At 69.1% G+C, this 55,839-nt stretch carries 55 protein-coding genes, 1 tRNA gene and 2 pseudogenes (2 of these 58 cut by a window edge); 19 read left to right on the top strand and 39 right to left on the bottom strand.

Features of this window, described 5'->3' with window-relative positions; all coding sequences use genetic code 11:
* The 4 genes from QM728_RS06475 to infC form a co-directional block, all read right to left on the bottom strand.
* On the bottom strand, nucleotides 1–663 hold the 5' portion of the coding sequence (locus QM728_RS06475; protein WP_415031216.1) for a TrmH family RNA methyltransferase. It extends 126 nt beyond the left edge of the window; only the first 663 of its 789 coding nucleotides appear in the window; it begins with the start codon at nucleotides 661–663; its stop codon lies beyond the left edge, outside the window.
* A gap of 28 nt (nucleotides 664–691) precedes the next feature.
* On the bottom strand, nucleotides 692–1,072 hold the full coding sequence (gene rplT / locus QM728_RS06470) for a 50S ribosomal protein L20 (protein WP_415031215.1): 381 nt from the start codon (nucleotides 1,070–1,072) through the stop codon (nucleotides 692–694).
* A gap of 46 nt (nucleotides 1,073–1,118) precedes the next feature.
* The gene (gene rpmI, locus QM728_RS06465; RefSeq protein ID WP_415031214.1) at nucleotides 1,119–1,319 is read right to left on the bottom strand and encodes a 50S ribosomal protein L35; all 201 of its coding nucleotides are present in this window, start codon (nucleotides 1,317–1,319) and stop codon (nucleotides 1,119–1,121) included.
* A gap of 87 nt (nucleotides 1,320–1,406) precedes the next feature.
* Nucleotides 1,407–2,063, bottom strand: coding sequence for a translation initiation factor IF-3 (infC, locus tag QM728_RS06460; RefSeq protein WP_415031213.1), 657 nt, complete (start codon nucleotides 2,061–2,063; stop codon nucleotides 1,407–1,409).
* A gap of 223 nt (nucleotides 2,064–2,286) precedes the next feature.
* Between infC and QM728_RS06455 the strand changes: the two genes are divergently transcribed.
* Nucleotides 2,287–2,628 (top strand): DUF1844 domain-containing protein, encoded by a 342-nt coding sequence (locus tag QM728_RS06455; protein ID WP_415031212.1) that lies wholly within the window; start codon nucleotides 2,287–2,289, stop codon nucleotides 2,626–2,628.
* Nucleotides 2,629–2,645: 17 nt separating this feature from the next.
* Here QM728_RS06455 and QM728_RS06450 read toward each other — a convergent pair whose 3' ends face one another.
* Both QM728_RS06450 and uvrA read right to left on the bottom strand, forming a co-directional pair.
* The gene (locus tag QM728_RS06450) at nucleotides 2,646–2,987 is read right to left on the bottom strand and encodes a hypothetical protein (protein WP_415031211.1); all 342 of its coding nucleotides are present in this window, start codon (nucleotides 2,985–2,987) and stop codon (nucleotides 2,646–2,648) included.
* Between the two features lie 180 nt (nucleotides 2,988–3,167).
* Nucleotides 3,168–6,047, bottom strand: a complete 2,880-nt coding sequence (gene uvrA / locus QM728_RS06445; RefSeq protein ID WP_415031210.1) for an excinuclease ABC subunit UvrA — start codon at nucleotides 6,045–6,047, stop codon at nucleotides 3,168–3,170.
* 132 nt (nucleotides 6,048–6,179) lie between these two features.
* On the opposite strand from uvrA, the gene QM728_RS06440 reads away from it, so the two are divergent.
* Together QM728_RS06440 and QM728_RS06435 are read left to right on the top strand one after the other, a co-directional pair.
* Nucleotides 6,180–6,881, top strand: coding sequence for an MBL fold metallo-hydrolase (locus QM728_RS06440; protein WP_415031209.1), 702 nt, complete (start codon nucleotides 6,180–6,182; stop codon nucleotides 6,879–6,881).
* A 52-nt stretch (nucleotides 6,882–6,933) separates the two neighbouring features.
* Nucleotides 6,934–9,210: a HelD family protein gene (locus tag QM728_RS06435; protein WP_415031208.1), complete on the top strand. Its 2,277-nt coding sequence runs from the start codon at nucleotides 6,934–6,936 to the stop codon at nucleotides 9,208–9,210.
* Between the two features lie 3 nt (nucleotides 9,211–9,213).
* Here QM728_RS06435 and QM728_RS06430 read toward each other — a convergent pair whose 3' ends face one another.
* The 3 genes and pseudogenes from QM728_RS06430 to QM728_RS06420 all read right to left on the bottom strand — a co-directional run.
* A complete protein-coding gene (locus tag QM728_RS06430; protein ID WP_415031207.1) occupies nucleotides 9,214–9,660 on the bottom strand; it encodes a universal stress protein in 447 nt (148 codons plus the stop codon).
* A gap of 91 nt (nucleotides 9,661–9,751) precedes the next feature.
* The gene (gene uvrB / locus QM728_RS06425; RefSeq protein WP_415031206.1) at nucleotides 9,752–11,908 is read right to left on the bottom strand and encodes an excinuclease ABC subunit UvrB; all 2,157 of its coding nucleotides are present in this window, start codon (nucleotides 11,906–11,908) and stop codon (nucleotides 9,752–9,754) included.
* A gap of 275 nt (nucleotides 11,909–12,183) precedes the next feature.
* Nucleotides 12,184–13,665, bottom strand: a pseudogene (locus QM728_RS06420) (amino acid permease); the annotation flags it as partial.
* Nucleotides 13,666–13,712: 47 nt separating this feature from the next.
* Between QM728_RS06420 and QM728_RS06415 the strand changes: the two are divergent.
* Nucleotides 13,713–14,261, top strand: a complete 549-nt coding sequence (locus QM728_RS06415) for a DUF402 domain-containing protein (protein WP_415031205.1) — start codon at nucleotides 13,713–13,715, stop codon at nucleotides 14,259–14,261.
* A 13-nt stretch (nucleotides 14,262–14,274) separates the two neighbouring features.
* On the opposite strand, the gene coaE is transcribed toward QM728_RS06415, so the two are convergent.
* The 3 genes from coaE to QM728_RS06400 all read right to left on the bottom strand — a co-directional run bounded on the left by coaE (nucleotide 14,275) and on the right by QM728_RS06400 (nucleotide 16,369).
* A complete protein-coding gene (coaE, locus tag QM728_RS06410; protein WP_415031204.1) occupies nucleotides 14,275–15,171 on the bottom strand; it encodes a dephospho-CoA kinase in 897 nt (298 codons plus the stop codon).
* A gap of 22 nt (nucleotides 15,172–15,193) precedes the next feature.
* A complete protein-coding gene (locus QM728_RS06405) occupies nucleotides 15,194–15,790 on the bottom strand; it encodes an isochorismatase family protein (protein ID WP_415031203.1) in 597 nt (198 codons plus the stop codon).
* 87 nt (nucleotides 15,791–15,877) lie between these two features.
* A complete protein-coding gene (locus QM728_RS06400) occupies nucleotides 15,878–16,369 on the bottom strand; it encodes a ferritin (protein WP_415031202.1) in 492 nt (163 codons plus the stop codon).
* 80 nt (nucleotides 16,370–16,449) lie between these two features.
* On the opposite strand from QM728_RS06400, the gene QM728_RS06395 reads away from it, so the two are divergent.
* Entirely contained in the window at nucleotides 16,450–16,845 is a 396-nt protein-coding gene (locus QM728_RS06395) for a hypothetical protein (protein ID WP_415031201.1), read from the top strand.
* Nucleotides 16,846–16,911: 66 nt separating this feature from the next.
* On the opposite strand, the gene rpsA is transcribed toward QM728_RS06395, so the two are convergent.
* The gene (rpsA, locus tag QM728_RS06390) at nucleotides 16,912–18,387 is read right to left on the bottom strand and encodes a 30S ribosomal protein S1 (protein WP_415031200.1); all 1,476 of its coding nucleotides are present in this window, start codon (nucleotides 18,385–18,387) and stop codon (nucleotides 16,912–16,914) included.
* 187 nt (nucleotides 18,388–18,574) lie between these two features.
* Between rpsA and QM728_RS06385 the strand changes: the two genes are divergently transcribed.
* From QM728_RS06385 to QM728_RS06375, 3 genes are read left to right on the top strand one after another with little or no spacing between them, the layout of a single operon-like run.
* A complete protein-coding gene (locus QM728_RS06385) occupies nucleotides 18,575–19,111 on the top strand; it encodes a 2'-5' RNA ligase family protein (RefSeq protein WP_415031199.1) in 537 nt (178 codons plus the stop codon).
* Nucleotides 19,111–19,932, top strand: a complete 822-nt coding sequence (locus QM728_RS06380) for a class I SAM-dependent methyltransferase (protein ID WP_415031198.1) — start codon at nucleotides 19,111–19,113, stop codon at nucleotides 19,930–19,932. The genes QM728_RS06385 and QM728_RS06380 overlap by 1 nt, the downstream gene beginning before the upstream one ends.
* A 23-nt stretch (nucleotides 19,933–19,955) precedes the next feature.
* Entirely contained in the window at nucleotides 19,956–20,447 is a 492-nt protein-coding gene (locus tag QM728_RS06375) for a PPOX class F420-dependent oxidoreductase (RefSeq protein ID WP_415031197.1), read from the top strand.
* Here the strand turns inward: QM728_RS06375 and QM728_RS06370 are convergent.
* The 8 genes from QM728_RS06370 to QM728_RS06335 are packed head-to-tail and all read right to left on the bottom strand — an operon-like array spanning nucleotide 20,440 to nucleotide 29,143.
* Entirely contained in the window at nucleotides 20,440–21,495 is a 1,056-nt protein-coding gene (locus tag QM728_RS06370; RefSeq protein ID WP_415031196.1) for an isocitrate/isopropylmalate family dehydrogenase, read from the bottom strand. The genes QM728_RS06375 and QM728_RS06370 overlap by 8 nt on opposite strands.
* A gap of 8 nt (nucleotides 21,496–21,503) precedes the next feature.
* On the bottom strand, nucleotides 21,504–22,256 hold the full coding sequence (locus QM728_RS06365) for an amino acid ABC transporter ATP-binding protein (RefSeq protein ID WP_415032844.1): 753 nt from the start codon (nucleotides 22,254–22,256) through the stop codon (nucleotides 21,504–21,506).
* A gap of 5 nt (nucleotides 22,257–22,261) precedes the next feature.
* The gene (locus QM728_RS06360) at nucleotides 22,262–23,095 is read right to left on the bottom strand and encodes an amino acid ABC transporter permease (RefSeq protein WP_415031195.1); all 834 of its coding nucleotides are present in this window, start codon (nucleotides 23,093–23,095) and stop codon (nucleotides 22,262–22,264) included.
* 2 nt (nucleotides 23,096–23,097) lie between these two features.
* Nucleotides 23,098–23,979 (bottom strand): ABC transporter substrate-binding protein, encoded by an 882-nt coding sequence (locus tag QM728_RS06355; RefSeq protein ID WP_415031194.1) that lies wholly within the window; start codon nucleotides 23,977–23,979, stop codon nucleotides 23,098–23,100.
* Nucleotides 23,979–26,756 carry a DNA polymerase I gene (gene polA / locus QM728_RS06350; protein ID WP_415031193.1) on the bottom strand — a complete coding sequence of 926 codons (2,778 nt, stop codon included), beginning with the start codon at nucleotides 26,754–26,756 and terminating at the stop codon, nucleotides 23,979–23,981. Before polA ends, QM728_RS06355 begins: the two co-directional genes overlap by 1 nt.
* A 38-nt stretch (nucleotides 26,757–26,794) precedes the next feature.
* The gene (locus QM728_RS06345; protein ID WP_415031192.1) at nucleotides 26,795–27,265 is read right to left on the bottom strand and encodes a phage tail protein; all 471 of its coding nucleotides are present in this window, start codon (nucleotides 27,263–27,265) and stop codon (nucleotides 26,795–26,797) included.
* Between the two features lie 13 nt (nucleotides 27,266–27,278).
* Complete coding sequence (locus tag QM728_RS06340) at nucleotides 27,279–28,529, bottom strand: branched-chain amino acid ABC transporter substrate-binding protein (protein ID WP_415031191.1); 1,251 nt, start codon at nucleotides 28,527–28,529, stop codon at nucleotides 27,279–27,281.
* 8 nt (nucleotides 28,530–28,537) lie between these two features.
* Nucleotides 28,538–29,143, bottom strand: a complete 606-nt coding sequence (locus QM728_RS06335) for an ANTAR domain-containing response regulator (RefSeq protein WP_415031190.1) — start codon at nucleotides 29,141–29,143, stop codon at nucleotides 28,538–28,540.
* Between the two features lie 79 nt (nucleotides 29,144–29,222).
* On the opposite strand from QM728_RS06335, the gene QM728_RS06330 reads away from it, so the two are divergent.
* The 7 genes from QM728_RS06330 (at nucleotide 29,223) to QM728_RS06300 (ending at nucleotide 33,951) form a co-directional block, all read left to right on the top strand.
* A tRNA-Leu gene (locus QM728_RS06330) sits at nucleotides 29,223–29,299 on the top strand.
* A gap of 76 nt (nucleotides 29,300–29,375) precedes the next feature.
* Complete coding sequence (locus QM728_RS06325) at nucleotides 29,376–29,642, top strand: hypothetical protein (protein WP_415031189.1); 267 nt, start codon at nucleotides 29,376–29,378, stop codon at nucleotides 29,640–29,642.
* A 1-nt stretch (nucleotide 29,643) separates the two neighbouring features.
* Complete coding sequence (locus QM728_RS06320; protein WP_415031188.1) at nucleotides 29,644–31,311, top strand: redoxin domain-containing protein; 1,668 nt, start codon at nucleotides 29,644–29,646, stop codon at nucleotides 31,309–31,311.
* Nucleotides 31,312–31,409: 98 nt separating this feature from the next.
* Nucleotides 31,410–31,997, top strand: a complete 588-nt coding sequence (locus QM728_RS06315) for a YdcF family protein (protein WP_415031187.1) — start codon at nucleotides 31,410–31,412, stop codon at nucleotides 31,995–31,997.
* A gap of 93 nt (nucleotides 31,998–32,090) precedes the next feature.
* Nucleotides 32,091–32,633 carry a pyridine nucleotide-disulfide oxidoreductase gene (locus QM728_RS06310; RefSeq protein WP_415031186.1) on the top strand — a complete coding sequence of 181 codons (543 nt, stop codon included), beginning with the start codon at nucleotides 32,091–32,093 and terminating at the stop codon, nucleotides 32,631–32,633.
* Nucleotides 32,630–33,199: a pyridine nucleotide-disulfide oxidoreductase gene (locus QM728_RS06305; protein ID WP_415031185.1), complete on the top strand. Its 570-nt coding sequence runs from the start codon at nucleotides 32,630–32,632 to the stop codon at nucleotides 33,197–33,199. The genes QM728_RS06310 and QM728_RS06305 overlap by 4 nt, the downstream gene beginning before the upstream one ends.
* A gap of 17 nt (nucleotides 33,200–33,216) precedes the next feature.
* Nucleotides 33,217–33,951, top strand: coding sequence for a hypothetical protein (locus QM728_RS06300; RefSeq protein WP_415031184.1), 735 nt, complete (start codon nucleotides 33,217–33,219; stop codon nucleotides 33,949–33,951).
* 6 nt (nucleotides 33,952–33,957) lie between these two features.
* On the opposite strand, the gene QM728_RS06295 is transcribed toward QM728_RS06300, so the two are convergent.
* The 16 genes from QM728_RS06295 to rimP form a co-directional block, all read right to left on the bottom strand.
* Entirely contained in the window at nucleotides 33,958–35,787 is a 1,830-nt protein-coding gene (locus tag QM728_RS06295; protein ID WP_415031183.1) for an AMP-dependent synthetase/ligase, read from the bottom strand.
* Between the two features lie 113 nt (nucleotides 35,788–35,900).
* Nucleotides 35,901–37,823, bottom strand: coding sequence for an ABC transporter ATP-binding protein/permease (locus QM728_RS06290; protein WP_415031182.1), 1,923 nt, complete (start codon nucleotides 37,821–37,823; stop codon nucleotides 35,901–35,903).
* Nucleotides 37,820–38,452: a hypothetical protein gene (locus QM728_RS06285; RefSeq protein ID WP_415031181.1), complete on the bottom strand. Its 633-nt coding sequence runs from the start codon at nucleotides 38,450–38,452 to the stop codon at nucleotides 37,820–37,822. Before QM728_RS06285 ends, QM728_RS06290 begins: the two co-directional genes overlap by 4 nt.
* A gap of 69 nt (nucleotides 38,453–38,521) precedes the next feature.
* The gene (locus tag QM728_RS06280) at nucleotides 38,522–39,412 is read right to left on the bottom strand and encodes an acyl-CoA thioesterase II (protein WP_415031180.1); all 891 of its coding nucleotides are present in this window, start codon (nucleotides 39,410–39,412) and stop codon (nucleotides 38,522–38,524) included.
* 23 nt (nucleotides 39,413–39,435) lie between these two features.
* Entirely contained in the window at nucleotides 39,436–40,341 is a 906-nt protein-coding gene (gene truB / locus QM728_RS06275) for a tRNA pseudouridine(55) synthase TruB (RefSeq protein ID WP_415031179.1), read from the bottom strand.
* On the bottom strand, nucleotides 40,342–41,013 hold the full coding sequence (locus tag QM728_RS06270; protein ID WP_415032843.1) for a 4'-phosphopantetheinyl transferase family protein: 672 nt from the start codon (nucleotides 41,011–41,013) through the stop codon (nucleotides 40,342–40,344).
* Nucleotides 41,014–41,045: 32 nt separating this feature from the next.
* Complete coding sequence (locus QM728_RS06265; RefSeq protein WP_415031178.1) at nucleotides 41,046–42,032, bottom strand: metallophosphoesterase family protein; 987 nt, start codon at nucleotides 42,030–42,032, stop codon at nucleotides 41,046–41,048.
* 31 nt (nucleotides 42,033–42,063) lie between these two features.
* A complete protein-coding gene (locus tag QM728_RS06260) occupies nucleotides 42,064–42,888 on the bottom strand; it encodes a class I SAM-dependent methyltransferase (protein ID WP_415031177.1) in 825 nt (274 codons plus the stop codon).
* Between the two features lie 2 nt (nucleotides 42,889–42,890).
* Nucleotides 42,891–43,658: an esterase/lipase family protein gene (locus tag QM728_RS06255; RefSeq protein ID WP_415031176.1), complete on the bottom strand. Its 768-nt coding sequence runs from the start codon at nucleotides 43,656–43,658 to the stop codon at nucleotides 42,891–42,893.
* 30 nt (nucleotides 43,659–43,688) lie between these two features.
* The gene (locus QM728_RS06250) at nucleotides 43,689–44,996 is read right to left on the bottom strand and encodes an MATE family efflux transporter (protein WP_415031175.1); all 1,308 of its coding nucleotides are present in this window, start codon (nucleotides 44,994–44,996) and stop codon (nucleotides 43,689–43,691) included.
* A 14-nt stretch (nucleotides 44,997–45,010) separates the two neighbouring features.
* Nucleotides 45,011–45,982: a DHH family phosphoesterase gene (locus tag QM728_RS06245; RefSeq protein ID WP_415031174.1), complete on the bottom strand. Its 972-nt coding sequence runs from the start codon at nucleotides 45,980–45,982 to the stop codon at nucleotides 45,011–45,013.
* Entirely contained in the window at nucleotides 45,979–46,437 is a 459-nt protein-coding gene (gene rbfA, locus QM728_RS06240) for a 30S ribosome-binding factor RbfA (protein WP_415031173.1), read from the bottom strand. The genes QM728_RS06245 and rbfA overlap by 4 nt, the downstream gene beginning before the upstream one ends.
* Nucleotides 46,438–46,479: 42 nt before the next feature.
* Complete coding sequence (gene infB, locus QM728_RS06235) at nucleotides 46,480–49,128, bottom strand: translation initiation factor IF-2 (RefSeq protein ID WP_415031172.1); 2,649 nt, start codon at nucleotides 49,126–49,128, stop codon at nucleotides 46,480–46,482.
* Between the two features lie 77 nt (nucleotides 49,129–49,205).
* Nucleotides 49,206–49,523, bottom strand: coding sequence for a YlxR family protein (locus QM728_RS06230; protein WP_415031171.1), 318 nt, complete (start codon nucleotides 49,521–49,523; stop codon nucleotides 49,206–49,208).
* Nucleotides 49,524–49,620: 97 nt separating this feature from the next.
* Nucleotides 49,621–50,643: a transcription termination factor NusA gene (nusA, locus tag QM728_RS06225; protein ID WP_415031170.1), complete on the bottom strand. Its 1,023-nt coding sequence runs from the start codon at nucleotides 50,641–50,643 to the stop codon at nucleotides 49,621–49,623.
* A 58-nt stretch (nucleotides 50,644–50,701) separates the two neighbouring features.
* On the bottom strand, nucleotides 50,702–51,202 hold the full coding sequence (rimP, locus tag QM728_RS06220; protein WP_415031169.1) for a ribosome maturation factor RimP: 501 nt from the start codon (nucleotides 51,200–51,202) through the stop codon (nucleotides 50,702–50,704).
* Between the two features lie 77 nt (nucleotides 51,203–51,279).
* Between rimP and QM728_RS06215 the strand changes: the two genes are divergently transcribed.
* Nucleotides 51,280–51,819, top strand: coding sequence for a hypothetical protein (locus QM728_RS06215; RefSeq protein WP_415031168.1), 540 nt, complete (start codon nucleotides 51,280–51,282; stop codon nucleotides 51,817–51,819).
* Nucleotides 51,816–52,253 carry a ferritin-like domain-containing protein gene (locus tag QM728_RS06210; protein WP_415031167.1) on the top strand — a complete coding sequence of 146 codons (438 nt, stop codon included), beginning with the start codon at nucleotides 51,816–51,818 and terminating at the stop codon, nucleotides 52,251–52,253. The genes QM728_RS06215 and QM728_RS06210 overlap by 4 nt, the downstream gene beginning before the upstream one ends.
* Before the next feature lie 6 nt (nucleotides 52,254–52,259).
* On the opposite strand, the gene QM728_RS06205 is transcribed toward QM728_RS06210, so the two are convergent.
* Nucleotides 52,260–54,002 carry a proline--tRNA ligase gene (locus QM728_RS06205; RefSeq protein WP_415031166.1) on the bottom strand — a complete coding sequence of 581 codons (1,743 nt, stop codon included), beginning with the start codon at nucleotides 54,000–54,002 and terminating at the stop codon, nucleotides 52,260–52,262.
* A gap of 44 nt (nucleotides 54,003–54,046) precedes the next feature.
* Between QM728_RS06205 and yaaA the strand changes: the two genes are divergently transcribed.
* On the top strand, nucleotides 54,047–54,787 hold the full coding sequence (gene yaaA, locus QM728_RS06200) for a peroxide stress protein YaaA (RefSeq protein WP_415031165.1): 741 nt from the start codon (nucleotides 54,047–54,049) through the stop codon (nucleotides 54,785–54,787).
* 21 nt (nucleotides 54,788–54,808) lie between these two features.
* Nucleotides 54,809–55,462, top strand: a complete 654-nt coding sequence (locus tag QM728_RS06195; protein ID WP_415031164.1) for a hypothetical protein — start codon at nucleotides 54,809–54,811, stop codon at nucleotides 55,460–55,462.
* A 3-nt stretch (nucleotides 55,463–55,465) separates the two neighbouring features.
* Here QM728_RS06195 and cobA read toward each other — a convergent pair.
* A pseudogene (gene cobA / locus QM728_RS06190) lies at nucleotides 55,466–55,839 on the bottom strand (uroporphyrinogen-III C-methyltransferase) (it continues 860 nt past the right edge of the window).

The following is a 55,839-nucleotide window of genomic DNA, read 5'->3' as shown; positions in this document are numbered from 1 at the left end:
TCCGTGGGCCTCGTTGCCGAACAGCCAGGCGGTCGGCGCGGCCAGCACCTCCCCCGCCTCGGGCAGAGCGAGCTCACCGTCGGCGGTGGTGGCGAGCAGGGTCAGACCCGCGCCGCGCAGGGCGGCCAGGCCGTCGTCGACGGAACGCTCCCGCGCGACGGGCAGGTGGAAGACACTGCCGGCGCTGGCGCGCACGCACTTGCCGTTGTGCGGGTCGACGGCGTCGCCGAGGAACACGACGGCGTCGGCGCCCATCGCGTCGGCGCAGCGGATGATGGTGCCCGCGTTGCCGGGCTCGGACGGTTCGACGGCTACGGCGACGAGCGTCGGGCCGCCGCCGAGGACGTCGGCGAGCGGGGCGTCGAGGAGTTCGCACACCGCGAAGACGCCGGGCGGCGTGGTCGCGTCGGCGAGCTTGCCGACGGCGCGCTCGGTGAGCAGCAGGACATCGAGCCCCGCGTCACCGGCCCGCGCGAGCACGTCGCGGTGCCGCTCGGCGTCGTCCTCCCCCACCAGGACGACCTGCGCGCGCCCGGTCTCGACGGCGGCGGTCACCGCGTTGGGGCCTTCGACGAGGAAGCGCCCCTGCTCGCGCCGGGTCGCGGCGCGATGGAGTCTGGCGAAAGAAACGACCCGCGATGAGCGTTCGGTCAGAACATCCATCGCGGGTCGGTTCGGCTGGGTGCCGTGATCAGGCAGCCGGCGCGTTGACGTCGGCCGGCAGCGCCTTGCGGGCGACCTCGACGAGGCCGGTGAAGGCCTGCGGGTCGCTGACGGCGATCTCGGCGAGCACCTTGCGGTCAACCTCGACACCGGCGGCCTTGAGGCCCTGGATGAAGCGGTTGTAGGTGATGTCGTTGGCGCGGGCCGCGGCGTTGATGCGCGAGATCCACAGCTTGCGGAACTCGCCCTTGCGCGCACGACGGTCGCGGTAGGCGTAGGTCATCGAGTGGAGCTGCTGCTCCTTGGCCTTGCGGTACAGGCGCGAGCGCTGTCCGCGGTAGCCCTTCGACGCCTCCAGGGTGGTGCGACGCTTCTTCTGGGCGTTTACTGCCCGCTTCACGCGTGCCATGTCGGAACCTCTTTACTTCGTCTGAGTTGGTCGGGTGGGGGCTGGACTAGCCGTTGCCGTTGAGCAGGCGCTTAATGCGCGGCGCGTCGTTGTCGGACACCACGACGGTGCCGTCCATGGCGCGCTTCTGCTTCGAGGACTTGTGCTCGAGCAGGTGGCGCTTGTTCGCCTTCTGGCGCACGATCTTGCCGCTGCCGGTCACCTTGAATCGCTTCGCGGTGCCCTTGTGGGTCTTTGCCTTTGGCATGGGTACTTCCTGTTCATCGGCCCGAGCCGGGGCTCGGGGTCGTCGGCTCCGCGGTGGCGGAACCTGAGTAGGTCTGTCGGTCGGCCGCTACTCGGCGTCGGCGGCGGGCTCGTCGGGAGTCGTCGCCGGCTGCGTGGTCTGCGTTGCGGCCTTGGCGCGGGTCTTGGCGCCCTTGTGCGGTGCCAGGACCATCGTCATGTTGCGTCCGTCCTGCTTGGCGTTGGTCTCGATGAAGCCGTAGTCGGCGACGTCGTTGCCCAGGCGCTGCAGGAGGCGGAAGCCGAGTTCGGGTCGCGACTGCTCACGACCGCGGAACATGATCGTGACCTTGACCTTCGATCCGGCTTCCAGGAACCGGATGACGTGACCCTTCTTGGTCTCGTAGTCGTGGTCGTCGATCTTGGGGCGGAGCTTCTGCTCCTTGATGACGGTCATCTGCTGGTTGCGACGCGACTCGCGCTGCTTCTGCGCTGCTTCGTACTTGAACTTGCCGTAGTCCATGATCTTGCAGACCGGCGGACGCGCGTCGGGCGCGACTTCCACCAGGTCCAGATCGGCCTCTTCGGCCAGTCGGAGCGCATTTTCAACGCGCACGATGCCCACCTGCTCGCCGTTCGGTCCGACAAGGCGGACTTCCGGGACGCGGATGCGCTCGTTGATGCGAGTCTCAGTGCTGATGGGGCCTCCTAGGTAGGTCGTATTCGTCTCGACCGCCGCTGATTCGCGGGAAGGGGGTGGGGCCACTGCCTCAACAAGAAAGCCCACCGAGGCTGGTCGCGAGGACCATGCTCGAGGGCTCCGATGCCGACCGGACGACACGCCCGCACCGCGGATCTCTCCGCCGAAGGCGTGTGCCGGACCGTGAAACTGCCGTCGCATTGCTGCCGTCGCGTCGCACGGTGGGAGCGGAACTCCACTTGCCTGCCCCGGTTACCCGAGGCGGTCGCACTGTGACAGTCTAACAGTCATGGCGCAGGACTCCTATTCGACGACGGGCGACGACGAACAGGTCCGACAGCTGGGCGAGATCCCGGCGATCGAGGTCATCACCCGGGCCATCGTCATGCTGATGAGCTCGGCTGCCGAGAAGCTCGGCCTGGCCGAGGGGGCCACCGAGGACGACGTCGATCTGGACGAGGCCCGCAAGCTGATCACCGCCCTGGCCGGGCTGTTCGACGCCTCGCGCCGCGACCTCGGGTTGCACGCCAACCCCATCCGCGACGGCGTCAAGGGGTTGCAGGCCGCCTTCCGCGAGGCCAGCGCCTATCCGGATGCCCCCGGTGAGGGGCCGGGCGAGAAACTCGTCTGACCCGGCCCCCGCCGCGGTCACTCCTGCTGGTGCAGCCGGTCGAACAGGGCCGCCAGTCCGGCAGCCTCGCCGACGTCGCCGCCGCGATGCCGGATGGTTCCGTTCTCGCAGATCTGCGCCCGCATGCCCCGCGGGGCCGGGCGCCGCTCCCGCCGACGCGGCTTGGCCGGCTCCGGCAGCACCGCCTCGAGCTCCTTGCGGGGAACGCCCGCCCAGTGGGCCGCCATGCGGACCCAGTGCCGGCAGAGGCCGCACCCGCACCGCTTGTCCCCGCGCGCCTTGTGCGCCGCCGTGCGGGCCTCGACGATCGCCACCGCGAACCGCATCTTGCCGTTGTCCACCATTCCTTTTTCCTCCATCTCCCATTGGGTATACGTCTCCTGTGAGACGTCCGATGGGCGGGGAAAATCAGGTCAGGTGGTGTGCAAGGCGGGTTTCCTTTCGGTTGGCGCATACGGATATCGCCGCGCGGAGGCAGTACGTTACCCCCGAACCGCAGATGGGGAAAGAGGCTTTATCGCTCGGCACGGGCGGGCCGATCAGCCGACCTGTTTGACGCCCTCGAGCTCCAACACCTCGGCGAGGAACTTCCCGGTGTGGCTCTGCGGCGCGGCTGCCACCTCTTCGGGCGTGCCCTGCGCGATCACGGTGCCGCCGCCGTCGCCGCCCTCGGGGCCCATGTCGATGATCCAGTCGGCGGACTTGATGACGTCGAGGTTGTGTTCGATGACGATGACGGTGTTGCCCTTGTCGACGAGTCCGTTGATGACGTCGAGCAGCTTGCGGATGTCCTCGAAGTGTAGGCCGGTGGTCGGCTCGTCGAGGATGTACGCGGTGCGGCCGGTGGAGCGCTTCTGCAGCTCGGCGGCCAGTTTGACGCGCTGCGCCTCACCGCCGGACAGCGTCGGCGCGGGCTGGCCGAGCCGGACGTAGCCGAGCCCGACGTCGACGAGGGTCTTGAGGTACCGGTGGATCGACGTGACCGGCTCGAAGAAGTCGGCGGCCTCCTCGATCGGCATGTCGAGCACCTCGGCGATGGTCTTGCCCTTGTAGTGGACCTCGAGGGTCTCCCGGTTGTACCGGGCGCCGTGGCAGACCTCGCACGGCACGTACACGTCGGGCAGGAAGTTCATCTCGATCTTGATGGTTCCCTCGCCGGTGCACGCCTCGCAGCGACCGCCCTTGACGTTGAACGAGAAGCGGCCGGGCTGGTAGCCGCGGACCTTCGCCTCGGTCGTCGCGGCGAACAGCGTGCGGATCTTGTCGAAGACGCCGGTGTACGTGGCCGGGTTCGACCGCGGCGTGCGGCCGATCGGCGACTGGTCGACCTGCACCAGCTTGTCGAGGTGCTCGAGGCCCTTGACCCGCTTGTGCCGGCCGGGGACGTGCCGCGCACCGTTGAGTTTGTTCACCAGCACCGCGGCGAGGATGTCGTTGACGAGCGTCGACTTGCCCGACCCGGACACCCCGGTGACCGCGGTCAGCACGCCGAGCGGGAAGGACACGTCGATGTCCTTCAGGTTGTTCTCGCTGGCCCCGACGACGGTGATCTGCTTGCGCTTGGTGATCGGTCGGCGGATCTCCGGCACCGGCAGGGTCTCGCGGCCGGACAGATAGGCGCCAGTGATCGACTCCTGGTTGGCCAGCAGGCCCTCGTAGCTGCCGCTGTGGACGACTTTGCCGCCGTGCTCGCCGGCGCGCGGGCCGATGTCGACGACCCAGTCGGCGGCGCGGATGGTGTCTTCGTCGTGCTCGACGACGATCAGTGTGTTCCCCAGGTCGCGCAGCCGGACCAGGGTGTCGATGAGTCGCCGGTTGTCGCGCTGGTGCAGGCCGATCGACGGCTCGTCGAGGACGTAGAGCACCCCGGCCAGGCCGGCGCCGATCTGCGTCGCCAGGCGGATGCGCTGCGCCTCGCCGCCGGACAGCGATCCCGCGGCACGGGCCAGCGACAGGTATTCCAGGCCGACGTCGAGCAGGAAGCGGATGCGGGCCTGCACCTCCTTGAGCACGCGGCCGGCGATCGCCTCTTCGCGCGCGCCCAGGGTCAGGCTGTCGAGGTATTCGGCGCACTGGGCCACCGACAGCGCACTGACCTGCGCGATCGACTTGGGCCCGAACTCGGCCGAGTCGAGGGTGACGGCGAGGATCTCCGGGCGCAGGCGGGCGCCGCCGCACGCGGCACACGGCACGTCGCGCATGTAGCCCTCGTAGCGCTCCTTCATCGCCTCGGACTCGGTCTGCTCCGAGCGGCGCTCGAGGAAGGCCATGACGCCCTCGAACTCGGTGTAGTACGACCGGGTGCGGCCGTACCGGTTGCGGAACTTCACGTGGACCTGGTGGTCGCTGCCGTTCAGGATGGCGTCCCGCGCGGCGGCGGGCAGCTTCTTCCACGGGGCGTTGAGATCGAAGCCCATCTGCTCGGCGAGCCCGCCCAGCAGGCGCAGGAAGTAGTCGGCGTTGTGCCCGGCCGACCACGGTGCGACCGCCCCCTCGGCGATGCTGAGGTCGGGATCGGGGACGACGAGCTCCTCGTCGATCACCTTGGCGACGCCGAGGCCGTCGCACACCGGGCAGGCGCCGTACGGCGAGTTGAAGGAGAAGGCGCGCGGCTCGAGGTCGTCGATGGCGATGATGTGCCCGTTGGGGCAGGCCATCTTCTCGGAGAACCGGCGCTCGCGGTTCGGGTCAGTCTCGTCGACGTCGACGAAGTCGAGCACGACGATCCCGTCGGCCAGCCGCAGCGCGGTTTCGACGGAGTCGGTCAGCCGCTGCTTGGCCGACGCCTTGACGGCGAGACGGTCGACGACGACGTCGATGTCGTGGCGCTCCTGCTTCTTGAGCGTCGGCGGCTCGGTGAGGGGGTACACCTTGCCGTCGATGCGGGCGCGGGCGAAACCCTGGGTCTGCAGGTCGGCGAACAGGTCGACGAACTCGCCCTTGCGTGAGCGCACGACGGGCGCGAGGACCTGGAACCGCGTGCCCTCCCCCATGGCGAGCACCTGGTCGACGATCTGCTGCGGCGTCTGCTTGGCGATCTTCTCGCCGCACTCGGCGCAGTGCGCGGTGCCGGCGCGGGCATACAGCAGGCGCAGGTAGTCGTAGACCTCGGTGATGGTGCCGACCGTCGAGCGCGGGTTGCGGTTGGTCGACTTCTGGTCGATGGAGACCGCCGGCGAGAGCCCCTCGATGAAGTCGACGTCGGGCTTGTCCATCTGACCCAGGAACTGGCGCGCGTAGGCCGACAGCGACTCGACGTAGCGGCGCTGACCCTCCGCGAAAATCGTGTCGAAGGCCAGCGACGACTTGCCCGAGCCGGACAAGCCGGTGAACACGATGAGCGAATCGCGCGGCAGGTCGACGTCGATGCCCCGCAGGTTGTGCTCGCGCGCCCCGCGCACGATCAAACGGTCAACCACAGCACAGCTTCCTCACGGTTCGGATAGTCCAGTCAAAGACAGTCGCGTCCAGGTATACCGGCGACCCCTGACAACTCCCCCAGTCTATGCGCCCGGGCGAATCCGCCACCGGCCACCGCTACCGTGGAACCCATGACGACGATCAGCCCTGTCGACGACTCGTACACCGGCACCGTGACCGGCCCGCACCACCCGATGCGCCGCACCACCACCGGTGCGACGATCACCAAGATGTCGGTCGGACCGATGGACAACAACGCCTACGTCCTCACCTGCGCGGACACCGGCGACCAGTTGCTGATCGACGCGGCCAACGACGCCCCCGAGCTGCTCGCACTCCTCGACGAGCTGCCCGGAACGCTGCGCGGCATCCTCACCACCCACGGTCATTTCGACCACTGGCAGGCACTCGAGGATGTGGTGAAGGCCACCGGGGTGCCGACGATGGCGGGCCGCGCAGACGCCGGGGAACTCCCGGTGCGGCCCGATCGACTCCTCGACGACGGCGACGAAATCACGGTCGGCAACCTCACGCTGAAAGCGATCCACCTGGCCGGCCACACCGAGGGGTCGATCGCCCTCGCCCTGCGCGACGCCAGCGACGACGCCGCGGGACCGCTCTCGGTGCAGTTGTTCACCGGCGACTGCCTCTTTCCCGGCGGCGTCGGGAAGACCTGGCAGGAAGGCGACTTCGAACGCCTGCTCGGCGACGTCACCAGCAAGCTGTTCGACGTCTACCCGGACGACACCGCGGTCTACCCGGGGCACGGCAGCGACACCACGCTCGGCGCCGAGCGCCCGCGACTTGACGAGTGGCGCGAGCGGGGCTGGTAGCCCGCTTCCGACCCGAGCCGAGGTCGGGTACGGCGCGTACACTGGACCAACTGTGAATCCCGATCCGCGCATCGCCGAGGAACAACGGCATCTCGACGCGGTGTACGGTCGCATCGACCGCATGCGCGCGACCACGAACCGCCGGTTGAGCGAGACGCTCGTGGAGAGCGGCGGGACGCCGCAGGCCCAGTCCGAGCGGGAGTCGTACGAGCGCCTCTACACCGAGGACTTGGCGAAACTCGACGCCGCCGAGCACAACCTCTACTTCGGGCGACTCGAGGTCGACGGCGAGGGGCCGCGCGAAACACGGCGCATCGGGCGCATCGGCGTCCTCGACGACGATGACGACGACACGACGCTTCTGCTGGACTGGCGCGCTCCCCTGTCGCGGCCGTTCTACCTCGCCACCCCCGCCGACCCGGAGGGCGTCCACATCCGGCGTCACATCCGCACCGGCAACCGACAGGTGCGCGAGGTCAACGACGAAGTGCTCGACGGCTCGTCGGCCGACGACCGGGAGGCGCTGACCCGCGGCGACGTCGTCAACGAGACCGCGCTCGTCACCGCCCTGAACGCCGCGCGGACCGGCGAGATGACCGACATCGTCGAGACCATCCAGCGCGAGCAGGACGTCATCATCCGTTCCACCCACCGCGGCGTCACCGTCGTGCAGGGCGGGCCGGGCACCGGCAAGACCGCCGTCGCCCTGCACCGCGCGGCCTACCTGCTCTACACGCACCGCGACCTGCTTGCGCGCAGCGGCGTGCTCATCATCGGGCCGAACACCGAGTTCCTCCGGTACATCTCGCAGGTGCTCCCCTCGCTCGGCGAGACCGGCGTCCTGCTCACGACCATCGGCGACCTCCTGCCCGGCATCACCACCGCCGCCGTCGACCCGCCCGCTACCGCCGCCCGCAAGGGCTCGCTGGACATGCTCCCGGTGCTCAAGAGCCATGTGCGGTCGTACGAATCGCTGCCGAAGCGGCCCGTGGTGGTGGAGTTCGACGGCTATCCGCTGCAGATCGATTCGGAGTTGATCAAGCGCGCCCGGTCCAAGGCCCGCAGCACCCGCAAGGCGCACAACCAGGCGCAGCGGGAGTTCCTCCGGTCCGCGCTGTACGGGTTGGCCGCCGCCTACGCGGGGCGGATCGGCTCATCGCTGCTCGACGGCACGCAGATGCTCTCGAGCGCCGAGATCTCCGACATCCGGGACGAGATGCGCGACGACGAGGACCTCGTCCGCGCGGTGTTGGCGTTCTGGCCGCGGTTGGAGCCGCAGCAGGTCCTCACCGATCTGCTCACCTCGCCCGCCGCGATCCGGTCGGCCACCCGCGGGTGGGACGACGACGACCGCGAGGCGTTGGAGCGGACCTCCGGCCCGATCACCGTCGACGACATTCCGCTCATCGACGAAATCGCCGAGCTCATCGGGGCCGGCACCGCCGAGGACGAGGCCGACGCGAAGGCTCGCTGGCGGCAGAAGCTGGCCGAGGCCCAGGATGCTCTCGACATCCTCACCGGCTCGGCGCCGCAGGACCTCGAGGACGAGATCGACCCGGAAATCCTCATGGCGTACGACCTCATCGACGCCGAGCAGCTCGCCGAGCGCCAACAGGTCCGTCAGCACAAGACGACGGCGGAACGCGCCTACTCCGACAGGTCCTGGACCTTCGGCCACGTCATCGTCGACGAGGCTCAGGAACTGTCTCCGATGGCCTGGCGCATGGTGATGCGCCGGACCCCCAACCGCTGGATGACGGTCATCGGCGATACAGCGCAAACGTCGGCGGCGGCCGGCGCGACGTCGTGGAGCGACATCTTCTCCCCGTACGTCGCGCAGCGCTGGCGGCTGCACGAGCTGACCGTCAACTACCGGACGCCGGCCGAGATCATGGCGTACGCGGGCCGACTGCTCGCCCGCATCAGTCCCGACCTCACGCCGCCGACGTCGCTGCGCGCCAACGGGATCGAGCCGACGGCGGTGCGCGCGCCGTTCGGGCGGGCGGTGCTCGACGCCGCGACGCTGGCCACGAGTGCGGGCTGGGACGGGCTCACCGGGTTGATCGTCGCCGACGACGACTACGAGATGGCGGTGGACGCACTCGCCGGGCAGGGCGACGTCGTGGTGCACACCGTGACCGGCTGCAAAGGCCTGGAGTTCGACAACACCGTCGTGGTGGAACCGGCGTCGATCATCGCCGCCTCCGACCGCGGGCTGAGCGATCTTTACGTGGCGCTCACGCGGGCCACACAGCGACTCGTCGTGGTCGCAGAATGCGACTTGCCACCCGAGTTGGCGGACCTACCCGGGTGGCAAGAAGAAAGCTGATTGCTACGTCGTGTGGACGATGAGCACGTCGACGTCGGCCTTGCGGGCGGCGTCGGCGGGCACCGAGCCGAGCAGGCGGCCGGACAGGGTGTTGAGGCCCTTGTTGCCGACGACCAGCAGGTCGGCGTTGACGTCGAGGACGAGCTGCAGGAGCGCCTCCACCGGCGCGCCCTTCACCGGGCGCTGCTGGATGAGCTTGGCGCCGGCAGCGGTCGCCCGCTCCTTGGCGCTGCGGAGGATCTCCTCGGTCGGCGCGGAGCCGTGGACTTGGTAGGCCTCGTCCTTGAGGACGTCCGACATCGCGTTGACGTCGCGCCCCTCATTCGGGAAGTACGCGCAGGCGATGACCAGCGTCGCCGACTCGCCGGCGATCGCGCCGGCGCGCTCGACGGCCTTCATCGAGGATTCCGAGCCGTCGGTACCGACAACCACGGTCTTGTATGCGGTCATTGACCATTCCCTCCAGTTTCACGATTCGTTAGCACCCTATCGGATTCTCCCCGGTACAGGGCCGGAGTTGGCCGCAGTGTGTTCAGGACGACTATTTGATGCCCGCGGCGTCCATGCCGCGCAATTCCTTCTTCAGGTCGGCGATCTCGTCGCGCAGCCGGCCGGCCAACTCGAACTGCAGGTCGCGGGCCGCGCCCATCATCTGATCGGTCAGCTGGGTGATCAGGTCCGCCAGTTCGGCGCGCGGCATCGCCGAGACGTCGCGCCGCTCGATGACGCCGGCGCTGGTCGAGCCCTTCGGGTTGTCCCCCTGCGCCCGCCGACCGCGGCTCGAATTGCGGCCCGATCCGCCGACCGCGACCTCGTCGTCGGCCTCGCTGTAAACCTGGTCGAGGATGTCGGCGATCTTCTTCCGCAGCGGCTGCGGATCGATGCCGTTCTCCTCGTTGTAGGCGATCTGCTTGGCCCGGCGCCGCTCCGTCTCGTCGATCGCGTTCTGCATGGAGTCGGTGATCTTGTCCGCGTACATGTGGACCTCGCCGGACACATTGCGCGCCGCGCGGCCGATGGTCTGGATCAGCGACGTCGTGCTGCGCAGGAAGCCCTCCTTGTCCGCGTCGAGGATCGCGACGAGCGACACCTCGGGCAGATCGAGGCCCTCGCGCAGCAGGTTGATGCCGACGAGGACGTCGTACTCCCCCAGCCGCAGCTGGCGGAGCAGTTCGACGCGGCGCAGGGTGTCGACCTCCGAATGCAGGTACCGCACCCGGATGCCGAGTTCGAGCAGGTAGTCGGTGAGGTCCTCGGCCATCTTCTTCGTCAGCGTGGTCACCAGAACGCGCTCGTCCCGCTCGGTCCGCTCGCGGATCTCGTGTACCAGGTCGTCGATCTGGCCCTTGGTCGGCTTCACGACGACCTTGGGGTCGACCAGCCCGGTCGGGCGGATGACCTGCTCGACGAACTCGCCGTCGCTCTGGCCCAGCTCGTACGGACCGGGCGTCGCCGACAGGTAGACCGTCTGGCCGACCCGGTCGACGAACTCGTCCCAGGTGAGCGGCCGGTTATCGACCGCCGACGGCAGTCGGAAGCCGTATTCGACGAGGTTGCGCTTGCGGGACATGTCGCCCTCGTACATCGCGCCGATCTGCGGCACGGTCACGTGCGACTCGTCGATGACCAGGAGGAAATCCTCCGGGAAGTAGTCGATCAGCGTCGCCGGCGCCGATCCCGCGCCGCGGCCGTCGATGTGCCGCGAATAGTTCTCGATGCCCGAGCAGAATCCGACCTGGCGCATCATCTCAAGGTCGTAGGAGGTGCGCATCCGCAGCCGCTGCGCCTCGAGCAGCTTGCCCTTGTTCTCCAACTCGGCGAGGCGCTCCTCCAGCTCGGCCTCGATGCTCTTCATCGCGCGTTCCATGCGCTCGGGCCCGGCGACGTAGTGGGTGGCCGGGAAGATGCGGACCTTGTCGACCTGCTTCACGACGTCGCCGGTCAGCGGGTGCAGGTAGTAGAGCGCCTCGACCTCGTCGCCGAAGAACTCGATGCGCACGGCCAGTTCCTCGTACGACGGGATGATCTCGACGGTGTCGCCGCGCACACGGAAGCTGCCGCGCGTGAACGACATGTCGTTGCGGGTGTACTGCACGTCGACGAGCAGCCGCAGCAGCGCGTCGCGGTCGACCTCGTCGCCGACGGACATCTCGACCGAGCGGTCCAAGTACGACTGCGGGGTGCCGAGGCCGTAGATGCAGGACACCGATGCCACCACGACGACGTCGCGGCGCGACAGCAGGCTGGAGGTCGCCCGGTGGCGCAGCCGTTCGACGTCGTCGTTGATCGACGAGTCTTTCTCGATGTAGGTGTCCGTCTGCGCGATGTACGCCTCGGGTTGGTAGTAGTCGTAGTACGAGACGAAGTACTCGACGGCGTTGTTCGGCAGCATCTCCCGCAGCTCGTTGGCGAGCTGTGCCGCCAGCGTCTTGTTGGGGGCCATCACCAGCGTCGGTCGCTGCACCTGTTCGATGAGCCAGGCCGTCGTGGCGGACTTGCCGGTACCGGTGGCGCCGAGCAGGACCACGTCGCGCTCGCCCCCCTCGATGCGGCGCTTGAGGTCCGCGATCGCGGCCGGTTGGTCACCCGCGGGTTCGTATTCGCTGACGACCTCGAAGCGCTTGTCGGCGCGCTCGATCTCGCCGATGGGGCGGAACTCGGAGTGCGCGAGCACCGGTTTCTCTGCGGGGAACGCCATGTCTAACAGGATAGGCGCCGGTACCGACAGAAGCTGCGCGACGAACAACGCGGCAGGGCGCGCTACGACAGGTCGCGGAAGGCTAGCGCGAAGCCGACGGCCGCCATCGCCGCGGCCGCGCCGTAGCCGATGATCGACCACCACCCGAGGTGGTAGTGCGCGGTCACCGCAACCACGGCCATGCCGGCGAAGACCAGCGCCATGCCGTATAGCGGCGGTCGCGCAGCGTAGCGATAGCGTTCCCGGAAGAGCTGCCACCCCGACGGCTTGGCCGGGCGTGATCTGATCGGCACGTTGGCGACCACCGGCAATTCGCCGGTGTAGCCCTGGCGGAGGCGCGCCTGCTCCGACACGCGGCCCCGCACCAGGTACCAGCCGCCGATCAACATGGGGATGATGACGACCAGGCTGGCGACCGTCCAGGTACCGACCGGATGGTCGAAGGCCATCAGCACCAGCACGGCGAACAGGAACGCGAGCGTGGTGTAGGCAGACCACGGCGCCAGCGGCATTCGGAAGCTCGGCCGCGTCATGTGTCCCGCGTCGGCCTCGGTCTTCAGCTTCATCTGACAGAGCACGATCGTCGCCCACGAAGACAGGATGCCCAGCGCTGATACGTTGAGGACGATCTCGAACGCTTGACCGGGGTTGAAGGCGTTGAGGACCACGCCGAACAGACAGATCACCGCCGTCAGCAGGATGCCGCCGTACGGGACGCCCTGTTTGGACATCACCCCGGTGAATGCCGGGCCGCTGCCATTCATGGCCATCGATCGCAGAATGCGGCCGGTCGAGTACAGGCCCGCGTTGAGGCTGGAGAACGCCGCTGTCAGGACGACGACATTCATGAGGTCACCCGCTCCGTCGAAGCCAAGCTTCGAGAAGAAGGTGACGAACGGACTCTCCCTGCCGGAGTAGTCGGTGTAGGGCAACAACAGCGCCAGCAACGCGACCGACCCGACGTAGAAGATCGCGATACGGGCGATCACCGAGTTGATAGCGCGCGGCATCACCTTCTCCGGGTTCTCCGTCTCACCGGCGGCGGTGCCGACGAGTTCGACGGCGGCGTAGGCGAAGATGACGCCCGAGGTCACGACGACCAGGGGGAGGACGCCGACCGGGAACCAGCCGCCGTGGTCGGACACCATGCCGAGACCCGTTCTCTCACCCTGAATCTGATGGCGGCCGGCAAGGAAGATCGTGCCGACGACGAGGAACGCCACCAGTGCCACGACTTTGATCAGTGCCGCCCAGAACTCCATCTCACCGAAGAGCTTCACCGAGACCAGGTTGACCGACAGGACGATGACCAGTGCGATCAGGGCCAGCAACCACTGCGGGACCACGTCGAACGACTTCCAGTAATGGAAGTACGTCGCGATCGCCGTGGTATCGACTATCGCGGTCATCGCCCAGTTAAGGAAGTACATCCAGCCGGCGGCGTAGGCCGCCTTCTCGCCGTAGAACTCGCGGGCGTAGGAGACGAACGACCCCGACGACGGCCGGTGCAGGACTAGTTCGCCCATGGCCCGAAGGATGAGGAAGACGAAGACACCGCACACCGCGTACACGAGGAACAGACCGGGCCCGGCGTCATGCAGGCGGCCGCCGGCACCGAGGAACAAGCCGGTACCGATAGCGCCGCCGATCGCGATCATCTGCAATTGGCGGGGTTTGATGCCCTTGTTGTATCCCTCCTCCTCGTGGGACAGCCCCGCCTGGTCCGGGGCGACGGCACCCGATCGCGTCTCTGACATGCACACCTGACTTCGATGGAAAGAATCCGGCCTTACCCTAGACGATGATGAGCGATGCGAAGTCGCCCGGTGAGGGCATCCACCCGCCCAAGCGGGAGATTTTCGACGTCCCGGCGATGACGAATACCGACAACAAGGGATTCGTGCGGCCGGTGCAGACCTACCGCGTCACCGACTACGGCCTCTACATGTCACGCACCGCCGACCACCCGCACTTCGCCCACCTGGAGACCTGGCTGCTGCCGTCCCTCGGGTTGCGCGCCAACATCTTCGGGTTCCGGGACGCCGACTACCGCCCGGGTCAGCGGCTGTACCTCGACATCGGCGAGTTCACCGGTCCCGACGCCGACGGCCGCTGGCACGCCACGGACTGGTACCTCGACCTCGTCGACGTGACCGCGCGGCCGCTCGAGCTCATCGACGTCGACGAGCTCTTCGACGCGCAGGCCGCCGGCTACCTGACCGTGGCCCAGTGCACCCGGGCCGTCGACATCGCGGCGAACGCCCTGGCCGGCGCCGCGCGACACGGCGACGACGTGCAGGCGTGGCTCGACGAGCAGGTCGGCGAGCGCCTGACCTGGCTCGACCGCCCCTGAACCGCGCTGTGCCTCAGCGGATGTCGACGACGACCCGCGCCGGACGCCCCGGGTCGGCAGATCCGTAGCCATCTTTGCCGTCGGCCGGGAAGCCGCCCGCCGCGAGCAGCTCGGGCAGCGCCGCGACGGCCTCGGCGTCGCGGGCGGTGACGGTCAGCGTCAGCGGGTCGTCGGCCGACACGGCCACGGCCGTCGCCTTGTCGCCGACGATCGCCCACAGGCGGTTGGTGAGCCGGGCGCCCAGAGCAGCCGGATTCGGGTCGTCGGCCGCCAGTTCGGGCAGGGGCTCGGCGACAACACCGGTGCGCACGTTCACCTCGTACGGCACCAGGCGCTGCGACCACAGGTCGACGGCCTTGGCGGCCAACTCGTCGGCGGTGCCGGAGTTGTCGAGCCAGGAGTCGGCGACGGCGCGCCGCTGCTCCTCGGTGGCCTGCGCCGCGATGCGCGCTCGGGCATCGGCCTCGTCGAGTCCGCGCGAGTTCACCAACCGGTGCACGCGCAGTTCCTCGTCGGCGTTCACCACGACGACGTGGTGGAAGAACGGCGCGGTGTGGTTCTCCACGAGCAGTGGGATGTCCTGGACGACGATCGCGTCGTCGGGCGCCGCCTCCAGCAGCTCGTTGGTGCGCGTCCCGATCAGCGGGTGCGTGATGGCGTTCAGCGTCGCGCGGGAGTCGTCGTCGGCGAAGGCCTTGGCCGCGAGGGCGGGGCGATCGAGCTCGCCGTCGGCGCCGAGGATGTCGTCGCCGAACGCGTCGACGAGCCGCGCCAGTCCGGGGGTGCCGGCCGCGACCACCTCCCGGGCGATCTTGTCCGCGTCGATCAGGTACGCACCCCGATCGGCAAAGCTCTTGGCGACGGTCGACTTGCCCGCGCCCATGCCACCTGTCAGTCCGACTCGAATCACGACACCAGTGTGGCAAACGCTGTCAGGCCACCGCGACCCCGACGTCGGCAAACCCGGTGGACCGCAGCGCCGCGACGGCCTTCGCATCGATTCCGACGGCGTAGTCGGTCAGCACCGTCGTGGTGAATCCGGCCTCGGCGGCGTGGACGGCGGTCTCCTTGACGCAGTAGTCGGTGGCGATGCCGGTGATGTCGACGGCGGTGATGCCGCGCGACCGCAGCTCGTCGACGAGGAGTGTGTCGTCGGCGGTGACGCCCTCGAAACCGGAGTAGGCGGCGCTGTAGTGGCCCTTGAAGACGCGCACCACCGGGATCGCGGTGATGGCGGAGACCGCGTCGTCGAGGTCGGCGACGATGCGGGCGCCGTCCGATTCGGCGACGCAGTGCACCGGCCACGACGTGTGGAAGTCCGGCTGTTCGCCGTCGCGGGCGAAGTGCTCGCCCGGGTCGATGTGCCAGTCCTGCGTGGTGACGACGAGGTCGTAGCGGTCGAGGAACGCCGGGTCGCGCAGCGCGGCGGCCAAGCGGGTCGCGACGTCGAGACCACCGGCGACGGCCAGCGAGCCACCCTCGCAGAAGTCGTACTGGACGTCGACGATGATCAGCGCGGTACCCGTCATGTCACCGATTGTAGGGAAAATGCGGCGGCCCGCCGACTCCGTGATCGGAGTGGGCGGGCCGTCGGTCCTGAGGGCTATTTCAGGTGGTCAGGCGCTCTCGCCGAGCTCGGCGTCGAGGCGCAGGATGCCGGAGCCGTCCTCGTTGACCAGGCGGGCCCGGCCGAGGATCTCGCTGACGGTGGCTTCTTCCTCGATCTGCTCGTTGACGAACCAGTCGAGCAGCGAGCGGGAGTCGATGTCGTGGGCCTTGTCGGCGGCGACGTAGAGGTCGCGGATCGACTGCGACACGTCGCGCTCGGCCTCGAGGGCGACGTCGAAGGTCTCGGTCACGCTGGTGACCTTGACCTTGGGGGTCTTGATCTCGCCGATGACCGGGTGGTTGTCGCGGTCGGTGAGGTGCTTGATGAGCTTGTCCGCGTGGGTGAGCTCTTCAGCCGCGTGGCTCTTGAGCCACTTGGAGATGCCGGGCAGGTTCATCAACTCGAGCTCGATGGCCAGCTGGCGGTAAAGCATCGCCGACTCGAACTCCATCGTGATCTGCTTGGTGAACGCCTTCTCAAGTTCTGCTGTCATCTTCATACCGACGAGGATAGAGACAAGAAACGGCCTCTACCAGCAAGTATTGGCTTCGCTAATGGAAGGTTGGCTAAGCTAACGAGATGCTGATCACGCGAATCGCCGCCCTCTCCGTCCTCGGTTGCGGAGCCGTTCTCGCCTCGTCGTCGACCTTGCCGACCACGGCGGATGCGGCCCCGACGGCCCCGCGCGTCACCTACACGCTGCGGGTCTGCGCCAGCGGCCAGACGCCGACACAGGCGTCGATCCGATACGGCGTCGGCGTGGGCGAGTCCGTCGCCGCGTCGGGCAACGCCACCCAGTGGCTCGGTTCGGGCTGCTGGAGCCGCAGCGTCGCCGCCCGCAGCTATGACCGCGCCTCCGTGAGCGCGACCGCCGCCAAGCCCAATGCCTACATCGGCTGCGCGGTGTGGGCGAACGGTCGTCGGATCGCCAAGCACTACGCCTACGGCCGGTGTTCGACGACCGGTCACGTGTAGAACCACCCACAGCGAAGCGGCCCCCGATCCGAATGGATCGAGGGCCGCTTTGCTACGCGGTGTGCGTCAGGAGTTGCCGGCGAGCTTCTCGCGCAGTGCGGCGAGCTGCTCGTCGCTGGCCAGCGAACCACCGGCGCTCTCGGCCGGGGCGCCGCCCTCGGACGAGGCGGACGACGAGTCACCGGTCGACGAGGAGTAGTCGCCCGGGTTGGCCTCCGCCTCGGCGGCGGCCTTCGCGAACTTCTCCATCTGGGCGGTGTGCATCTTGTGACGACGCTCGGCCTCGGCGTAACGCGCCTCCCAGGCCTTCTGCTGCTCGTCGTAGCCCTCGAGCCATTCGTTGGTCTCGGCGTCGAAGCCCTCGGGGAAGATGTAGTTGCCCTGCTCGTCGTAGCTGTCGGCCATGCCGTACTTCGACGGGTCGAACTCCTCGGTGTAGTCCTCGTTGGCCTGCTTGAGGCTCAGCGAGATCCGACGGCGCTCGAGGTCGATGTCGATGACCTTGACCAGTGCGTCGTCGCCGACGGCCACGACCTGGTCCGGCACCTCGACGTGGCGCTCGGCCAGCTCGGAGATGTGCACGAGGCCCTCGATGCCCTCCTCGACGCGGACGAAGGCGCCGAACGGGACGAGCTTGGTGACCTTGCCCGGGACGATCTGGCCGATCGCGTGGGTGCGGGCGAACTGGCGCCACGGGTCTTCCTGGGTCGCCTTCAGCGACAGCGAGACGCGCTCGCGGTCCAGGTCGACGTCGAGGACCTCGACGGTGACCTCGTCGCCCACGGTGACGACCTCGTTCGGGTGGTCGATGTGCTTCCACGACAGCTCGGACACGTGGACCAGGCCGTCGACGCCGCCCAGGTCGACGAAGGCGCCGAAGTTGACGATCGAGGAGACGACGCCCTTGCGGACCTGCCCCTTCTGGAGCTGGTGCAGGAACTCGCTGCGCACCTCGGACTGGGTCTGCTCCAGCCAGGCGCGGCGCGAGAGCACCACGTTGTTGCGGTTCTTGTCGAGCTCGATGATCTTCGCCTCGATCTCCTTGCCGATGTACGGCTGGAGGTCGCGGACGCGCCGCATCTCGACCAGCGACGCGGGCAGGAAGCCGCGCAGGCCGATGTCCAGGATCAGGCCGCCCTTGACGACCTCGATGACGGTGCCCTTGACGGCCTCGTCCTTCTCCTTGAGCTCCTCGATGGTGCCCCAGGCGCGCTCGTACTGGGCGCGCTTCTTGGACAGGATCAGGCGGCCTTCCTTGTCCTCCTTGGTGAGGACCAGGGCTTCGACCTCATCGCCGACGTTGACGACCTCGTTGGGGTCGACGTCGTGCTTGATGGAGAGCTCGCGGGACGGGATGACGCCTTCGGTCTTGTAGCCGATGTCAAGCAGAACTTCGTCGCGGTCGACCTTGACGATGGTGCCTTCGACGATGTCGCCATCGTTGAAGTACTTGATCGTGGAGTCGATGGCGGCGAGAAAGTCCTCAGCCGAGCCGATGTCGTTGACGGCTACTTGCGGCGAGGAGATAGTGGGGGACGACATGTGTTGGGTTGCTCCGGACAGGTATCTAGTAGGTACAGGTTGTTTGGTTTGCGGTCATCCAGCGGAAGTCGCTGGTCAACGACGTGAGCACGCGAGATGATTCGCACGTGGTCACACGCCCTTAGAACAGTACGCGAGGGCTGCTGTCCTGCACAAATGCGGTTCGACCGACCCGGAGGAGGGCAGCGTGGTCCATTCGCTTGAATTGGTCTTCGACGACGCCGCCGCCGCGGCGGTGGTCGCCGAGGTGAACCGTCTCTCGGCGGCCGGACTGCGCGCCCCGCACACCGATCAGCGACCGCACATCACCCTCGTCGCGGCCCGGGCCATCGGCCCGTCCGCGTTGACCGCGCTCGCGCCCGTGTCCCAGCGCCTGCCGGCCACCGTGCGACTCGGCGCCCCGATCGTCTTCTCCCCCGGTGCCGCCGGATCGCACGGCGGCTTCGTCCTCGCCCGCGCGGTCGTGCCGTCGACGGAGCTGCTCGGCATCCACGCGACAGTGCTGCGCCTGGCCGGCGAGCACATCGACGGCGATGTCGACCACTGCCGCCCGGGTGCTTGGACGCCGCACGTGACCCTTGCCCGCCGCCTGACCGCCGAGCAGGTGGGCGCGGCGGTCGACGTGTTGGCCGACGCCGGCGACTTCGAGGCCGTTGCCGCCGGAATCCGCCGATGGGACGGCGACACGAAGGCCGAGACCGTCCTGCCCGGGCGTGCCTGCTGATGACGGACGCCCCTCGCCCGCCGCGGGTCCTCGGCCCGGTCGACTCGACGACCAGTGATCGCGCCAACCGCACCTGGTGGGATTCGGACGCCGACTCCTACCACGACGAACACGGCGCCTTCCTCGGCGTCGAGCGCGCCGGCGGCGATTTCGTCTGGTGCCCGGAGAACGTGCGCGAAGAGGACGCCGGCCTGCTCGGCGACGTTGCCGGGAAGACGGTTCTGGAAATCGGGTGCGGGTCGGCGCCGTGTTCCCGCTGGTTAGCCTTCCGCGGCGCACACCCCGTCGGCCTCGACCTGTCCCACGCGATGCTGGCCCGCGGACTGGCGTCGATGGGGTCCGATGAACACCGCGTCCCGCTGGTCCAGGCGACCGCCGAGCACCTGCCGTTCGCCGACGAGAGTTTCGACCTGGCCTGCTCGGCCTTCGGCGCGATTCCCTTCGTCGCCGACTCGGCCGGGGTGATGGCCGAGGTCGCCCGCGTGCTGAAGCCCGGCGGGCGATGGGTGTTCGCGGTCAACCACCCGATGCGCTGGATGTTCCCCGACGACCCCGGTCCCGCCGGGCTCACCGTCGCCATCCCCTACTTCAACCGGACGCCGTACTCCGAGCGCGACGAGGACGGCGAGATCACCTACGTCGAGCACCACCGCACGATGGGTGACCGGATCCGCGAGATCCGCGCGGCCGGGCTGGTCCTCGACGACGTCGTCGAACCGGAGTGGCCCGAGGACTTCGACCAGGAGTGGGGACAGTGGTCGCCGCTGCGCGGCGCCTACTTCCCCGGCACCGCGATCTTCTGCTGTCACAGGCCCGCGTAGTCGAAGTCGCTACCGTTGGAGCCATGGCCCGCACCGTTGCAACCACCACGCTCGCCGACCGGGATGCGCTTCTCGAGTTCATCCGGCCACGCCACAACATGATCCTGGCGACGACCCGCACCGACGGCTCGCCACAAATGTCGCCGGTGATGGCCGGTGTCGACGAGGACGGCCGCATCGTGATCGCGACCTACCCGGGCCGGGCCAAGACGGTCAATGCCAAGCGAAACCCCCGCGTCAGCATCTGCGTGCTGTCCGATGCCTTCTACGAGGGCTGGGTACAGGTCGACGGCACCGCCGAGGTCCTCGATATGCCCGAGTCCGAGGATGCCCTCGTCGACTACTTCCGCTGCATCTCCGGCGAACACTCCGACTGGGACGAGTACCGCGCGGCCATGCGCCTGCAGAACAAGTCGCTGATTCGCGTCACACCGACTCGCTGGAGCCCGATCGCGACTGGCGGCTTCCCCGCCGATGTCGCCGCGCGGCTCGACGCCGCCGACGAAGCTAACTGATCTGCTGTCGCACCGCGACGCCGAATGCCGCGGTGCCCAGCGTGCCGCCGAGGTCTGCGGTGGCCGCACCGCCGGCGAGTGCTGCGGCAACCGCGGCACGGATGAGGACGGCGGCCTCGGCGCCCCGCTCGTCGGCGTCGCGCTGCGACCACCAGTCGAGCAGCATCGCCGTCGACTCGATCAGCGCGACCGGGTTCCCCCGGTCCTGCCCGGCGATATCGGGCGCCGCACCGTGGGCGGCCTGGGCCATCGCCTTGGTGTCGGAGGCGTTGATCGACGCCGCCAACCCGAGGGAGCCGGCGAGCTCGGCGGCGAGGTCGGACAGGATGTCGCCGAAAAGGTTCTCGGTGACGAGGACGTCGAAGTCGGCGGGCCGCCGGACGAGCAGCGCGGCCATGGCGTCGACGTGCTGCTCGTCGACCGTCACCTCCGGGTAATCGCGTGCGACCTCGAGGCAGACGTCGCGGAACAGGCCGGTCGTCATGGTGAGCACGTTGGCCTTGTGGACGACGGTCACGCGCTTGCGACGACGTCGGGCCCGCTCGAATGCGACGCGGGCGATCCGTTCCGATGCCGCCCGGGTGATCACGCCGACGGCCAGCGCGACGTCGGGCGTGGGCATGAACTCGCCGGAGCCTACGGCCATGTTGCGGTCGGCGTAGAGCCCCTCGCTGTTCTCGCGCACGATGAGGACGTCGATGTCGGGCGTCGTCGCGGGCACGCCCGCATACGCGCGGGCGGGCCGCAGGTTGGCGTAGAGGTCGTAGCGCTTGCGGATCACCGCACCGGGCGTCAGTCGTCCGCGGAACTCGGGCGGGTACCCCGCGGAGTCGTGCGGCCCGAGGATCCAGCAGTCGAGGTCGTCGAGCGCCGCCAGCGTCGCACCCGGCAGCGGGTCGCCGACCTCGGCGATGGCCGTCTGGCCCATCGCGAGCGGCACCGGCTCGAGCGTCAGGCCGACGCGCTCCGCGGCAGCGACGGCCACGTCGAGTGCGACGGGCACGATCTCCGGACCGATGCCGTCGCCGTTGATCACTCCGATGCGCATGCTCCCCCTCACAACAGTTTCGCCAAGAACTCTTGGGTGCGGTCGTGCTGCGGATCCCCCAGCACTTGCGCGGGTGTCCCCTGCTCGACGACGACCCCGCCGTCCATGAAGACGACCTGGTCGGCGACCTCACGGGCAAAGCCCATCTCATGGGTCACGACGAGCATCGTCATCCCGGCGTCGGCGAGCCGTCGCATGACCGCGAGGACGTCGCCGACGAGCTCGGGGTCGAGCGCGGACGTCGGCTCGTCGAACAGCATCAACTTCGGCTCCATCGCCAGCGCCCGGGCGATCGCCACGCGTTGCTGCTGGCCGCCGGACAGTTGCGCGGGATAGTGGTCGGCGCGGTCGCCCAGCCCCACCAGGTCGAGGAGTTCGCGTGCCTGCCGGGTCGCGTCGGCCCGCGATTTGCCGGCGACGAGGATCGGCGCCTCGATGACGTTCTCCAGCGCGGTGCGGTGCGGGAACAGGTTGAAGTGCTGGAACACCATCCCGATGTCGCGCCGCTGCTTCGCGGCCTGTTTCGGACTGAGTTCGTAGAGCTTGTCGCCGCGCTCGCGGTACCCCATCAGCTCGCCGTCGACGTAGAGCCGTCCGGAGTCGATCTGTTCGAGGTGGTTCACGCAGCGCAGGAACGTCGACTTCCCCGATCCCGACGGCCCGATGAGGCACGCCACCTCGCCGCGCGCGACCTCTAGCGACACCCCGTTCAGCACGCGCAGCGCGCCATACGACTTCCCGACCGCCCGCGCGGACACCATGGCCGTCACCGTGCCACCCCCTTGCTGAAGTGCTTCTCCAGGTAGTGCTGGCCGACCATGAGCACGCTGGTGGCCACCAGGTACCAGGTCGACGCGACCAGCAGCAGCGGGATCGGCTGATAGTTGACCCCGGAGATGTCGCGGGCGCGTCCGTACAGCTCGAGGGTGAACGGCACGGCGGCGACGAGGCTGGTCGTCTTGAGCATGCTGATCACCTCGTTGCCGGTGGGCGGGATGATCACGCGCATGGCCTGCGGCAGAACGGTGCGCCGCATCGTCTGCGACCACGTCATGCCCAGCGCCGTCGACGCCTCGACCTGCCCCAGACCGACCGACGCGACGCCGGCGCGGACGATCTCCGCCATATAGGCCGCCTCGTTGAGGCCGAGGCCGATGACGGCGAACAGGAAGGCCGCGTTGAGCGCCTGCACGTCGAGGTGGGCGAACTGCACGACGAAGGGAATGCCGATGTCGATGTGCTTGTAGATCGACCCGAACAGCCCCCAGAACACGAGCTGGACGTAGACCGGGGTGCCGCGGAAGATCCACACGTACACCCAGGCGCTGTACTTGAGGACCGGGTTGTCGGTCAGCCGCATCACCGCCAGGGTGACGCCCAGGACCACGGCGATGGCCATCGCCAGCACGGTGAGCAGCAGCGTGTAGCCGAGCCCGGCGAGGATCCGGGTGTCGAAGAGGTACTTCGCGTAGGTGCCCCAGCGGTACGCGGCGTTGGTCGCGGCGCCGTAGAGAAACAGCCCCACGACACCGAGCACGACGACCGCGGCGAACCATTGGCCGGGTTTGCGCAGCGGGACGGCTTCGATCTGCTGATCCATCCCTACTCCTTCGCGCCGTTGATGACCGCGGCGGTGATCATCCCGGCGTCCATGCCCCAGTGTCGGGCAATGGTCGCATAGTGGCCATGGTCGATGAGGAACTGCAGCGCGTCGCGCAACGCGGGTCCGAGGGTCGACCCCTGGGGCACCGGGATGCCGTAGGGCGCCGAGGCGTAGACCGGTCCGACGGATTCGAGCTGTCCGTCGGTCTTGCGGACCGCGTACGCGGTGACCGGCGAGTCGGCGGCGAAGGCGTCGACCTGGCCGAGGAGCAGTGCGTTGACAACCTCGTCCTGGCCGGTGAACTTGATCTTGCGGATCGCCGGCCGCCCAGCCGATTCGCACGCCCGCGACTTCGCCGGCACGTCCTGGGTGTCCTGCACGGTGGTCGCCTTCACCCCGACGCGTCGGCCGCACGCGGTCTCCGGCGTGATGGTGTCGCCGCTGCGGCGGGCCCATTGGACGCCGGCGGAGAAGTAGTCGACGAAATCGACCTGCCGCTGACGCTCCACGGTGTCGGTGAAGGCGGCGATGCCCGCGTGGAAGGTGCCCGCCTGGATCGCGGGGATGATCTTGGCGAACTCCGCCTCGACGACCCGCGGTCGCAGGCCGACGACCTTGCCGAGCGCGTTCAACAGGTCGATGTCGAAACCGATGATCTCGCCGCGACGGTTCTTGAACTCCAACGGCTGGTACGGGCCGGTGTTTCCGACGATCAACACGCCACCCGCCCGGATGTCGGCGGGAATCTGCGCGGCGATCGCCGGCTGGACCGCGACGTCGACGGCGATCGGCCCGGTGTCGTACGCCGATTCGTCATTGGTGCAGGCGGCGGCCACCACAACGACCGCCAGCAGCGCGACCAGCACCCGCACCGGGCGCATCAGTGTGCCGCGTCGTCCCACGACCGGCCGAAGCCGACCGAGACGTCCAGCGGCACCGACAGGCTGATCGCGTTGCCCATCTCCTCGCGGACCAGGGCCTCGACGGCTTCGCGCTCGCCGCGGGCCACTTCGAGGACGAGCTCGTCGTGGACCTGCAGCAGCATCCGGCTGCGCAGCTGCTCCTCGGCGAGGCGGCGGTGGACATTGATCATCGCGACCTTGATGATGTCGGCGGCACTGCCCTGGATCGGGGCGTTGAGCGCCATCCGCTCGGCCGCCTGGCGGCGCTGCCAGTTGTCGCTGTTGAGGTCGGGCAGGTACCGGCGACGGCCGTAGACGGTGGCCGTGTACTCGTTGCGGCGGGCGATGTCGACGACGTTGTGCAGATAGTCGCGCACGCCGCCGAAGCGGGCGAAGTAGGCCTCCATCTGCTCCTTCGCCTCGTCACGGCTGATGCCCAGCTGCGCGGCGAGGCCGAACGCCGACAGCCCGTAGGCGAGGCCGTACGACATCGCCTTGACGCGGTGGCGCATCTCCGGGGTGACCCCGTCGACGGGGACGCCGAAGGCGCGCGCACCGACGAAGTTGTGCAGATCTTCGCCGCTGTTGAACGCCTCGATGAGGCCGTCGTCCTCGGACAGGTGGGCCATGATCCGCATCTCGATCTGGCTGTAGTCGGCGGTCATCAGGCACTCGAACTCGGCGTCGTCGGCTCCGCCGCCGGTGGCCGGATTGGCGGCTCCGCCGCCGGTCACGATGAAGCCGCCCCGGATCTGTCGCCCGGCGGGCGTGCGGACCGGGATGTTCTGCAGGTTCGGGTCCGTCGACGACAGCCGGCCGGTGGCCGCGATCGTCTGGTTGAACGTGGTGTGGATGCGGCCGTCGGGTGCGACGGACTTGAGCAGCCCCTCGACCGTGATCTTGAGCCGCGTCGCGTCGCGGTGGTCGAGCAGGTGCTCGAGGAACGGGTGCCCGGTCTTCTCGTACAGGCCCTGCAGCGCATCGGCGTCGGTCGTGTAGCCGGTCTTGGTCTTCTTCGTCTTCGGCATCTCGAGCTTGTCGAAGAGGATCGTCTGCAACTGCTTGGGCGAACCGAGGTTCACCTGCTCGCCGATCACGTCGTACGCGGCTTCGGCGGCCGCGCGCACGCGCTCGGCGAACCCCTCCTCCAGCGTCGTGAGGTGGTCGGTGTCGACGGCGATGCCGGTGGCCTCAAGGTCGGCGAGGACGAACAGCAGCGGCAGCTCGACGTCGGCGAGCAGGTCGCGGGAGTGGATCTTGTCCAGTTCCGCGTCGAAGGCGGTGGCGAGCTCGGCGACGGCCTTCGCCGCGAGCATCAGCTCCTCGGAGCGCTTGGTGTCGTCGACGTCGCCGTCGAGCAGCGAGAGTTGGCCGTCATCGGGGGCCGCGCTGTCCACCCGCAGCTCGCGGCGCAGATAGCGCACGGCGAGGTCGTCGAGGTTGAAGCTGCGCTGCCCGGGGCGGACCAGGTAGGCGGCAAGCGCGGTGTCGCTGCTGACCCCGGCCAGTCGCCAGCCGCGGCTGCGCAGCGCGTGAAAGGCCCACTTGGCCTCATGCAGTGCTTTGTCGGCCGACGGGTCGCCGAACCATTCGGCGAGCGCCTCCTCGTCGGCGGGACTCATGGTGACCGGGTCGATGAAGGCGCACGCCTCGTCGCCGGCGGCGATGGCGATGGCCTCGACGTCGGAGTCGACGACCCGCTGCGGGCTCTTGACCATGACCCCGCTGCGGCCGCTGCGCGCGTGCGCGTCGAGCCACGCCTTGACCGCGCCGGCGGCGAGGGTTTCACCGTCGAGGTCGAACCCGGCGTCGGCCTCGGGTTCGGCCGACGACAGCGTGTTGAACAGTCGGTCGCGCAACACGCGGAACTCGAGGTCGTCGAAGAGTTTGTGGATGGCTTCGCGGTCCCATCCGACGAGGCCCAGTTCGTCAGGTCCGGCGTCGAGCTGGACGTCGCGCACCAGCTCGGTGAGCTCGCGGTTGGTCAGCACCGACGAGAGGTTCGCGCGCAGCGCGTCGCCGACCTTGCCGCCCACCTCGTCGACGTGGTCGACCAGCCCGTCCAGCGACCCGTATTCGCGGATCCACTTGGCCGCGGTCTTCTCGCCGACGCCGGGGATGCCGGGCAGGTTGTCCGACGGGTCGCCGCGCAGCGCCGCGTAGTCGGGGTACTGCTTCGGCGTCAGCCCGTACTTGGCCTCGACCTCCTCGGGGGTGAACCTGGTCAGCTCGGAGACGCCGCGCTTGGGGTACAGGACCGTCAGTTCGGGGTCGACGAGTTGCAGGGCGTCGCGGTCACCGGTGACGACGAGGACGCGAAAGCCCTTCTCCCGCGCCTGCGTGGCGAGCGTGGCGATCACGTCGTCGGCCTCGAAACCGTCGACGGCGAACACCGGGATGCGCAGCGCGCCGAGGACTTCCTTGGTCAGATCGACCTGGCCCCGGAACTCGTCCGGCGACTTGTCGCGCTGGGCCTTGTATTCGGGGAACTTCTCCGAGCGGAAGGTCTGGCGCGACACGTCGAAGGCCGCCGCGATGTGCGTCGGCTGCTCGTCGCGCAGCAGGTTGATCAGCATCGACGTGAAGCCGTAGACGGCGTTCGTGGTTTGTCCGCCGGCGGTCTTGAAGTTCTCGGCGGGGAGGGCGAAGAAGGCGCGATAGGCCAACGAGTGGCCGTCGAGGAGCATGAGCAGCGGGCGCTCGTCGCCCGACGGTGCGGCGGCGGAGGACGGGGCGGACTTCTGCGCGGGGCTCACGCCGTCAACTCTAGTGGCGATGTCCGACGCCGCGGACGTCACCAGGGGTAGTCGGCCTTGAACGCGAAGTAGGAGCCGCGGATGGTGCCGGCGAGCTTGGAGCGCTGCTTGGCGAACTTGAACTTCTCGGCCAGTTCGTCGGGCACGTCCATGCCCTCGGACAGCTTGAACCCGACGGCCCGCTTCTTGGGGTCGTCGCGGTCGTACATCACGTTGATCGACAGCCCGCTGCGGTAGAAGAGGTAGGCCAGGTGCAGGCGGTCAACGTCGAAGGCGGATGCTTCGAGGACGGGCGAGGCGATGACGATGTCGCGCTCGGTCTGCAGGATGTTCGCCACCCACGCGACGGTGTCGGCGGCATCGGCGGCGGGTTCGACGACGAGGACGTGGTCGAACTTGTTCTTGAGGAAGCGGGCCTCGTTGGCGCGCAGACCGGCGAGCGCGTCGGCGACCGGCGACGATTCGAGCCCGACCGTCGAGACGTCGGTGAAGTCGACCGTGTACCCCATCTGTCCCCCCTCGCTAGATCGGCAGCCCGACCTTGTAGAGCCAGACGTTGTTGCCCAGCAGTTCGCCGGTCGGCGCCCAGCTGTAGTGCCGCGACACCCCGTCGCCGTCGTAGTTGGCGACGAAGTCGCGCAGCTTGCCGCGGGTCTGCCGACCCGACGCGATGCCGCGGATGACGATGGTCGCCAGGTCGTAGGCCTCCAGCGCGTAGCGCACCGGCGGCATGCCGAACTTCGTCGTGTAGTCGCCGGCGAAGGTGGTCGGGTCGGGGGCGCACGAGCAGGACATCTCGACCTCGGGCGCGGCCTGGTTCGCCAGCGCCAGAAACTCCAGGTTGTTCGACTCGTCTCCGGCGGAGAACTGGATCTGCGGCAGGGCCTTCTTCAGCGCCAGCGCCAACGGCCCGGCGTCGCGGGCGGTGCCGGCGAAGAAGACGCCGTCGGCGAGGGCCTTGGTGATCGCGGCGAGGCGGGGCGCGTAGTTGAGGTCGCCGCGACGGGCGCTCACCGCGCAGTCCTTCACCGCCGACTTGCCGAGTCCCTGGCTGACCGCGCGGGCCAGCGAGGCGCTGCCGTCGGTCTCGTCGGAGATCACGCAGACGCGCTTGCGGCCGGACGCGGCGAGGTAGCGGCCCATCGCCTCGCCCTGGATGTCGTCGTTGTTGACGCCGCGGAAGAAGGTCTGCCAGTCCTTGTCGGTCAGGGTGGGCGCGGTCGCCGACGGGCTCAGCGTCACCAGTCCCGCCTTGTGGAAGACGTCGCCGGTCTCCATGGCGTCCGACGACGTCAGCGGCCCGATCACGGCGACCACGTTCTTGTTACCGGCGAGCTTGCGCGCCTGGTTCGTGGCGGTGACCGTGTTGCCCTTGGAGTCGACCTGGGCCAGCACGAGTTGGCAGCGCGGGTTCTTAGCGTTGTGCTTCTCGACGGCCATCTGCACGCCCTTGGCGATGCCGGCGCCGTCGATGCCCTCCTTGCTGGTGAGGTCGCCGGCGACCGCGATCGTCAGACGCCGGCACACGGCCTTGCCGGTTCCGGCGGGATCGGCGGGCTTGGCCGGCAGCGGCGCGTCGTACTTCTTGCCCTCGAGGTTCAGGTGGGCGACAGGGTGAATGGCGAGGTCGAGCGCCGACGGCATTTCCTTGGGGGTGCCCGACGCCGATGCCGCGGGCGAGGCGTCGTCGTCGGAGGTCGCGCATCCGGTCAATGCCAGGGCGGCACTGAGGACGAGCGCAGTCGCCGCCGAAACGCGTTGCCGTGTCCGCATCGTTCCCCTTAGGACTGGACGTTCTCGATGACCACTTCGGCCACCTGCTTCATCGTGGTGCGACGGTCCATCGCCGCGCGCTGGATCCACGCGAAGGCCTCCGGCTCGGTCATCGCGTGCTGACTCATCAGCAGGCCCTTCGCGCGGTCGATCAGCTTGCGGGTGGCGAGCGTCTCGGTGACCGAGTCGACCTCGGCCTCCAGTGCGGCCAGTTCGCGGTAGCGGCTGACCGCCAGCTCGATGGCCGGGGTGAGGTCGGCTTTGGAGAACGGTTTGACCAGGTAGGCCATGGCACCGGCGTCACGGGCCTTCTCGATGAAGTCGCGCTGGCTGAACGCGGTCAGCATGACGACCGGCGCCAGGCGCTTCTCGGCGATCTCGGTGGCGGCGTCGATGCCGTCGCGCACCGGCATCTTGATGTCCATGATGACGAGGTCGGGCTTCAGGCTCTCGGTCAGATCGACGGCGATCTGGCCGTTGGGCGCCTCGCCGACGACCTCGTAGCCCTCTTCCCGAAGCATCTCGACCAGATCCATCCGGATCAGCGAGTCGTCCTCGGCGACCAGAACCCGGCTGGGCGATCGGTCCTCGGTGGCCACGGGCGTCCTTTCCATCGGCACAAACGCTAGGGATAAGAGACTACCGGCACTCGCTGGCAACCCGCGCGATTGATCCACTAAACTCAGTGGTCGCGCCCTCGTAGCCCAATTGGCAGAGGCAACGGATTCAAAACCCGTCCAGTGTGAGTTCGAGTCTCACCGAGGGCACCACGACAGCTGTGACTGCAGTCACATCGGCGTACGCTTGGTTGGGGTACGAGGGCAAACACCGACCGAGGAGGCCACCATGGCCCAGCTGACAACCACCCGCCGCATCGTGGCCGGCGCCGCCGCGACCGCCACCCTGTTCATCGGCGTCGGAGGACTCGTCGCCTCCACCGCCGACGCCGCACCCAAGATGGGCACACCCTGCGGGCCCAACAAGGTGACCACGACGATCGGCACCTGTGCACCGATCAACTCGTCGTGCACCGGCTACGACTCGATGATCATCGGACGCGTCGACAGCACCGGCCGTTGCGTGATCCCGGGGATGAACGGCACGACCTGGTGACGTGACGCTCCTGCTGGTCGGCTTCATCGGCGGACTCCTCGCGGGGGTGTCGCCGTGCGTCCTGCCGGTCCTGCCGGTCATCCTGCTCGGCGGATCGTCGTCCCGATCGCGTGCGCTCGCCATCGTCGCGGGGCTGGCACTCAGCTTCGCGCTGATCACCCTGTTCGGCACGCTGCTCCTCGCGGCACTGCACCTGCCGTCGTCGCTCTTGCGCTGGCTCGGGCTCGGCGCCCTCGTCCTGCTCGGCATCTCGATGCTCGTCCCACCGGTCGAGCGACTGTTGGAGCGGGCATTCCAGTGGATCCCGCAGCGCGAGGTCGTGACGCGGGGTTCGGGCACGCTCGGCGGCTTTGTCCTCGGCCTCGCGCTGGGCGCGGTGTTCGTGCCGTGCGCCGGCCCGGTGCTGGCGGCGATCGCCGTCGCCGGTGCAACCGGAACTATCGGGCGCGAGACCGTCCTGCTGACCCTGGCGTTCGCCGTCGGCGTGTCCCTGCCCCTCCTGGCGATCGCCCTCGCGGGCACCAAGCTGACCACCCGGGTGCAGGCGCTGCAACGCCACCAGCGTCTGGTGCGCGGGATCGCCGGCGCGACGGTGATCGCACTGGCCCTCGCCCTCACCTTCGACGTCACCGGGGCGATCCAGCGCCGCATCCCCGACTACACCAGGTCGCTCGCCGAACCCCTCAAGGCGCGCATCCCCGTCCCCGCTGCGGCCGGCAACGGCTCGCTGCGCACCTGCCAGGAGGCGGCCTTCAACGGCACCGACGACGGTCTGGCCGACTGCGGCCGCGCCCCCGAGTTCACCGGTATCTCTCAGTGGTTGGACGGCGGGCCGCTGAGCATGGCCGACCTGCGCGGCAAGGTCGTCCTCGTCGACTTCTGGGCCTACTCCTGCATCAATTGCCAACGTGCCCTCCCCCACCTCGAAGGCTGGTGGAAGCGGTATGAGCCGGTCGGCCTACGCGTGGTCGGCGTGCACACCCCCGAATACGCCTTCGAGCACGACGTCGCCAATGTGCGGGCCGGCGCGGACAAGCTCGGCCTGACCTTCCCCCTCGCCATCGACAACGACTACGGCACGTGGAAGGCGTACCAGAACGTGGCGTGGCCGGCCGAGTACCTCGTCGACGCCACCGGCATCATCCGCCACGTCACCCTGGGCGAGGGCGAGTACGACCGCACCGAGTCCTACGTGCGCGCGCTGCTGTCCGCCGCCAATCCCTCCGTCACTCTGCCCGATCCGGTGAGCCTGCCCGACCAGACCCCGACCGACAAGCGGCGCACGCCCGAGGCCTACCTCGGCGCCGAGAAGCAGCAGATGTACGACGGCACCGGGGCGTACACGGAAGGTGTGGCGACCACCTTCGCCGACACCGGGAAACCCGCGCTGAACCGGTACCGGCTCGGCGGCAGCTGGAGCGTCTCCGACGAGGCCATCACCGCCGGTCCGGGTGCGACGATCACCCTCACCTACCGGGCGCGCGAGGTGTACCTCAACGTCGCGGGCACGGGGACGCTCACCGTGTCCGGCGACCGCGGCAACCGCACCGTCGGCGTCTCCGGTCCGCCGGACATCCGCACCGTCGCCAGCAGCCCGGATTCGCAGGAGTCGACCATCACCATCGCCGTGTCCCCCGGCCTCACGGCCTACTCGTTCACCTTCGGGTGAGCCGCCAACATCTCGATCCCGCATCCCCCCGATTCCAGGATCGACACCTCCAGCCCACGGTCAGGGAATCACCAGGATCGGCCCCTACACTCGACTCCATGCGTTTGCGACTCGTGTTTTCTGCTGCCCTGCTCGCCGTGGCGACAATGCTCACCGGCCTGGTCGGCACCTCGGCCCACGCCGCTCCGGCGGGCCCCGGCTCCTCCGGAAGCATGGACTTCGGCAGCTCCGGCAACGACGCCTTCGGGCGCGCCGGGACCTTCCTGTGGCAGAACCCCGCCGGCCGCTACATCGTGGTGCTCGGCGCCAAGCAGGGCACCTACGGTCAGACGCCCGCCATCCTGAACCGCCGACTCAGCAAGGCCGCGGCCCTCGGTCGCACCCACCCCTTCAACCGGATCATCGTCTCCGGCGGCGAGACCTGGTGGCTGCCCGTCTCCGAGGCCCAGTTCATGAACGTCGGCCTGATCCAGCGCGGTATCCCGCCGCACCAGATGGTCAACGAGGGCAAATCGCGCAGCACCGTGCAGAACGCCGCCTTCACCGTGAAGATGCTCAAGCGGATGGGTGCCGACGGCGCCGTCATCGTCACCAACGGCTTCCACATGAAGCGCGCTATCGGCAACTTCCGCTCGGCCGCCAAGGCGCAGCGAGCACGCCTCACGTTCGTGCCCGCGTACGCGTAGGCGGTAGTCCGGCCAAGCGGTTTCCAAGGCGGGTCCAAGCCGTCGGCGACAGCCTTGCCGTGTCCCATTCAGACACAGCACAAAGGATTCGCCATGACCAACCACACCTCCGCCGTCGTCCGTCGTACCGCCGCCGTCGCGGCCTGCGCCGGGCTCGCCCTCTTCGGCACCGCCTGCCACGTCTCGATCGGCTCGACGCCGATCCACAAGGCCTCCGACATCACCGCCGGCGACTGTTTGACCATCGACGGCGGCACCGGCAAGACCAGTGTCGACGCCAGTAAGAGTGACTGCGGCGCCAACGGCAAACTGACCTTCTACGCCGCCGAGACCGTTCCGACGGGCGGATCGTGCAGCGGCAGCAACTCCGCGACGATCAACTTCGACAAGGACGCCAACAAACTCTGCATGACGCCCAACTTCTCGGCGGCCAACTGCTACCAGATCCCGATTCCCGGCGGTCGCCTCGCCGACTACCGCAAGGTCGACTGTGACGCGACCGCGGTCGGTTCGACCGTGATCGCCCGCCTGGAGACCCGTGCCGGCTCGGACATCGCCTGCACCCGGGAGCAGACCAAGTGGTCCTTCGACAAGCCGCAGTCGATCGGCTACTGCCTGAAGGAAGTCGTGGCGTGAGCGAGGAACACCTCGCCACTGATCGCTCGGCGCCCGGGCGGCTCGCCGCCAGCGCCGTCCTGACGGTCACGGCCTGCGCGGCCGCACTCGGCCTCATCGCCGCGTGCGGCCCCGCGGGGTCGCCGATCACCCGCGCCGCCGACGTCAGCGCGGGCGATTGCCTCACCGTGCGCGACGGACTGTTCGACGCCCGCAAGAGCGACTGCGACGGCTCGGACCGGGCCACCTTCTACGTGGCCGAGTCCCTGTCCCAGCGGGGCGACTGCGACCTCGACACCTCCTCCTACCTGTTCGAGGGGATGTCGTTGGACTTCGACGGCACGGGCGAGAAGCTCTGCCTGACGCCGAACCTCACGGTGTCGCACTGCTATCAGGTCCCGCTCCCGGCGGGCCGGCTCCCCGACTTCCGGCAGGTCGGGTGCGACGCACGGGCGGCGCAGTCCACCGTCGTCGTCCGCCTCGTCGAACGGGCCGAGTCCGATGTCGTGTGCACCGGCGACACCATGAAGTGGTCGTTCACCAAGCCCGCGTCAATCGGTTACTGCCTGCGCGAACTGGATTCCTGACGACTACGATTCGCGTCATGAACCGCACCGCGACCATCGCCGCCATCCTGTCCACCGCCGTGGCGCTGGGCACCACCGCGTGCACGACCACCACCGAGGACTCGTCCTACGCGGCGTCGCTGACCGCGGCGGTGTCCGCACCGATCGTCGAGGAGGCGTGGACCGAGACCCCCGTCCGCGACATCGGCCGCATCGGCCAGTGGATGATCGCCGCCGACGGCAAGGTCGCCAACTGGCTGGGCATGACCCGCGACGGCAAGCCGTTCCACGAGCCGATCAACGTCATCTTCGTCGACGCCGGCGCCCGCAGCGGCGAGGACGCGAAGGCGCGGCTCGTCGACGCGATGACCAAGGCGGGCTATCCGGAGCGCACCGGGCACAGTGCCGGATACCGGGGCATCATCGACGGCCAGCTCTACAGCCAGTTGCCCGAGCGCAAGGACCACGCCTTTTCCACCCACCCGTTCCCCGAGGACAACAACCACGGTCGGATCTTCGGGCCGGCCAAGACCGACGCCGGCTGGGTGTTCGTGGGCGCGCTGAGCCGCGAGGACGTCGACTACAAGCACGCACCGCCGCAGCACGTGTACGACTCCTTCAACCGCGCGCGCGACGATCTCGCCGCCGCGCTCGACGGCAAGGGCTTCTACCGGCGCGGCGAGACGGTGCCGATGAACAACGCCGACGGCCCCGGCGCGCCGTTCACCACCGGCGACCACGACGGCAACGCCGTCGTGGTGCGCGCCAAGTAGCCCGGGCTACCGCAGGTCGACGACGCCGCTGCCGGCCGGGTCGGAGTACAGCGCGACGATCTCGTTCGCGTACTTCGTGTTGATCGGATTGCGGCGGAGCTTCATCGTCGGGGTCAGTTCCTCGCCGCCGGGCTCCCACGGCTGGTCGACGACGACGAAGCGCTTGATCTGCTCGACGCGCGACAGTTTGGCGTTGCCCTGCTCGACGGCCGACTTCACCTCGGCCACCACGTCCGGGTGGGCGGAGATGGCCGCCAAGTCGGTCTCGTCGAGACCGTGCTGGTGCGCCTTCACCGCGGCGATGTCCGGGTCGAGGACGACGAGGGCCGTCACATACGGCTTGCCGTCGCCGATCGCGACGATCTGCCCGATCAGCGGCGAGGCGGCCTTGATCGCGTTCTCGATGTTCGTCGGCGCCAGGTTCTTGCCCGATTCGTTGATCAGCAGTTCCTTCTTGCGATCGACGATGGTGACGTTGCCGTCGGGTGCGATCTGCGCGACGTCGCCGGTGGCGAGCCACCCGTCGGCGTCGATCGTCTCGGCGGTCTTGTCCGGCTGGTTGCGGTAGCCGGCCATCACGACGGGCCCGCGCACGAACAGTTCGCCGTCGTCGCCGAGCTTGACCTCGACCCCGCGCACCGGGCGGCCGACCGTGCCGATCGCCAGATTGTCCTCGGCGGTCATCGTCGAGACGCCGGTGGTCTCCGACATGCCCCACACCTCGAGCACCGGGATGCCCAGGCCGAGGAAGAACTTGAGCACCTCGGGCGGGATCGATGCCGCACCGGAGGCCGCGACGTTCATCGCGTCCATGCCGATGCCGGCGCGCACCTTGGACAGGACCAACTTGTCGGCGAGGCCGTGCTGGATGCCGAGGAGCCCCGACGGCGACTTGCCCTGCAGCCGCAGATCGGCGACCTGGTCGCCGACGCCGACGGCCCAACCGGCGAGTTTGCTCTTCACCCCGCTCGACTCTTCGGCGAGCTTGGCCTCGATGCCCGCCTTGATCTTCTGCCAGACCCGGGGCACACCGAAGAAGAACGTCGGCCGCACGTCGGGCAGCGCCGCGGCGATCGCGCGCGGGTCGGGCTCGCTGGTGATCTGCGGGCCGCGGATCATGTTCGTGGCGTGGTTGGAGACGCGGTCGGCGATGTGCGCGGCCGGTAGGTAGGACAGCAGCCGGTCGTCGAGGCCGACGTCGACGATCTCCTGCAGCGCGGTCAACTCGGCGACGATGTTGCGGTGGGTGATCTCGACGCCCTTCGGCGGACCGGTGGTCCCCGAGGTGTAGATCAGCGTCGCAAGGTCGCCGGGCTGGACGGCCCGCCAACTCGCCTCGAAATCAAATCCCTTCGGCGCCGGCGTCTTCTCGACGTCGGCGAGCGAGGTGGTCCCCGTGCCGCCGTCGACGCTGACGATCGTCTGCACGCCGGTCTTGGCCGCGGCGAGCAGCGGCAGGAACACCGATTCGGTGATGACGACGGTGTTGCCGGCGTTGCCGAAGAGGTATTCGATCTGCTCGGGCGAGCTGGTGTTGTAGATCGAGAACGGGGTGGCGCCCAGGTGCAGAATCGCGGTGTCGACGAGGTGGAATTCGGGACGGTTGGTCAGCATGATGCCGACGGTGTCGCCGCGCTTGACGCCGAGTGCGGCGAGGCCGGAGGCAATCTTCTCCACACGCTCGCCGTACTGCTTCCAGGTGATCTCGACCTTGCCGCCGACGGTGCGCAGCGCCACCCGACCCGGGTCCAGTTTGATGGTCTCCTGGAAGCCCTCGGGCAACGTCGAGATGGCTTTGCCGGAGGCGTGCGGGTACGTGATCAGTTCGTCGGCCATGGCCATCCCCTTGCGGTTTCAACAGTGAGTTGAGGCAACCGTAATCGGGTGGGCCCGGGGTCGGGACCGGTTCAGGTAAAGAATTGGTAACCGGCGCGAAGAAGCTCGATGACCTACACCTTCGCCGGGATGTCGGAGAGTTCCCAAGCTCCCTTGCCGCGCAGGACCAACTCCTTGGTGTGATGCTGCTCGGTCGCCGGCCGGTGGCTGATCGAAAGCAGAATCGTCTCGGGCAGCCGGGTGCGGACCAGGTGGTACAGCGAATACTCCAAGCCTTCGTCGAGCGCCGAGGATGCCTCGTCCAGGAACACAACCTTGGGCTTGGACAACAGGACGCGCGCAAAGGCGATGCGCTGCTGCTCGCCGGGCGAAAGAACCTTGGACCAATCCTGGTCTTCGCCGAGCCGGTCGACCAGGTGCGGCAGCGACACGTCGACCAGCATCTGCTTCAATTCGTCGTCGCTGAATCCGCTCGGCGGGGCGGGGTAGGTGAGCACGGCGCGCAGGTCGGTCAGCGGCAGGTACGGCACTTGAGACAGAAACAGTGTATCGGTGCCGCCCGGCCGGATGAACGTCCCCGTGCAGTAGGGCCACAGGCCCGACAACGCGCGGAACAGCGTCGTCTTACCGGTTCCGGAGCCGCCCTTGACCACTAGCGCATCGCCTGGGACCAGCTTCAGCGACAGATCCTTGATCAGTAGTTCCCCATTGGGCTTGTCCACAGTCACCTTCTCGAGGACAACCTCGTCGGGCCCGTCGACAGTAGCGATTACGGGCAGCTCACGGGCTTCCTTGTCCGCCTTCTGCAGGCCGTCCAAACGGATGATCGATGCCCGCCAACGAGCGAAGTCGTCGTACATGTCTCGGAAGAAGGAGAGCGAGTCACTCAGATTGCCGAAGGCGCCAGCAGTCTGGGAGAGCTGTCCCAGCGTCACCTGCCCGGTGAAGAACCGGCCGGCCTGGATGACCCAGGGCAGAATGTTCGACACCTGGCCGACACCCCAGTTCCAACCGTTGAACATGATCTGCCGGTACGTGATGGCCCAATAGTTCTTCACCACGGCGCGGAACAGTGCCATCAGGTTGCGCTGCTCGACCTGCTCACCGGAGTAGAGCGCAATATTCTCGGCGTTCTCGCGGACACGGACCAGGCCGAAACGGAAGTTCGCGCTGAGGCGGAATTTGAGGAAGGTCAACCGAATCAATGGGCGGCCGAGCCAGACAGCGACGACCGTGGCCACGAAGATAAACATCATCAGGAGGAAGACCATCGCGTGGCCTAGCTTGTACCCGAAAATGTCCAACGGCCCGGACAAGCCCCACAGCATGCCGGTGAAGGTGATCATCGTGACAGCCGCGGGGATGACACCCGAGGCCCCTCCACCGCGGCCGAACACAAACTGGTGGGTCCAATAGACCAGGTTCTCGATGTCTTCCTCGATGCGCTGGTCGGGGTTGTCCGGACCCATGGTCGTCTCGCCGCTGGTGCCCTTGACCTCGATGAATCGGTTCCGGTAGAAAGCCCGCTCGCCGAGCCAGTCCTGGCTGATGTGGCTGGTGAGCCACGCGCGCATGCGGATGTCGAAAGCCGCGCCGATCCACCACTCACTCATGCCGCGCAAAATATAAATGGTGGCCAGCACGCCGAAGATCTTGAGCGACGTCCAAAAGGCCGTGCGTGCAGGTTCAATCCGCTCCGCAAGCGACAGACCGTCGCCCTTCGACTTATCGAGAATCGCCGATCCTGCTTGCAGCGAGTTGTACATGTCCAGGCTCTGGTAGGTGAACAACACGTTCAACCGCACGGCGAAAATGGAGTAGATCAGCAGGACGATGATGAGCGTCCAGGTCAGCGGTGCCGACTCGCGCTCGGTGAAGAAGTTGCCGGCCACCCGCCAGAACTGCTGGCCCCACTTAGTGAACTTCACCAGCAGGAAACAGACCACGACCATGGCGACGAAACACACCGCCGACACCCACAGCACCCAGACGATCGAGGCCTGGAGCTCATTGCCCCAGTCGCGACCGGTTGTCACCGTTCACCACCCGTGACCGGCACGACCGGCACGTAGGCACCCTTCACCAGCGAGGCGGTGGTGACGAACTGCGGAGCGCTGTCGCCGATGCGGACGTTGTACCCGACGGCGTCGCGGCGCAGCTTGTCGAACTTGAACGGCAGGTGGCAGCGCGCCACGGTCTTGCCGGGGTGGTCGGCGTCGGGCACCTGCACGGTCTTGGCCGCTTCCAGCCGGGTGGTCAACACCTTGTCGGTCTTGTCCGACCAGGCCGTCACCGGGGTGCCCTCCTCGGCCGACGCGTCGGGGGTCAGCTTGGTGTTGCAGGGGACGATCACCCCGCCGTGACCCTTGACCGTCGAGGTCTTCAACGCGGAGCTGACGATGAACCCGGTGATCACGATGGCGATCACGCCGAGCAGCCAGAGCGCGCCGCCGACGCCGGTGAGCGAGGTGATCAGCGTGCGCGTCCGCTGCTGCCAGTCGCGGCGCGGCAGGTACGGGCCGGGGGTCAGCCACAACTGCGGCGTCCCGGTGACCGCAGGCGTCACCGACGGCCCCTGGCCCGGCTCGGGCGCCCCGCCGGGGACGGACGGGACCACCGACGGCGGTGCGGGGATGGTCGGGTCGTTCTGGTCGTGCGGCTCCACGCTGCGACTACTCCTTGGCGGTGGTGGCAATTCCGATCAGATTACCGTCGGATGCGGCAGATCGTCGGATCAACCCTTGGGCGGGAAATACTTGATCAACGCTTCCTGGACGACCGAGGTCGCCAGGACGCCGTCGCGGGTGAAGAACCGGCCCGAGCCGATGCCGCGCGAACCGGCCGCGACGGGCGACTCGGTGGCGTACAACAACCACTCGTCGAAGCGGAATTCGCGGTGGAACCACATCGAGTGGTTGACCGTCGCGGCGAAGAGTCGGTCGATCCCCCACGACAGTCCGTGCGTGGTGATGATCGAGTCGAGCACGGTGGTGTCCGAGGCGTAACACATCGCCGCGACGTGCCAGATCGGATCGTCGGGGAGCTTGCCGTCGGTGCGCATCCACACCCGGTTCTTCAGCAGCTTCTCCCCCGCTTCGCGCACCTTCCAGGTGGGGTCGTTGGCGAAGCGGATGTCGATCGGGTGCAGCGCGTTGACGAACAGCGCGATCTGGTCCTCGTAGCCCTTGAAGTGCTCGCCCAGCTCGGGCAGCTCCTCCGGGTAGGGGACGCTCGGGCTCTCGATGGCGTGCTCCAGGCCCTTGGTGTTGTCCTGGAAGGCGACGAGCATCGTGAAGATGTCCTCGCCGTCCTGGCGGGCAGTGACCTGCCGGTTGGCGAACGGCTTGCCGTCGCGCAGTCGGGTGATGTGGTACTCCATCGGCTTCGCCACGTCGCCGCCGCGGATGAAGTGGGCGTGCAGCGCGTGCACCGGCGGGTTGCCGCGGGTGAGCGAGCGCGTCGCCGCGACGACCCCCTGGCCGAGGAGCTGACCGCCGAAAGTGCGGGCGGTCTTCTGCTCCGGGTGCTGGCCGATGTAGACGTCTTCGTCGCGCTGCTCCAAATCGAGCAGCTCGAGCAGCGCGTCGAGATCCTTGGACCGGCCTGCGGCGTCGTCAGCAGTCATGAGGACAGCCTAGTAAGTGCTGCTCAGCGCAGCGTCGCCGGGCGCACCACCATCACCGAGCTCGCCCGGCGCCCCTTCTCGCGGACGAGCGCGATCGGCCGGTCGTCGGGGTCGATGACGACGTAGACGCCGGACATGCCGATCGGGTCGAGCCAGCGCCCCTGGCTGATGCCCTCGGCCTCGTCGGCGCTGATCTGCCGGTGCGGGAAGGCGATGCGGGCGGCCTCGTCGATGTGCAGGCTCAACTGCGGGTCGGCCTCCAACTCGGCAAGCGTGCGGGCGCGGGAGAGCGTGAACGGTCCGACGGCCGTCCGGCGCAGCGCGGTGAGGTGACCGCCGACGCCGAGCGCGGCGCCCAGGTCTCGCGCGAGCGCCCGGATGTAGGTGCCCGACGAGCAGTCGACTTCGACGTCGAGGTCGATGACGCCGGGTGCGCGGCGGGTGTCGAGGATGTCGAAGCGCGACACGGTGACCGCGCGCGCGGCGAGTTCGAAGTCCTCGCCGTCGCGGGCCAGGGCGTGGGCCCGCTTGCCGTCGACCTTGATCGCGGAGAACGTCGACGGCACCTGCTCGATGTCGCCGGTGAGCACCGCGACGGCCGCGGCGATCTCCTCGTCGCGCACCCCGTCGGCCGCCAGCGCGGCGGTGACCTCGCCCTCCGCGTCGTCGGTGGTCGTGGCGACGCCGAGCCGGATGGTCGCCGTGTAGGACTTGGTCGTCAGCGACAGCAGCCCCATGAGCTTGGTGGCGCGCTCGATGCCGACGATCAACACTCCGGTGGCCATCGGGTCGAGGGTGCCGGCGTGGCCGACGCGCCGGGTGTTGAACGCCTTGCGGCACTTGCTGACCACGTCGTGGCTGGTGATGCCGGCGGGTTTGTCGACGACGACCAGGCCCGCGTTCTCCAGGTGGGCGTGCTGCTGCGTCATCTAGCGCAGCGCGATCGTCGTCGTGATGAATCCGCGCGCGATCAGCCATCGGCCGGGCAGCTCGAGCAGCGGCGGACCGCCGTCCCGCGTCGCCCCGTCGATGAGGATCCGGGAGACGAAGGTGCCGTGCGCTCCCCCGCCGCCGAGCTCGCCCTGCTGCTCGAACGTGATGTGCGCGTCCTCGAAGCCGAGCCAGCGGTGCGTCAGCGGGAACCACGCCTTGTAGGTGGTCTCCTTGGCGCAGAACAGCAGTCGGTCCCAGTGCAGCCCGTCGGGGCGCTGCGCCAACACGTCGCGCTCCTCGGCGATGCTGGTCAGGTCCAGCACCCCGTCGGGCAACGGCTCGTGCGGCTCGGCGTCGATGCCGAGCGAGCGGATCTGCATCGCGTAGGCGACGATCGCGGCGCGGTAGCCGTTGGTGTGGGTGATGCTGCCGACGACGCCGTCGGGCCACAGCGGCATGTCTTTCTCGCCGCGCATGATCGGCACCGGGTCGACGCCCAGCTCGCCGAGCGCGGTGCGGGCGCAGGTGCGCGCGGTGATGAACTCCTTGCGGCGCTTGTCCACCGCGCGGCCGATCATCGACTCTTCGGCGGGCAGCGGCGCGAGGCCCTCGGGATCGCCGAACGCCTCCGCGGACGCCACCCCCGACGGCAGGATCGGCGCGATCATCGTGCGCGTGGAGATCTCGGGTGCCGGATCGCTCACGACTGTCCTTTCGTGTCCTGGGTCTTGTCCCGGGCGCGCTGCTCGAGGCGGGCGCGGCGCTCTTCGAGCCGCTTGCGCAGCGCCTCGGCGCGCTCCTGGTAGTCGGCGGGCACGGTGAACCGCGCACCGTGTTCATTCAGGTCGTCGGGTGTCCCGTCGGGCACGATCGCCCGCATGAGCGGCTCGGGCAGGCCGCGCCGCTTCCACTCGCGCGGGTAGCCGACCGACACCTCTTCGAATCGCACGCCGTCGTAGTAGGTGGTCCGCGGAATGTGCAGGTGTCCGTAGACGCAGCACGCCGCGTTGTACTTCACGTGCCAGTCGGCGGTCAGCTCGCTGCCGCACCACAGCGCGAACTCGGGGTACATGAGCACCTCGGTCGGCTCGCGGCGCAGCGGCCAGTGGTTGATCAGGATGGTCTTCTCCGACGGGTCGAGGGCGTCCAGCCGCTGCTGCGTCGCCTCCATGCGCGCCCGCCCCCACGCGTCACGCGTGCCGTAGGGCTCGGGTGAGAGCAGGAACTCGTCGGTCGCGACGACGTTCCGCTCGCGGGCCAGGGCCAGCGCCTGCAGCGCGGTCGACGTCCCCTCGGGGCGGAACGTGTAGTCGTAGAGCAGGAACATCGGCACCACGCGCACCGGATCGCCGCCGTCGCCCGGGTCGAACAGCGGGTACATGTCCTCGGGCGTGATGACGCCGAGGTCGCGGGCCATCTGCACCAGGTAGTCGTAGCGGGCGACGCCGTGGATCTGCAGCGGGTCCTTGGCCGTCGTATACAGCTCGTGGTTGCCCGGCACCCAGATGACCGTCGCGAAGCGGGCGGCCAGACGACGCAAGACGTCGGCGATGTCGTCGGTGCGCTCAGCGACGTCGCCGGCGACGATCAGCCAGTCATCGTCGGCTGCGGGGTGGATGTCGTCGACGATGTGCTCGTTGCCGCGGTGGGCCACGTGCAGATCACTGATCGCCCAGAGCGTTGCCATAACGCTCAGTCTGCCAGAGCGCGGCGGCCGGTCAGTTCGGCGTCGCCGGCTCCGGGACGCACTCGAAGACGTTGAAGCGGTAGGACTTCGGGACCGGGAAACGACCCATCGCCGACGTGAACAGCCGCATCGACGTCGACCACGTCTGCCGGGCCGCGGCCGGGGGATGCGCGAAGTTGTACGACGCGATCAACTTCAGCCCGCAGTCGGACAGCTCGGCCGGGTCGTCACACGCCCAGTAGAAGCGCGCCGAGAGCTGGTCGTACACCTTCGTCTTGTCCTGCATGTCGACCATGCCCTGCCCCGCGGTGTCGAAGGCGAACAGCGCACCGGGGAACGCCGACGCGATCGAGCGCAGCGTCTGCTTCACCCGGTCCTCGGGGAAGTACATGAGCACCGCCTCACTGATCAGCAGGACGGGCCGGTCGCGGTCGATCGCCGAGTACCAGTCGGTCTCGTGGATCGACCCGACGCGCTGGGTGTACCGCTCACCGTCGGCGATGAACTTGCGCCGCAGCGCCATCACGTCGTCGAGATCGACGTCGAGCCAGGTGACCCGGCCGTTGTCGAGCCGCTCGAACCTGGTGCTCAGCCCGCACCCCAGGTCGACGACCGTGCCATCGGGATGGTCGGCGAGGAAGTCGGTCACGATCGCGTCGAAGATCGACGCGCGCAGGACGGACCCGGCCGTGTTGGACCGGCGGTGCTTGGCGAAGTCGTAGTCGATCTGCTCGACCATCTCCGCGGCACGCTCGTCGTGCAGGATGCTCGTGCGCCGGCGGGCGTCCTGTGCCCGGCCGTACAGCGGGATGAGCAGGGTCTCCTGAACGTCGCCCAGCGATACCTGCTCCCCCATGATCAGCGCCGCTTCGGTGCCTTGTAGCCGGGCGCGTCGGGCAGCAGCTGGTTGGCGGCGCTGACCGAGCCCTCGGGGGCGTCGACGAAACGGCCGAGACACTGGCCGCGCAACGATGCCGCGGTCTTGTCCCAGATCCCGCGGATCAGCGGTTCGGCGGTGTGATCGTAGCCTACCGGCACGCCGTTGATCGGGACGGGGGTCACGCGGCACTGCCCGCCGTCGAGGTCGCCGGTGGCGTACTCGTGGGTGCTGCGGATCCGGTAGTACTTGGTCGGTCCGGGGGTGTCGTCGCCCGCATTCAGTGCATTGATGAACGAGGTGCCCGGGCAGTTCTCCTTCGCGATGTCCGCGGTGCAGGAGGCCGGCGAGCCGTACTGCGCGGTGCCGATCGCCACGTACGTCGCGACCTTGGCGGCGCCGCCCATTTGCTTGAGGTACCAGCGTGTGCTGATGCCGCCGATGCTGTGGCCGACGAGCGCGATCTTGTCGCCCGGGTGGGCGCGGCGGGTGCGCTCGACGGCACCGGCAATGATGCGCGCGTCCTTGCGCAGGTCGGTGCCGGCCAGATCGAGGACGGTGGTCGGGAAGCCGCGCGAGGTCAGGTTCTGAGCCATCGAACCGTAGGCCGACGTGAGGTTCATGCCACCGACCGATTGCCCCGGAGCCAGGATGACCCGGGTAGTCGAGGCGGCATCGGCCGGAGCGGCGAGGACGGCGCCGGCGGCGACTGCGCCGCAGGCCATGGCGAGGGACGTCTTCTTCAGCATGGCGATGAGGATACCCTAAGACGCCCAAGGTTAGGCTGGCCCACCCTGGTGCGCCCAGGCGTTGCCCCGATAACGCCACCACACCGCGGCCAGGCGCGCCAGCATAAACACGCAGAGCCCGGTCCAGATGCCGGCCAGGCCCCAGCCCCAGATGTGCGACGCCCAGATCAGCGGCAGGAATCCGACGAGCGCGGCAGCCAGCGTCGCCGTCCGCAGATAGGCGGCGTCCCCCGCACCCAGGAGGACCCCGTCGAGGGCGAACACGATCCCGGCGAACGGCAGTATCGCGACCAGGAACCACCACGGCGTCGCGATCGCACCCAAGACCGCGGTATCGCCGGTGAAGATCCGCGGCATCGCCGACGACCCCAGTGCCAGCACCCCGGCGATGCCGACCGCGACCGCCGTCGACACCACGACGACCCGCCGCGCGACGGTCCGCGCCTCGTCGCTGTTCTTCGCGCCGAGCGCGGCTCCGACGAGCGACTGTGCCGCGATGGCCAGGGAGTCGAGCAGCAGCGCGAGGAACTCCCACACCTGCAGCACCACCTGGTGGGCCGCCACGGCTGCGACGGAGTGGCGCGCGGCGACCGCGGCGGCGGAGACGAAGCAGAGTTGGAACGACGCGCTCCGGATGATCAGATCGCGGCCCACGACCAGTTGCGCACCGATGATCCCGCGGTCGGGCCGCCAGCCGACGCCGGCGCGCCGCGTCTCCCGGGCGAGGGCGGCCAGGAACAGCACACCGGTGACCGACTGGCCGACGACGTTGGCCCACGCGCTGCCGGCCAGGCCCAGCCGCGGCAGCGGGCCCACGCCGTGGACCAGTCCCACGCACAGCAGCGCGGCCAGTGACAGTCCCACCACGACGTTGACGATCGGGGCGCGGGTGTTCTGCACGCCGCGCATCCACCCGTTGCCGGCCATCGACACCAGGATCAGCGGCACGCCGAAGATCGCGATGCGCAGCCAGTCCGCCGCATCTGCCGCAACGTCGGCGTCGGGCACCAGGGCGCGCATCATCCACGGGGCTGCAACGCAGCCCGCCACGACGATCACCAGGCCGACGGCGAGCGTGATCCACGTCGCCTGCACGCCCTCCGCCACCGCGCCGTCGCGGTCGCCCTCCCCGAAGCGTCGGGCCGAACGGGCCGTCGTGCCGTAGGCCAGGAAGGTCAACTGGGTGCTCAAGATCGCCAGCACCAGCGTGCCGACGCCGAGCGCGGCGAGCTCGTGCGCACCGAGCCGTCCGACGACGGCCAGGTCGAGCATGAGGTAGAGCGGCGGCGCGACGAGCACGATCAGCGCGGAGAACGCGAGGTCGGCTATGCGGCGCACCAGGTGACCTGCTTCTAGCGCACGTCGGCACCCACCGCGCGCAGCAGCGCGGCGGTCACCTCGTCGGCCGTGCCCTCGATGCTGTAGCCCGACGCCCGGATGTGTCCGCCACCGCCGAAGTGGCGCGCGATCGCAGTGACGTCGACGGTGTCCTTGGAGCGCAGCGAGACATTCCAGCGCCCCGGCTCCGACTCCTTGAAGACGGCCGCGACCTCGGCATCCTCCGCGGTCCGCACCAGGTCGATCAGCCCCTCCGACTCGTCCCACTCCATCGACGAGAGCAGTGCGTGCGGGACCGTCGAATAGACGAGGCCGGCACCGTCGCAGGCGGATTGGACGAGCTCCGCGTCGGCCAGCACCGCGCTGGCGACGTGGAACCACGCGAACGGGTGGCTGTCGAGGAGTCGGCGGCTCCAGGTGGCCCCGTCGACTCCCGCCTCGAGCAGCCGCGTGGCGACGCCGAAGGACGCCGGCCGCGCCCACTTGAAGGACCCGGTGTCGGTGACCAGGCCCGCGTAGACGCACGTGGCGATGGGCTCGGTCAGTTCGACGCCGAGTTCGTCGACGATCTGCAGGACCAGCGACGCCGTGCAGTCCGACGACGGGTCGATGAAGTCGAGCGTGCCGAAGCCCGAGTTGGACACGTGGTGGTCGATGACGATGCGCCGCTCTGCCCGGCCGAAGACCTCGCCGAGCTCCTCGAGTCGTCCGAGTGTCGCGGCGTCGACCGACACAGCCACCGGATGACCGGCCACCTCGCCGGCCGGCACCAGCAGGTCGGCCCCGGGCAGCGCCGCCATCGCCGCGGGCAGCGACAGGTCGCCGGGATAGGCGACCTCGACGGTCATGCCCAGTGCGGCGAGCGCCTGACCGAGGGCCAGCCCGCTGCCGAGCGTGTCCGGATCGGGCCGGACGTGGCACAGGATGGTGACCGCATCCGCGCTGCGCAGCGCGGCGGCCACGTCGGCCGCGGTGGCCGTCGTCACCGGTCCGACTCGCCGCCGTGGGATTCGTCGTCCCGGTACGGGTCGGCGTCACCGGCCGGCTTGGCACCGGCGCGCTGACGCGCCACGAGCTCGTCGTTGGCGCGGGCGCGGGCGACTAACTCCTCCATCTGGCGGGCCGCGTCGGGCACCGTGTCCAGTTGGAAGGCGAGAGTCGGTGTGAACCGCACCCCGGTGCCGGCGCCGACGAGCGAGCGCAGGTGGCCGGTGGCCTTGGCCAGCGCCGCCGCGGCACCCGCGTAGTCGGGCTCGGCGTCGAGCGATTCGCCCAGCACCGTGTAGAACAGCGTCGCGTCGTGCAGATCGCCGGACACCCGGGCGTCGGTGATCGTCACGTGCGCGAGCCGCGGATCCTTGATCTCCCCCGAACCGATCGCTGAGGCGACGATCGAGGAGATCCGCTTGGCCAGCCGGGCCGCGCGAGCCTGGTCCACCATGTTGAGCCGCCTTTCGCGGAGGAGGTTGCGCCGGGGTCTCCCCTAGTCGCGCGCCTTCTCCTGCAACTCGTAGCTCTCGATGACGTCGCCGACCTTGATGTCGGAGTAGGTCAGCGTCAGACCGCACTCGAAACCGTCGCGGACCTCGGTGACGTCGTCCTTCTCGCGGCGCAGCGACGAGATCGTCAGGTTCTCCGCCACCACGACGTTGTCGCGGAGCAGGCGGGCCTTGGCGTTGCGCTTGATCAGGCCGTCGCTGACCATGCAACCGGCGATGTTGCCGACCTTGGACGACTTGAAGATCGCCCGGATCTCGGCGTGGCCGAGCTCCACTTCCTCGTAGATCGGCTTGAGCATGCCCTTGAGCGCGCTCTCGATCTCGTCGATCGCCTGGTAGATGATCGAGTAGTAGCGGATCTCGACGCCCTCGCGGTTTGCCCGCTCGGTCGCCTTGCCCTCGGCGCGGACATTGAACCCGATGATGATCGCGTCCGACGCCGCAGCGAGGTCGACGTTCGTCTCGGTGACGCCGCCGACGCCGCGGTCGATGACCCGCAGCGAGACCTCGTCGTCGATCTCGATGCCGAGCAGCGCCTCTTCGAGCGCCTCCACGGTGCCCGAGTTGTCGCCCTTGAGGATCAGGTTCAGCTGGCTGGTCTCCTTGAGCGCCGAATCCAGGTCCTCGAGGCTGATCCGCTTGCGGCTGCGCGCGGCCAGGGCGTTGCGCTTGCGGGCCGCGCGGCGGTCGGCGATCTGCCGGGCCGTGCGGTCCTCCTCGACGACGAGCACGTTGTCACCCGCACCCGGCACCGACGTGAAGCCGATGACCTGGACGGGTCGCGACGGGAACGCCTCTTCGACGTCCTCGCCGTGCTCGTCGACCATGCGCCGCACGCGCCCGTAGGCGTCGCCGGCGACGATCGAGTCGCCGATGCGCAGCGTGCCGCGCTGGATGAGGACGGTGGCGACCGGGCCGCGACCACGGTCGAGGTGCGCCTCGATCGCGACGCCCTGGGCGTCCATGTCCGGGTTGGCGCGCAGATCCAGCGATGCGTCCGCGGTCAGCAGGACCGCTTCCAGCAAACCGTCGATGTTGGTGCCCTGCTTGGCCGAGATGTCGACGAACATGGTCTCGCCGCCGTACTCCTCGGGGACGAGGCCGTACTCGGTGAGCTGGCCGCGGATCTTGGACGGGTCCGCGCCCTCCTTGTCGATCTTGTTGACCGCGACGACGATCGGCACGTCGGCCGCCTGCGCGTGGTTCACGGCCTCGACTGTCTGCGGCATGACGCCGTCGTCGGCGGCGACGACCAGGATCGCGATGTCGGTGGCCTTCGCACCGCGGGCACGCATGGCGGTGAACGCCTCGTGGCCCGGGGTGTCGATGAAGGTCACCAGGCGGTCCTCGCCGTTGAGGCTGGTGTTCACCTGGTAGGCACCGATGTGCTGGGTGATGCCGCCGGCCTCGCCCTCGCCGACATTCTCCTCGCGGATCGTGTCGAGCAGTCGGGTCTTACCGTGGTCGACGTGGCCCATGACGGTGACCACCGGGGGCCGCGACGCGAGGTCGTCCTCCCCGCCGTCGTCCTCGCCGTAGGTGAGGTCGAAGCTCTCCAGCAGCTCGCGGTCCTCGTCCTCCGGGCTGACGACCTGGACGACGTAGTTCATCTCCGAGCCGAGCAGCTCCAGCGTCTCGTCGTTGACCGATTCGGTCGCGGTGACCATCTCGCCGAGGTTGAACAGCGCCTGGACCAGCGAGGCCGGGTTGGCGTTGATCTTGTCGGCGAAGTCGGACAGCGACGCGCCGCGGGCCAGACGAATGGTCTCGCCCTGGCCGTGCGGCAACCGGACGCCACCGACGCTCGGAGCCTGCATCGAGTCGTACTCTTGCCGCTTCTGCCGCTTGGACTTGCGCCCCTTGCGCGGGGCACCGCCGGGACGGCCGAAAGCGCCGGCGGCACCGCCGCCACGACCACGACCGCCGCCACCGGGGCGACCGCGGAAGCCGCCGCCGGGAGGACCGCCGGGTGCGCCGCCGCCGCCGGGACCGCCGCGGTAACCACCGCCGCCGCCACCGGGACGACCGCCGCCGGGACCACCGGGACCACCACGACCGGGACGGCCGCCGTCGGGGCGGGCCGAACGGGTGGGCATGGCACCGGGGTTCGGGCGCGGCGGCATGCCGCCGGGGTTGGGTCGGGGACCGCCGGGACGCGGTCCGCCCGGACCGGGAGCGCCGCCGGGCCGCGGGCCCATCGGGCGCGGTGCCGGAGCGGGCGCCGACGAATACGGGTTGTTGCCGACGCGCGGGGCGCGCGGGGCAGCCGCCGGGCCGGGCTTGGGGCCACCGGGACCAGCAGGGGCGCCGGGGACGGCCGGACGGGCCGCCGGAGGCGCAGCCGACGCGGCGGGCGCCTCGGGGGCCGGGGCGGCCGGCTCGGCGGGCGCGGGCGCTGCGGGCGCAGCCGGCTTGGCGGCGGCCTTCTCGGCCGGCGCCTTCTTGGGGGCCTCGTCGGCCGGGGCCGACTCGGGCTTGGGGAATGATTCGCGAAGTCGCCGGGCCACCGGGGCCTCGACGGTCGACGACGCGGACTTGACGAACTCGCCCTGCTCTTTGAGACGTTCGAGCACCTGTTTGCTCGTCACGTTCAGCTCTTTGGCCAGTTCGTGCACGCGGGCCTTGCCTGCCACTGCTCTCCTCACTTGGAGGTCGAGCGGGCACCCGCTACGACCTCAGTTAACTCCGATACGTGCTCATCGTGGGAACTTCACGGTGTGCTCATGTCTTGCGCTACCTGTTCTTCCGGTTGGTCACCGCCGCCCGCTGCGCGCAGCGAAGCGGCGAGGCCGTCTGGATCGACGGTGAGCCCGTCGACCCGCAATGCCGGGGCGAAGGCTCTCCGGCGCACCGCTTCCGACAAGCAGTCGGTCGACGGATGCAACCAGGCGCCGCGCCCGGGCAGGGTCTTGCGGTGGTCAACGACCACCACCGGTCCGGCCGGGCCGCTCGTCGCGACCAGTCGGACCAGCTGTGCTCGATCAGCTCGTCCGCGGCAGCCGACGCACATCCTGGTCGGACGGTGCATGGTGTCTTCTCCGTGGAACGGGCGAGGTCTCGCGCAGCCTTGGCCAGTCTAGCCTGCGGGCTCGGCCAATGTCATACCGCCGCGCCAGCCCGCGGTGCTACTCCGCGCCGCCGCCCGCCGGTGCCGGAACCTCGGGGTCGGCGTCGGACCGGATATCGATCCGCCAACCGGTCAACCGGGCGGCGAGTCGGGCGTTCTGGCCCTCCTTGCCGATCGCGAGGGACAGTTGGTAGTCGGGCACGATGACGCGGGCCGCCTTGTTGGCCTCGTCGACGACGGTCACCGACAGCACCTTGGCCGGCGAGAGGGCGTTGGCGACGAAGACCGCGGGGTCGTTGGAGTAGTCGATGATGTCGATCTTCTCCCCCGCCAACTCGCTCATCACGTTGCGCACGCGCTGGCCCATCGGGCCGATGCAGGCGCCCTTGGCGTTGAGATCCGGCACGCCGGTGTGGACGGCGATCTTCGACCGGTGACCGGCCTCGCGGGCCACGGCGACGATCTCGACCGACTTGTTGGCAACCTCGGGGACCTCCAACTCGAACAGCTTGCGCACCAGGTTGGGGTGGGTGCGCGACAGCGTGATCTGCGGGCCGCGCGAACCGCGGGTGACGCCGACGACGTAGCACTTGATGCGGTCGCCGTGTTCGTAGGTCTCGCCGGGCACCTGCTCGGCTGCCGGGATCACGCCCTCATTGCCGTCTGCCTCGCTGCCGATGGCGACCAGGACCAGGTCGCGGGCGTTGGCGCCGACGTGCCGCTGGACGACGCCGCCGACGATCTCGCCCTCGTGGGCCACGAGTTCGCCGAAGTTCTTCTCGTTCTCCGCGTCGCGCAACCGCTGCAGGATGACCTGGCGGGCGGTGGTGGCCGCGATTCGACCGAAGCCCTCGGGGGTGTCGTCCCACTCGCGGAGCACAGTGCCGTCCTCGTCGACCTCCTGCGCCATGACGCGGACCTCGCCGGACTTGCGGTTGATGTCGATCCGCGCGTGCGGCGCGAAGCCGTCGGTGTGCCGGTAAGCGGTGAGCAGCGCCGTTTCGATGGCGGTGATCACGGTGTCGGTCGGGATGCCCTTGTCGGCCTCGATCATGCGCAGGGCGGCGATGTCGATGTTCATTGCGCGGTTCTCCTATTCACTTGTGCGATGTTCAGTTGTGCCGGGCGCGCCCGGTGGTTCAGTCCTCGTCGGCCAGACGCAGCTCGGCGGGGCTCGGTTCGCCGAATTCGACGACGACCACCGCCGACGCCACGTCGGCCAGGCCGACCTCGCGCACCGAGAGCCGTCCCTTCTGGTTGACGACCAGGCGCACGCGGTCGTCGACGAGACTACCGATTCGGCCGGTGAACTTCTCCCCGTTTTCACCGGTCACCTCGACCTTGCGCCCCCGGTTGCGGCGCCAGTGGCGCTCGGTGGTCAGCGGGCGGTCGACACCCCGCGAGGTGACGTCGAGCGCGTAGTCCTGCGCCCACGGCTCCTCGTCGAAGCGCGCGGTCAAGGCCCGGGTGAGGTCGGTGAGCTGGTCGAGGCCGACGCCGTCGTCGCCGTCGACGACGACGGTGATCGCCGAGACGCCGTCGCCCGGCTTGCGGCTCACCGCCACATCGTCGAGGTCGAGTCCCGTCTCGCCCACGATCGGTGCGGCCAACGCCGTCACCGTCTGCACATCCGGCGCCACGGCTCCCCCACAATCCTTCGAAGTCAACGCGCCGACACGTCCCGGGCGCGCACCACAGGAGTCTAGGCGATGGCATCATGGCCGTCGTGACTTCGTTGTCCCGTCGAACCGTCCTGCGCGGTGCCGCCGCCACCGCCGTCGCCCTGCCCCTGGGCGCCGCGGCGCTGTCCGGCTGCAGTCGCGCGCCGTCGCCCGAGGAGGTCCTCGCGGGCCGCCTGGTGCCGCTGGCGAGCGCCGCCAAGGCGTCTGCCGCCGCGGCGCGCCGACTGAAGGCGACCGATCCGCGCCACGCCGCCGTCCTCGACCAGATCGCGGCGATCCGCGACGAGCACGAGAAGCTGCTGCGCGAGGAGGTGTCCCGCCTGCACCCGGAGTCTCGGCACCTGATCGCCGAGCCGAGCACGGCGCCGACCGCCTACGCCACCGCGCCGAGCTCCGCCGCCCCGGGTTCGGCCACGGCCGCACCGCAGAGCGGGCAGCTCGACCAGTTCATCGCGGCCCTCGACGCCGACGCCCAGTCCGCCCAGCAGGTCGCGGTGACCGCGACCGGTTTCCAGGCCGGGCTCACCGCGTCCGTCGCCGCCTCCATCACCAGCCTCAAGGGATTGCTGAAATGACCGTCAACGACTCCCTTGCCGCCGCGGTGCGCGCGGAGGACGCCGCGATCTTCACCTACGGGGTGCTCACGGCATTCACCCGCTATGACGTGCGCAGCCGGGTCGCCGACGACATCGCGGCCCACCGCGTCCGCCGCCGGGACGTCGCCGAGGCGCTCACCGCCGGCGGCGGCCAGGTGCCGACGCGCGCGCCCGGGTATCGGCTGCCGGACAAGGTGAGCGACCTCAAGTCCGCCGGTCGGGCCGCCGTCGACGCCGAGACGGAGACGCAGATCGCGTATCGGGCACTCGTCGAGCAGGCGGACACCGATCAACTGCGCACGATGGCCGTCGAAGCCCTGACCGAGTCCGCGGTGCGCGCGGTGTATTGGCGCGGCATCGCCGGCATCTCCCCGGCGGCGATCGCCGTGCCGGGCGACCCGCGCGAGAAGTAGCCGCGCTCAGCCGCGAACAGCCGCGGTGATCGACGCCGCGGCGCCGTCGACCGGCACCTCGGTGGTCTCGCCGCTCAGGCGGTCGCGCACCTCGACGGTGCCGTCGGCGAAGCCGCGGCCCACGACGACCACCGTCGGAACACCGAGCAGCTCGGCGTCCTTGAACTTCACGCCCGGCGAGGCCTTGCGGTCGTCGAAGAGGACCTGCAGGCCGGCGCCGTCCAACTCGTCGACCAGGGCCTTGGCGCCGGCGATCGCGGCCTCGTCCTTGTTCGCGATGACCACGTGCACGTCGAAGGGTGCGATCTCGCGGGGCCAGCGCAGGCCCTTGTCGTCGTGCATCTGCTCGGCCAGCACGGCGACCAGGCGCGAAATGCCGATGCCGTAGGAGCCCATGGTGACGCGGACCGGCTTGCCGTCCTCGCCCAGCACGTCGAGTTCGAAGGCGTCGGTGTACTTGCGACCCAACTGGAAGATGTGGCCGATCTCGATGCCCTTGGCCGACACCAGTTCACCGGCGCCGTCGGGGGCGGGATCGCCGTCGCGGACCTCGGCGGCCTCGATGGTGCCGTCCGGGGTGAAATCGCGGCCGACGACGAGGTCGACGACGTGCTTGCCCTTCTCGTCGGCGCCGGTGATCCAGGCGGTGCCGGTGACCACGCGCGGATCGACGAGGTACTGGCCGCCGGCGGCCTTGACGCCGGCCGGGCCGATGTAGCCGCGGACCAGCGCCGGGTTGGCGGCGAAGTCGGCGTCGGCGAGCAGTTCGACCTCGGCCGGCTCCACCGCGGCCTCGAGGCGCTTGAGATCGACCTCCCGGTCGCCGGGGACGCCGATGCCGGTGATCTGCCAGTCCTCGCCCGGACGGCGAATCTTCACCAGGACGTTCTTGAGGGTGTCGGCGGCGGTCACTTCCCGGTCGAGTGCACCGTTGGCCCAGTCGACGAGCGTCTCGATGGTGGGGGTGTCCCCCGTGTCGTGGACGACGGCGGCGGGCTGCCCGTCGATCGGGCGCTCGGTGCCCGGCTGGGTGACGACGGCTTCGACGTTCGCGGCGTAGCCGGACTCGACGCACTGGACGAAGGTGTCCTCGCCGACCTCGCTGGTCGCCAGGAACTCCTCCGACGCGCTGCCGCCCATCGCGCCCGAGGTGGCCGCGACGATGACGTACTCGACGCCGAGACGGTCGAAGATCTTCTGGTAGGCACCGCGGTGCGCCCGATAGGACTCCTCGAGGCCGGCGTCGGAGAGGTCGAAGGAGTACGAGTCCTTCATGACGAACTCGCGCCCGCGCAGGATGCCCGCGCGCGGCCGCTCCTCGTCGCGGTACTTGGTCTGGATCTGGTACAGCGTGACCGGCAGGTCCTTGTACGACGAGTACTCGCCCTTGACCAGCTGGGTGAAGAGTTCCTCGTGGGTGGGGCCGAGCAGCATGTCGACGCCCTTGCGGTCCTGCAGGCGGAACAGCGCGGGGCCGTACTCGGTCCACCGCCCGGTCTGCTCGTAGGGATCGCGGGGCAGCAGCGCGGGCAGCAGGATCTCTTGACCGCCGATCGCGTTCATCTCCTCGCGCACGACCTCTTCGACGGCGCGCAGCACGCGCAGGCCCAGCGGCAGCCAGGCGTAGACCCCGGGGGCCTCGCGCCGGATGTAGCCGGCGCGGACCAGCAGCTTGTGCGACGGAACCTCCGCATCGGCGGGGTCGTCTCGCAGGGTGCGCAGGAACAGCGTCGACATCCGGGTGATCACGAGGCACCAGCTTAGTGAGCACCGGCGCTGGGTAGGGTGCTGGGGTGCGCGTGATCCTGCCTCCCTCGGAAACCAAATCGGACGGCGGCAGCGGGGCGCCCCTCGACCTCGCCGCCCTCTCGTTTCCCGAAGCCACCGACCTGCGCCGCCACCTGGTCGATTCCCTCGTCGAACTCTCCGCCGACCTCGACGCCAGCCGGACCGCGCTGGGCCTGGGCAAGACCGCCGTCGCCGAGGTCGAGCGCAACGCCGAGTTGTGGGAGGCGCCGACGCGACCGGCGATCGAGCGGTACACCGGTGTCCTCTACGACGCCCTCGCCTACGCCGACATGTCCGGGCCGACGCGGACCAAGGCCCGCGACCGACTGCTGATCGGGTCCGCCCTGTTCGGCGTGCTCGGCGCGGGCGACGCGATCCCCGCCTATCGACTCTCCGCCGGTTCCAAGCTGCCCGGCGAACCGACGCTGGCCACGATGTGGAAGCCGGTGCTGACGCAAGTCTGGGACGGCCTCGACGATTTCCTCATCGACCTGCGCTCGGGCGCCTACCAGAACCTGGGCAAGGTCCCCGGTGCGGTGACCGTCACCGTGATGACCGAAAAGCCCGACGGCACCCGGTCGGTCGTCAGCCACTTCAACAAGCACCACAAGGGCCTGGTGGCCCGCGAGCTGGTCGCCACGCGGCGGAAAGTCGCCGACATCAACACCGTCGCCGCGGTCCTCGCCGACGCGGGTCAGCGGGTCGAGATCGCCGACGCCACGACCGTCGTCGTGGTCACCGAGTGACGGCGGATAGACTTCACGCCAATGCTCCACGCCCTCACCTACGCGTTTGTCGACGCGGTCAACGTCCTGCTCATCGGAGTGCTCGTCGCACTCGCGATGATGGCGGCCGCCGGTCGCTACGCCCGCGTGGCCGCGCTGCTGGTGTTCGGCGACTGGCTCGGCGTGCTCCTCACCGCCCTGGTCGTGCTGCTCGCCTTCGACAGCCTCGGCCAATTCGTGAAGCACATCGTCGAGTCGGCGCTGTTCGGTATCCTGCTCATCCTCGCCGGTCTGGTGTCCCTGGTCCTGGCCATCCGGGGCGGGGACTCCTCGCCGCTGATCAACCGGATCTTGGAGCCGCTGCGCTCCCCCTCGCCGCTGACCGTTGTCGTCGGGGCGGTGCTGGGCGCCATCCAGTCGTTGACGTCGGTGCCGTTCTTCGCCGGTCTCGCAGTGCTCTCGGCCAGTGACATCCCGGCAGTCCAGCGCTACACCGGGCTGTTCCTCTACGCGACCGTCGCGCTGAGCCTGCCGACGCTGGCCGCGCTGTTCCTGGGACTGGTCCGCTGGGCGCCCGGCTCGCCGCTGCGCCGCCTGTTCGACGTCGCCCGCGCACACAAGGACTTGGTCGTCCGCGGCGCCGGAATCCTGGTCGCCGCCCTGTTGATCGGGATCGGCATCCTGCACGTCGTCTGACGACTACGCCTCGGCGCGACTGCCCTCGGTGAAGCCGGCGACCGCGCCGATCACGATGATCGCGGGCGGGATCAGCCCCTGCTGCGCGGCCACCTCGGCCGCGCTGGCCAGATCCGACCGCAGCAGCCGCTGCGTCGGCAGCGACGCGTTCTCGATCATCGCGACCGGGGTGTGCGGGTCGCGGCCGCCGTCGATCAGGGCGGCGGCGAACTTCTTCGAGCCGGTCGACGCCCATCATCAACACGATGGTCCCGGTGAGCCTGCCCAGCGCCGCCCAGTCGGTGAGCGAATCGGGATGGTCGGGGGCGACGTGACCCGAGACGACGACGACCTCGTGCGTGACGCCGCGATGGGTGACCGGGATACCGGCGAGGGCG

The sequence above is a fragment of the Gordonia sp. (in: high G+C Gram-positive bacteria) genome, from assembly GCF_047602025.1.
GTDB lineage: Bacteria > Actinomycetota > Actinomycetes > Mycobacteriales > Mycobacteriaceae > Gordonia.
Note: the sequence above shows the minus strand (reverse complement) of the source record. Positions and strands in the feature narration are given on the sequence as shown.

What these genes read in the sequence shown, in the direction of transcription:
- rplT (WP_415031215.1), bottom strand. Translation starts at nt 1,072, where the DNA reads ATGGCACGCGTGAAGCGGGCAGTAAACGCCCAGAAGAAGCGTCGCACC.
- rpmI (WP_415031214.1), bottom strand. Translation starts at nt 1,319, where the DNA reads ATGCCAAAGGCAAAGACCCACAAGGGCACCGCGAAGCGATTCAAGGTG.
- QM728_RS06455 (WP_415031212.1), top strand. Translation starts at nt 2,287, where the DNA reads ATGGCGCAGGACTCCTATTCGACGACGGGCGACGACGAACAGGTCCGA.
- QM728_RS06450 (WP_415031211.1), bottom strand. Translation starts at nt 2,987, where the DNA reads ATGGAGGAAAAAGGAATGGTGGACAACGGCAAGATGCGGTTCGCGGTG.
- QM728_RS06440 (WP_415031209.1), top strand. Translation starts at nt 6,180, where the DNA reads ATGACGACGATCAGCCCTGTCGACGACTCGTACACCGGCACCGTGACC.
- QM728_RS06430 (WP_415031207.1), bottom strand. Translation starts at nt 9,660, where the DNA reads ATGACCGCATACAAGACCGTGGTTGTCGGTACCGACGGCTCGGAATCC.
- uvrB (WP_415031206.1), bottom strand. Translation starts at nt 11,908, where the DNA reads ATGGCGTTCCCCGCAGAGAAACCGGTGCTCGCGCACTCCGAGTTCCGC.
- QM728_RS06415 (WP_415031205.1), top strand. Translation starts at nt 13,713, where the DNA reads ATGAGCGATGCGAAGTCGCCCGGTGAGGGCATCCACCCGCCCAAGCGG.
- QM728_RS06405 (WP_415031203.1), bottom strand. Translation starts at nt 15,790, where the DNA reads ATGACGGGTACCGCGCTGATCATCGTCGACGTCCAGTACGACTTCTGC.
- QM728_RS06400 (WP_415031202.1), bottom strand. Translation starts at nt 16,369, where the DNA reads ATGAAGATGACAGCAGAACTTGAGAAGGCGTTCACCAAGCAGATCACG.
- QM728_RS06395 (WP_415031201.1), top strand. Translation starts at nt 16,450, where the DNA reads ATGCTGATCACGCGAATCGCCGCCCTCTCCGTCCTCGGTTGCGGAGCC.
- rpsA (WP_415031200.1), bottom strand. Translation starts at nt 18,387, where the DNA reads ATGTCGTCCCCCACTATCTCCTCGCCGCAAGTAGCCGTCAACGACATC.
- QM728_RS06380 (WP_415031198.1), top strand. Translation starts at nt 19,111, where the DNA reads ATGACGGACGCCCCTCGCCCGCCGCGGGTCCTCGGCCCGGTCGACTCG.
- QM728_RS06375 (WP_415031197.1), top strand. Translation starts at nt 19,956, where the DNA reads ATGGCCCGCACCGTTGCAACCACCACGCTCGCCGACCGGGATGCGCTT.
- QM728_RS06370 (WP_415031196.1), bottom strand. Translation starts at nt 21,495, where the DNA reads ATGCGCATCGGAGTGATCAACGGCGACGGCATCGGTCCGGAGATCGTG.
- QM728_RS06365 (WP_415032844.1), bottom strand. Translation starts at nt 22,256, where the DNA reads ATGGTGTCCGCGCGGGCGGTCGGGAAGTCGTATGGCGCGCTGCGCGTG.
- QM728_RS06360 (WP_415031195.1), bottom strand. Translation starts at nt 23,095, where the DNA reads ATGGATCAGCAGATCGAAGCCGTCCCGCTGCGCAAACCCGGCCAATGG.
- QM728_RS06355 (WP_415031194.1), bottom strand. Translation starts at nt 23,979, where the DNA reads ATGCGCCCGGTGCGGGTGCTGGTCGCGCTGCTGGCGGTCGTTGTGGTG.
- QM728_RS06345 (WP_415031192.1), bottom strand. Translation starts at nt 27,265, where the DNA reads ATGGGGTACACGGTCGACTTCACCGACGTCTCGACGGTCGGGCTCGAA.
- QM728_RS06340 (WP_415031191.1), bottom strand. Translation starts at nt 28,529, where the DNA reads ATGCGGACACGGCAACGCGTTTCGGCGGCGACTGCGCTCGTCCTCAGT.
- QM728_RS06335 (WP_415031190.1), bottom strand. Translation starts at nt 29,143, where the DNA reads ATGGAAAGGACGCCCGTGGCCACCGAGGACCGATCGCCCAGCCGGGTT.
- QM728_RS06325 (WP_415031189.1), top strand. Translation starts at nt 29,376, where the DNA reads ATGGCCCAGCTGACAACCACCCGCCGCATCGTGGCCGGCGCCGCCGCG.
- QM728_RS06315 (WP_415031187.1), top strand. Translation starts at nt 31,410, where the DNA reads ATGCGTTTGCGACTCGTGTTTTCTGCTGCCCTGCTCGCCGTGGCGACA.
- QM728_RS06310 (WP_415031186.1), top strand. Translation starts at nt 32,091, where the DNA reads ATGACCAACCACACCTCCGCCGTCGTCCGTCGTACCGCCGCCGTCGCG.
- QM728_RS06300 (WP_415031184.1), top strand. Translation starts at nt 33,217, where the DNA reads ATGAACCGCACCGCGACCATCGCCGCCATCCTGTCCACCGCCGTGGCG.
- QM728_RS06295 (WP_415031183.1), bottom strand. Translation starts at nt 35,787, where the DNA reads ATGGCCGACGAACTGATCACGTACCCGCACGCCTCCGGCAAAGCCATC.
- QM728_RS06280 (WP_415031180.1), bottom strand. Translation starts at nt 39,412, where the DNA reads ATGACTGCTGACGACGCCGCAGGCCGGTCCAAGGATCTCGACGCGCTG.
- truB (WP_415031179.1), bottom strand. Translation starts at nt 40,341, where the DNA reads ATGACGCAGCAGCACGCCCACCTGGAGAACGCGGGCCTGGTCGTCGTC.
- QM728_RS06270 (WP_415032843.1), bottom strand. Translation starts at nt 41,013, where the DNA reads ATGATCGCGCCGATCCTGCCGTCGGGGGTGGCGTCCGCGGAGGCGTTC.
- QM728_RS06265 (WP_415031178.1), bottom strand. Translation starts at nt 42,032, where the DNA reads ATGGCAACGCTCTGGGCGATCAGTGATCTGCACGTGGCCCACCGCGGC.
- QM728_RS06260 (WP_415031177.1), bottom strand. Translation starts at nt 42,888, where the DNA reads ATGGGGGAGCAGGTATCGCTGGGCGACGTTCAGGAGACCCTGCTCATC.
- QM728_RS06255 (WP_415031176.1), bottom strand. Translation starts at nt 43,658, where the DNA reads ATGCTGAAGAAGACGTCCCTCGCCATGGCCTGCGGCGCAGTCGCCGCC.
- rbfA (WP_415031173.1), bottom strand. Translation starts at nt 46,437, where the DNA reads ATGGTGGACCAGGCTCGCGCGGCCCGGCTGGCCAAGCGGATCTCCTCG.
- QM728_RS06230 (WP_415031171.1), bottom strand. Translation starts at nt 49,523, where the DNA reads ATGCACCGTCCGACCAGGATGTGCGTCGGCTGCCGCGGACGAGCTGAT.
- nusA (WP_415031170.1), bottom strand. Translation starts at nt 50,643, where the DNA reads ATGAACATCGACATCGCCGCCCTGCGCATGATCGAGGCCGACAAGGGC.
- QM728_RS06215 (WP_415031168.1), top strand. Translation starts at nt 51,280, where the DNA reads ATGGCCGTCGTGACTTCGTTGTCCCGTCGAACCGTCCTGCGCGGTGCC.
- QM728_RS06210 (WP_415031167.1), top strand. Translation starts at nt 51,816, where the DNA reads ATGACCGTCAACGACTCCCTTGCCGCCGCGGTGCGCGCGGAGGACGCC.
- QM728_RS06195 (WP_415031164.1), top strand. Translation starts at nt 54,809, where the DNA reads ATGCTCCACGCCCTCACCTACGCGTTTGTCGACGCGGTCAACGTCCTG.